General features: G+C 61.6%; 53 protein-coding genes, 1 tRNA gene and 7 pseudogenes (2 of these 61 cut by a window edge). 33 read left to right on the top strand and 28 right to left on the bottom strand.

Annotated features, from left to right (window positions below):
• A protein-coding gene (locus NKI95_RS00885; protein ID WP_352714561.1) for a metallophosphoesterase family protein crosses the window boundary here: on the bottom strand, window positions 1-435 show its beginning. 510 nt of this gene lie to the left of the window's left edge; 435 of the gene's 945 nt are visible here — the first part of the coding sequence; it begins with the start codon at window positions 433-435; its stop codon lies off the left edge, out of view.
• A gap of 53 nt (window positions 436-488) precedes the next feature.
• On the opposite strand from NKI95_RS00885, the gene NKI95_RS00890 reads away from it, so the two are divergent.
• A complete protein-coding gene (locus NKI95_RS00890) occupies window positions 489-989 on the top strand; it encodes an NUDIX domain-containing protein (protein ID WP_352713293.1) in 501 nt (166 codons plus the stop codon).
• 1 nt (window position 990) lies between these two features.
• On the opposite strand, the gene NKI95_RS00895 is transcribed toward NKI95_RS00890, so the two are convergent.
• On the bottom strand, window positions 991-1980 hold the full coding sequence (locus tag NKI95_RS00895; RefSeq protein WP_352713295.1) for a glutathione S-transferase family protein: 990 nt from the start codon (window positions 1978-1980) through the stop codon (window positions 991-993).
• A 282-nt stretch (window positions 1981-2262) separates the two neighbouring features.
• Here NKI95_RS00895 and NKI95_RS00900 point away from each other — a divergent pair, with 282 nt between their 5' ends.
• The 4 genes from NKI95_RS00900 to NKI95_RS00915 all read left to right on the top strand — a co-directional run bounded on the left by NKI95_RS00900 (window position 2263) and on the right by NKI95_RS00915 (window position 4914).
• Window positions 2263-2799 (top strand): GNAT family N-acetyltransferase, encoded by a 537-nt coding sequence (locus NKI95_RS00900; RefSeq protein WP_352713298.1) that lies wholly within the window; start codon window positions 2263-2265, stop codon window positions 2797-2799.
• A 63-nt stretch (window positions 2800-2862) separates the two neighbouring features.
• On the top strand, window positions 2863-3624 hold the full coding sequence (locus NKI95_RS00905; protein WP_352713300.1) for a 3-hydroxyacyl-CoA dehydrogenase: 762 nt from the start codon (window positions 2863-2865) through the stop codon (window positions 3622-3624).
• Window positions 3596-4402 carry a HugZ family pyridoxamine 5'-phosphate oxidase gene (locus NKI95_RS00910; RefSeq protein WP_352713303.1) on the top strand — a complete coding sequence of 269 codons (807 nt, stop codon included), beginning with the start codon at window positions 3596-3598 and terminating at the stop codon, window positions 4400-4402. Before NKI95_RS00905 ends, NKI95_RS00910 begins: the two co-directional genes overlap by 29 nt.
• Window positions 4403-4575: 173 nt before the next feature.
• Entirely contained in the window at window positions 4576-4914 is a 339-nt protein-coding gene (locus NKI95_RS00915) for an ArsR/SmtB family transcription factor (RefSeq protein WP_352466769.1), read from the top strand.
• A gap of 55 nt (window positions 4915-4969) precedes the next feature.
• Here NKI95_RS00915 and NKI95_RS00920 read toward each other — a convergent pair whose 3' ends face one another.
• Entirely contained in the window at window positions 4970-5974 is a 1005-nt protein-coding gene (locus tag NKI95_RS00920; RefSeq protein WP_352713306.1) for a L,D-transpeptidase, read from the bottom strand.
• A gap of 307 nt (window positions 5975-6281) precedes the next feature.
• On the opposite strand from NKI95_RS00920, the gene NKI95_RS00925 reads away from it, so the two are divergent.
• Window positions 6282-7079, top strand: coding sequence for a TrmH family RNA methyltransferase (locus NKI95_RS00925; protein WP_352713309.1), 798 nt, complete (start codon window positions 6282-6284; stop codon window positions 7077-7079).
• A 136-nt stretch (window positions 7080-7215) separates the two neighbouring features.
• Here the strand turns inward: NKI95_RS00925 and NKI95_RS00930 are convergent, their stop codons facing one another.
• Both NKI95_RS00930 and NKI95_RS00935 read right to left on the bottom strand, forming a co-directional pair.
• Window positions 7216-8379, bottom strand: a complete 1164-nt coding sequence (locus NKI95_RS00930) for a coiled-coil domain-containing protein (protein WP_352713311.1) — start codon at window positions 8377-8379, stop codon at window positions 7216-7218.
• A 147-nt stretch (window positions 8380-8526) separates the two neighbouring features.
• Window positions 8527-9063, bottom strand: coding sequence for a DUF1134 domain-containing protein (locus NKI95_RS00935; protein WP_292660010.1), 537 nt, complete (start codon window positions 9061-9063; stop codon window positions 8527-8529).
• Window positions 9064-9447: 384 nt separating this feature from the next.
• On the opposite strand from NKI95_RS00935, the gene chpT reads away from it, so the two are divergent.
• Entirely contained in the window at window positions 9448-10077 is a 630-nt protein-coding gene (gene chpT, locus NKI95_RS00940; RefSeq protein WP_352713314.1) for a histidine phosphotransferase ChpT, read from the top strand.
• A gap of 238 nt (window positions 10078-10315) precedes the next feature.
• The gene (locus NKI95_RS00945) at window positions 10316-10684 is read left to right on the top strand and encodes a response regulator (protein WP_352466765.1); all 369 of its coding nucleotides are present in this window, start codon (window positions 10316-10318) and stop codon (window positions 10682-10684) included.
• Between the two features lie 105 nt (window positions 10685-10789).
• On the opposite strand, the gene ctrA is transcribed toward NKI95_RS00945, so the two are convergent.
• A complete protein-coding gene (ctrA, locus tag NKI95_RS00950; protein WP_006203583.1) occupies window positions 10790-11485 on the bottom strand; it encodes a response regulator transcription factor CtrA in 696 nt (231 codons plus the stop codon).
• A 449-nt stretch (window positions 11486-11934) separates the two neighbouring features.
• Between ctrA and NKI95_RS00955 the strand changes: the two genes are divergently transcribed.
• Entirely contained in the window at window positions 11935-12312 is a 378-nt protein-coding gene (locus NKI95_RS00955; protein ID WP_023719275.1) for a flagellar export protein FliJ, read from the top strand.
• Between the two features lie 62 nt (window positions 12313-12374).
• Here NKI95_RS00955 and NKI95_RS00960 read toward each other — a convergent pair whose 3' ends face one another.
• The gene (locus NKI95_RS00960) at window positions 12375-12770 is read right to left on the bottom strand and encodes a winged helix-turn-helix transcriptional regulator (RefSeq protein ID WP_352466764.1); all 396 of its coding nucleotides are present in this window, start codon (window positions 12768-12770) and stop codon (window positions 12375-12377) included.
• 91 nt (window positions 12771-12861) lie between these two features.
• Between NKI95_RS00960 and NKI95_RS00965 the strand changes: the two genes are divergently transcribed.
• Window positions 12862-13788 carry an NADP-dependent oxidoreductase gene (locus NKI95_RS00965; RefSeq protein WP_352713317.1) on the top strand — a complete coding sequence of 309 codons (927 nt, stop codon included), beginning with the start codon at window positions 12862-12864 and terminating at the stop codon, window positions 13786-13788.
• 57 nt (window positions 13789-13845) lie between these two features.
• On the opposite strand, the gene sciP is transcribed toward NKI95_RS00965, so the two are convergent.
• On the bottom strand, window positions 13846-14121 hold the full coding sequence (sciP, locus tag NKI95_RS00970; RefSeq protein WP_023679563.1) for a CtrA inhibitor SciP: 276 nt from the start codon (window positions 14119-14121) through the stop codon (window positions 13846-13848).
• 261 nt (window positions 14122-14382) lie between these two features.
• Between sciP and mnmA the strand changes: the two genes are divergently transcribed.
• Window positions 14383-15573, top strand: a complete 1191-nt coding sequence (mnmA, locus tag NKI95_RS00975; RefSeq protein WP_352713319.1) for a tRNA 2-thiouridine(34) synthase MnmA — start codon at window positions 14383-14385, stop codon at window positions 15571-15573.
• Window positions 15574-15586: 13 nt separating this feature from the next.
• Here the strand turns inward: mnmA and NKI95_RS00980 are convergent, their stop codons facing one another.
• The gene (locus NKI95_RS00980; protein WP_352466761.1) at window positions 15587-16546 is read right to left on the bottom strand and encodes a Gfo/Idh/MocA family protein; all 960 of its coding nucleotides are present in this window, start codon (window positions 16544-16546) and stop codon (window positions 15587-15589) included.
• 236 nt (window positions 16547-16782) lie between these two features.
• Between NKI95_RS00980 and NKI95_RS00985 the strand changes: the two genes are divergently transcribed.
• Window positions 16783-16859 (top strand) — tRNA-Met (locus NKI95_RS00985).
• Window positions 16860-17539: 680 nt separating this feature from the next.
• Here the strand turns inward: NKI95_RS00985 and NKI95_RS00990 are convergent.
• From NKI95_RS00990 to NKI95_RS01025, 8 genes and pseudogenes are all read right to left on the bottom strand, one after another.
• Window positions 17540-17713 (bottom strand): annotated as a pseudogene (locus NKI95_RS00990) (IS110 family transposase); the annotation flags it as partial.
• Window positions 17714-18376: 663 nt separating this feature from the next.
• Window positions 18377-18742, bottom strand: a complete 366-nt coding sequence (locus tag NKI95_RS00995; RefSeq protein WP_352713322.1) for a 4a-hydroxytetrahydrobiopterin dehydratase — start codon at window positions 18740-18742, stop codon at window positions 18377-18379.
• Between the two features lie 49 nt (window positions 18743-18791).
• Window positions 18792-18866, bottom strand: a pseudogene (locus NKI95_RS01000) (NADH-quinone oxidoreductase subunit D-related protein); the annotation flags it as partial.
• 42 nt (window positions 18867-18908) lie between these two features.
• Window positions 18909-20552 carry a chaperonin GroEL gene (gene groL, locus NKI95_RS01005; protein ID WP_352713323.1) on the bottom strand — a complete coding sequence of 548 codons (1644 nt, stop codon included), beginning with the start codon at window positions 20550-20552 and terminating at the stop codon, window positions 18909-18911.
• Between the two features lie 50 nt (window positions 20553-20602).
• Window positions 20603-20917 carry a co-chaperone GroES gene (locus NKI95_RS01010; protein WP_352466759.1) on the bottom strand — a complete coding sequence of 105 codons (315 nt, stop codon included), beginning with the start codon at window positions 20915-20917 and terminating at the stop codon, window positions 20603-20605.
• A 635-nt stretch (window positions 20918-21552) separates the two neighbouring features.
• Window positions 21553-21990: a hypothetical protein gene (locus NKI95_RS01015; RefSeq protein ID WP_292659986.1), complete on the bottom strand. Its 438-nt coding sequence runs from the start codon at window positions 21988-21990 to the stop codon at window positions 21553-21555.
• 303 nt (window positions 21991-22293) lie between these two features.
• Window positions 22294-22418, bottom strand: a pseudogene (locus tag NKI95_RS01020) (IS6 family transposase); the annotation flags it as partial.
• Window positions 22419-23087: 669 nt separating this feature from the next.
• Window positions 23088-23762: a protein-L-isoaspartate(D-aspartate) O-methyltransferase gene (locus tag NKI95_RS01025; protein ID WP_352466757.1), complete on the bottom strand. Its 675-nt coding sequence runs from the start codon at window positions 23760-23762 to the stop codon at window positions 23088-23090.
• A gap of 662 nt (window positions 23763-24424) precedes the next feature.
• On the opposite strand from NKI95_RS01025, the pseudogene NKI95_RS01030 reads away from it, so the two are divergent.
• The 8 genes and pseudogenes from NKI95_RS01030 to NKI95_RS01070 form a co-directional block, all read left to right on the top strand.
• Window positions 24425-24724: pseudogene (locus tag NKI95_RS01030) on the top strand (diacylglycerol kinase); the annotation flags it as partial.
• 602 nt (window positions 24725-25326) lie between these two features.
• On the top strand, window positions 25327-26529 hold the full coding sequence (locus NKI95_RS01040) for an ABC transporter substrate-binding protein (RefSeq protein ID WP_352713326.1): 1203 nt from the start codon (window positions 25327-25329) through the stop codon (window positions 26527-26529).
• Window positions 26530-26605: 76 nt separating this feature from the next.
• Complete coding sequence (locus tag NKI95_RS01045; RefSeq protein WP_352713329.1) at window positions 26606-27472, top strand: branched-chain amino acid ABC transporter permease; 867 nt, start codon at window positions 26606-26608, stop codon at window positions 27470-27472.
• 5 nt (window positions 27473-27477) lie between these two features.
• On the top strand, window positions 27478-28452 hold the full coding sequence (locus NKI95_RS01050) for a branched-chain amino acid ABC transporter permease (protein ID WP_292659991.1): 975 nt from the start codon (window positions 27478-27480) through the stop codon (window positions 28450-28452).
• Window positions 28453-28456: 4 nt separating this feature from the next.
• Window positions 28457-29236, top strand: coding sequence for an ABC transporter ATP-binding protein (locus NKI95_RS01055; RefSeq protein ID WP_352713331.1), 780 nt, complete (start codon window positions 28457-28459; stop codon window positions 29234-29236).
• A 2-nt stretch (window positions 29237-29238) separates the two neighbouring features.
• Window positions 29239-29961: an ABC transporter ATP-binding protein gene (locus NKI95_RS01060; RefSeq protein WP_352466752.1), complete on the top strand. Its 723-nt coding sequence runs from the start codon at window positions 29239-29241 to the stop codon at window positions 29959-29961.
• 8 nt (window positions 29962-29969) lie between these two features.
• Window positions 29970-30710 carry an aspartate/glutamate racemase family protein gene (locus NKI95_RS01065; protein WP_023722329.1) on the top strand — a complete coding sequence of 247 codons (741 nt, stop codon included), beginning with the start codon at window positions 29970-29972 and terminating at the stop codon, window positions 30708-30710.
• A 102-nt stretch (window positions 30711-30812) separates the two neighbouring features.
• Entirely contained in the window at window positions 30813-31517 is a 705-nt protein-coding gene (locus NKI95_RS01070) for a GntR family transcriptional regulator (RefSeq protein ID WP_023722328.1), read from the top strand.
• Window positions 31518-32008: 491 nt separating this feature from the next.
• Here the strand turns inward: NKI95_RS01070 and glnQ are convergent.
• Together glnQ and NKI95_RS01080 are read right to left on the bottom strand one after the other, a co-directional pair.
• Window positions 32009-32149 (bottom strand): annotated as a pseudogene (glnQ, locus tag NKI95_RS01075) (glutamine ABC transporter ATP-binding protein GlnQ); the annotation flags it as partial.
• A 40-nt stretch (window positions 32150-32189) separates the two neighbouring features.
• Window positions 32190-33032 (bottom strand): annotated as a pseudogene (locus tag NKI95_RS01080) (RHE_PE00001 family protein); the annotation flags it as partial.
• 913 nt (window positions 33033-33945) lie between these two features.
• On the opposite strand from NKI95_RS01080, the gene NKI95_RS01085 reads away from it, so the two are divergent.
• On the top strand, window positions 33946-34203 hold the full coding sequence (locus tag NKI95_RS01085; RefSeq protein WP_352713334.1) for a hypothetical protein: 258 nt from the start codon (window positions 33946-33948) through the stop codon (window positions 34201-34203).
• 100 nt (window positions 34204-34303) lie between these two features.
• On the opposite strand, the pseudogene NKI95_RS01090 reads toward NKI95_RS01085, so the two are convergent.
• Together NKI95_RS01090 and NKI95_RS01095 are read right to left on the bottom strand one after the other, a co-directional pair.
• A pseudogene (locus NKI95_RS01090) lies at window positions 34304-34476 on the bottom strand (FAD-dependent oxidoreductase); the annotation flags it as partial.
• Window positions 34477-34564: 88 nt separating this feature from the next.
• Entirely contained in the window at window positions 34565-35896 is a 1332-nt protein-coding gene (locus tag NKI95_RS01095) for a PQQ-dependent sugar dehydrogenase (RefSeq protein ID WP_352713336.1), read from the bottom strand.
• Between the two features lie 402 nt (window positions 35897-36298).
• Between NKI95_RS01095 and NKI95_RS01100 the strand changes: the two genes are divergently transcribed.
• On the top strand, window positions 36299-37258 hold the full coding sequence (locus NKI95_RS01100) for a DMT family transporter (protein ID WP_352466839.1): 960 nt from the start codon (window positions 36299-36301) through the stop codon (window positions 37256-37258).
• Window positions 37259-37326: 68 nt separating this feature from the next.
• On the opposite strand, the gene NKI95_RS01105 is transcribed toward NKI95_RS01100, so the two are convergent.
• Complete coding sequence (locus NKI95_RS01105) at window positions 37327-38565, bottom strand: ROK family transcriptional regulator (RefSeq protein ID WP_352713339.1); 1239 nt, start codon at window positions 38563-38565, stop codon at window positions 37327-37329.
• A 101-nt stretch (window positions 38566-38666) separates the two neighbouring features.
• On the opposite strand from NKI95_RS01105, the gene NKI95_RS01110 reads away from it, so the two are divergent.
• From NKI95_RS01110 to NKI95_RS01140, 7 genes are read left to right on the top strand one after another with little or no spacing between them, the layout of a single operon-like run.
• The gene (locus tag NKI95_RS01110) at window positions 38667-39932 is read left to right on the top strand and encodes an ABC transporter substrate-binding protein (protein ID WP_352466747.1); all 1266 of its coding nucleotides are present in this window, start codon (window positions 38667-38669) and stop codon (window positions 39930-39932) included.
• Between the two features lie 57 nt (window positions 39933-39989).
• Entirely contained in the window at window positions 39990-40928 is a 939-nt protein-coding gene (locus tag NKI95_RS01115) for a carbohydrate ABC transporter permease (protein ID WP_352713341.1), read from the top strand.
• On the top strand, window positions 40921-41823 hold the full coding sequence (locus NKI95_RS01120) for a carbohydrate ABC transporter permease (RefSeq protein ID WP_352713343.1): 903 nt from the start codon (window positions 40921-40923) through the stop codon (window positions 41821-41823). Before NKI95_RS01115 ends, NKI95_RS01120 begins: the two co-directional genes overlap by 8 nt.
• A gap of 10 nt (window positions 41824-41833) precedes the next feature.
• A complete protein-coding gene (locus NKI95_RS01125) occupies window positions 41834-42931 on the top strand; it encodes an ABC transporter ATP-binding protein (protein ID WP_352466744.1) in 1098 nt (365 codons plus the stop codon).
• A gap of 3 nt (window positions 42932-42934) precedes the next feature.
• Complete coding sequence (locus NKI95_RS01130) at window positions 42935-43708, top strand: SDR family NAD(P)-dependent oxidoreductase (protein ID WP_352466743.1); 774 nt, start codon at window positions 42935-42937, stop codon at window positions 43706-43708.
• Between the two features lie 37 nt (window positions 43709-43745).
• Window positions 43746-44747, top strand: a complete 1002-nt coding sequence (locus NKI95_RS01135) for a sugar phosphate isomerase/epimerase family protein (protein ID WP_352466742.1) — start codon at window positions 43746-43748, stop codon at window positions 44745-44747.
• On the top strand, window positions 44744-45556 hold the full coding sequence (locus tag NKI95_RS01140; protein WP_352713345.1) for an SDR family NAD(P)-dependent oxidoreductase: 813 nt from the start codon (window positions 44744-44746) through the stop codon (window positions 45554-45556). Before NKI95_RS01135 ends, NKI95_RS01140 begins: the two co-directional genes overlap by 4 nt.
• Before the next feature lie 91 nt (window positions 45557-45647).
• On the opposite strand, the gene NKI95_RS01145 is transcribed toward NKI95_RS01140, so the two are convergent.
• Window positions 45648-46088, bottom strand: coding sequence for a DUF2267 domain-containing protein (locus tag NKI95_RS01145; RefSeq protein WP_352713346.1), 441 nt, complete (start codon window positions 46086-46088; stop codon window positions 45648-45650).
• 182 nt (window positions 46089-46270) lie between these two features.
• On the opposite strand from NKI95_RS01145, the gene NKI95_RS01150 reads away from it, so the two are divergent.
• Window positions 46271-46696: a VOC family protein gene (locus tag NKI95_RS01150; RefSeq protein ID WP_352713348.1), complete on the top strand. Its 426-nt coding sequence runs from the start codon at window positions 46271-46273 to the stop codon at window positions 46694-46696.
• Window positions 46697-47471: 775 nt separating this feature from the next.
• A complete protein-coding gene (locus NKI95_RS01155; protein ID WP_352713351.1) occupies window positions 47472-48035 on the top strand; it encodes a hypothetical protein in 564 nt (187 codons plus the stop codon).
• Between the two features lie 39 nt (window positions 48036-48074).
• Here NKI95_RS01155 and NKI95_RS01160 read toward each other — a convergent pair whose 3' ends face one another.
• The 3 genes from NKI95_RS01160 to NKI95_RS01170 are packed head-to-tail and all read right to left on the bottom strand — an operon-like array spanning window position 48075 to window position 51854.
• Entirely contained in the window at window positions 48075-48749 is a 675-nt protein-coding gene (locus tag NKI95_RS01160; RefSeq protein WP_352713353.1) for a LuxR C-terminal-related transcriptional regulator, read from the bottom strand.
• Window positions 48746-50311, bottom strand: a complete 1566-nt coding sequence (locus tag NKI95_RS01165; RefSeq protein ID WP_352713356.1) for a sensor histidine kinase — start codon at window positions 50309-50311, stop codon at window positions 48746-48748. Before NKI95_RS01165 ends, NKI95_RS01160 begins: the two co-directional genes overlap by 4 nt.
• A gap of 25 nt (window positions 50312-50336) precedes the next feature.
• Complete coding sequence (locus NKI95_RS01170) at window positions 50337-51854, bottom strand: S10 family peptidase (protein ID WP_352713359.1); 1518 nt, start codon at window positions 51852-51854, stop codon at window positions 50337-50339.
• Window positions 51855-52134: 280 nt separating this feature from the next.
• Between NKI95_RS01170 and NKI95_RS01175 the strand changes: the two genes are divergently transcribed.
• Window positions 52135-52638 (top strand): hypothetical protein, encoded by a 504-nt coding sequence (locus NKI95_RS01175; protein ID WP_352713361.1) that lies wholly within the window; start codon window positions 52135-52137, stop codon window positions 52636-52638.
• A 113-nt stretch (window positions 52639-52751) separates the two neighbouring features.
• Here the strand turns inward: NKI95_RS01175 and NKI95_RS01180 are convergent, their stop codons facing one another.
• Window positions 52752-54086, bottom strand: a complete 1335-nt coding sequence (locus NKI95_RS01180) for a four-carbon acid sugar kinase family protein (protein ID WP_352713363.1) — start codon at window positions 54084-54086, stop codon at window positions 52752-52754.
• Window positions 54087-54090: 4 nt separating this feature from the next.
• Window positions 54091-55353, bottom strand: coding sequence for a 3-oxo-isoapionate-4-phosphate decarboxylase OiaX (gene oiaX / locus NKI95_RS01185; protein ID WP_352713366.1), 1263 nt, complete (start codon window positions 55351-55353; stop codon window positions 54091-54093).
• Window positions 55354-55536: 183 nt separating this feature from the next.
• Between oiaX and NKI95_RS01190 the strand changes: the two genes are divergently transcribed.
• Window positions 55537-55586: the beginning of a transcriptional regulator NanR gene (locus NKI95_RS01190; protein WP_352713369.1), read on the top strand. Its footprint extends 664 nt past the window's final position; 50 of the gene's 714 nt are visible here — the first part of the coding sequence; it begins with the start codon at window positions 55537-55539; its stop codon lies off the right edge, out of view.

Consider the following 55586-nt stretch of genomic DNA (forward strand, 5'->3'; position numbering starts at 1 on the left):
GATCAGCGCAACATCGCCGCGTACCCGCAGATACGGAAAGGTGTTGCGGTCGACCGGCGTATTGACGCCGTCGCCGGTCATCCATGCCGCCCAGGACCGGCAGGTCTTGTCGAAGGCGCCCGGCACATAGGCATCATGGTTTCCCGGCACCACCGACACGTCGTTGGGCGAGCCCAGCGTCTCCAGCCAGTGCTTGGCCATCTCGATCTCACCGTCGAGCGCCAGATTGACCAGGTCGCCGGTGATGGCGAGATGGTCCGGCCCGTTGGCCTTCATGTCGGCGACGATCGTGTCGATGACGGCGTCGTGCATGTGGCGGCGGCGGTTGCGCTGCCAATTGACGTAGCCGACCACGCGCTTGGAGGCGAGATCGCGATAGGTTACATCGGGAAGCGGCCCCAGATGGACATCGGAAATATGCGCGAGCCTGAACATCTTTTCTTCATAGGCGAGGCGCGCGCGGCTTTCCACTCACGGTTTCGCGGACGATGACGGCGCCGGATCCGGAGCAAGTCCTGCGCCAGACCGGCTGGCCGGGCCTCAGGGCAAGGCTGTTCCACCTGTATTTCGTGCTGCGGCGGCCGATGACGCTCGGCGTGCGCGGCCTGATCCACGACCGAGCTTCCAATTCCGTCTTCCTTATCCGCCACACCTATGTTCCGGGCTGGCAGCTTCCGGGCGGTGGCGTCGAACCGGGCGAGACGATGATCGAGGCGCTGGCGCGCGAACTGTTCGAGGAAGGCAACATCGCGCTGACCGGACCGCCGGTGCTGAAGTCGCTGCATTTCAACCGCCGCGCCAGCCGCCGCGACCATGTCGGCCTCTATCTGGTCGAGGAGTTCAACCAGACAGCACCCAAACTGCCCGACCGCGAGATCGCTGAGGCCGGCTTCTTTTCGCTCGATCGTCTGCCGGAAGGCACGACGCCGGCAACTTTGCGGCGCATCGCGGAGATTCTTGGGGGTCAACCGGCACTACCCTATTGGTAGATCACGCCGCCTTCCTGAATCGCGCCCGGTCATGCGGCGCGCCATAGTCGAGCTCTGGCCCGACCGGCACGATCCGCGTCGGGTTGATGGTCTCGTGGCTGCGGTAATAATGCGCCTTGATGTGGTGCAAATTCACCGTGCCTGCGACGCCTGGCACCTGGTAGAGATCGCGCAGATAATTCGACAGGTTCGGATAGTCGGCGATGCGGCGCAGATTGCACTTGAAATGGCCGACATAGACCGGGTCGAAGCGGACCAGTGTCGTGAACAGCCGCCAGTCCGCCTCGGTGATGCGGCCGCCGACGAGATAGCGCTGCTTTGACAGGCGGTCCTCCAGCATGTCGAGCGTCGAGAACAATTCGCCGAACGCCTCCTCGTAGGCTGCCTGCGTGGTGGCGAAGCCGGCACGGTAAACGCCATTGTTGACCGCGGGATAGACCAGCGCATTGACCGCATCGATCTCGCCGCGCAACGGTTGCGGATGAAAATCGAGCTTTGCGTCTCCCCATTCGTCGAAGGCCGAATTGAGCATGCGGATGATCTCGGAGGATTCGTTCGAAACGATGGTTTGCGCGCGTTTGTCCCACAGCACGGGAACGGTGACCCGGCCCGAATAGCCGGGATCGGCCCTGGTGTAGATCTGGTGCAGGAAATCGAGGCCGTAGAGCGTGTCGCCGGTGGCGCCGTCCTCGGCCAGGAACGTCCAGCCGTCGGCGCCCATGAAATGATGGACGACCGAGATGGAAATCACGTCCTCGAGTTTCTTGAGCACGCGAAAGATCAGCGTCCGATGCGCCCACGGGCAGGCGAGCGAGACATAGAGGTGATAGCGGCCGGGCTCGGCCTTGAAGCCGCGTTTTCGCCCTTCGACCTGCGCGCCGTCGCGGGTCACCCAGTCGCGCCACTGTGACTGCGCCCGCACGAATTTGCCGCCGCTCTCCCCGGTATCGTACCAACGGTCCTGCCATTGGCCTTCGACTAGCAATCCCATGAAATGTCCTTTCGTGTTCCTGCCTGATGTAGGGCATGAAATGGACCTGCCGAAATCGCCAGCGCTGAACAGATCGTCAACGGCTGCGTCGTCGAGTGCGTGTCGATTGCGCCGGCCGATTGCGGCGACTGAAAATTGGTGCTAGCGGACAATCCGCATGTTCGACTTTGCCGTGATCCGGTTCGACCGACGACGAAAGAGCGCCCGCGCTTGACGAAGCGCTGACTGGCGAACGCTGCCGCTTGCAGCAAACCTTTCCTCGTATACCGGAACGCAAAGACCATGAGCCTTGCCGACGTGAAATACCTGCCGGAAACTCCGGCGCATGATCCTGAAATCGAAGCTATCAACGACGAGGCCTTCGGGCCGGGCCGTTTCGTGCTTGCCGCCTACAAGATCCGCCAAGGTGGCCCGCACGAACGCGCGTTGTCCTTCGTGGCCGTCGATGGCGCAATCGTCGTCGCCTCGGTACGGATGACGCGTATCGCCGCCGGTGCCGGCCGCGCGCTGATGCTCGGGCCGCTCGCCGTGCAGCCGGCCTTCAAAAATCTCGGTATCGGCCGCAAGCTGGTGGCAATCGCGCTGGAAGCCGCTGCCAAGGCCGGCGCGCCGGCCGTGATGCTGGTCGGCGACGAACCCTATTACGGCCCGCTCGGCTTCAAGAGGCTGGCGCGCGGGCAGATCTCGATGCAGCGTCCGGTCGATCCCGACCGGCTTTTGGCGCACGAGATCCTGCCGGGCGCGGTGGCAAGGCTGGTGGGCGAGGTTTGCCACGCCGACCAGGGAAGGATAGCCGAGCACATCGCCGCGATGGCGTGACCATGCCGGCGCTGTTGCACGGTGGCTTGGCAGCATAGTCTGGGCACGGAGGAGGACGTCAAGATGAACCCGAACGGCCAGATTGCGATCGTCACCGGCGGCGGCTCCGGCCTTGGCGAGGCGACGGCGCGCGCTCTTGCCGCCGGCGGGGCCCGCGTTGCCGTCCTCGATCTCGGCATCGAGCGTGCGGCCAAGGTGGCGGCCGAAATCGGCGGCATTGCCGTCCAATGCGATGTGAGCGACGCCGAGAGCGGTGCCGCCGCAGTTGCGGAAGTGGCAGAGAAGCTTGGCGCACCGCGCATCCTGGTCAATTGCGCCGGCATCGTTATCGGCATGAAGACGATCGGCAAGGACGGACCGCATCCGCTCGATCAATACCGCAAGGTGATCGAGGTCAATCTGATCGGCACCTTCAACATGATCCGTCTGGTCGCCGACCGGACCGCCAGGCTCGAGCCGCTGCAGGGCGGCGAGCGCGGCGTCATCGTCAACACCGCATCGGTCGCGGCCTATGACGGCCAGATCGGCCAGGCGGCCTATTCCGCGTCCAAGGCCGGCGTCGTCGGCATGACGCTGCCGGTGGCGCGCGATCTCGCCCGCTCCGGCATTCGCGTCTGCACCATCGCGCCCGGCATCTTCAGGACGCCGATGATGGCCGGCATGCCGCAGGAGGTGCAGGATTCGCTCGGCGCCGCGGTGCCCTTCCCTTCCCGTTTGGGCGAGCCTTCGGAATATGCCGCACTTGCCTTGCACATCATCGAGAACCAGATGCTCAACGGCGAGACCATTCGCCTCGATGGTGCCATCCGCATGGCGCCGAAATAAAAGCGACGGTGGTGCCTTGGACGAACCCAGGAAAGACGTGATCCGCGCGACCGACGCCGAGGCGATCAGGCTGGCAAAGACGCTGATCCGCAGCGCCCGTTTCGGCGCGCTGGCGGTGCTCGAACCAGGAACCGGTTCGCCGCTGGCCAGCCGGGTCGGCGTCGCCACCGACATCGACGGCACGCCATTGATCCTGGTGTCGATGCTGTCCGCCCATACCGGCGCTATCCTTGCCGACCCGCGCTGCTCGTTGCTCGTCGGCGAACCCGGCAAGGGCGATCCGCTGGCGCATCCGCGATTGACGCTCGTCTGCCGCGCCGTGCGGCTCGAACGCGGCTCGAACGAACACGCCCGCGCCGAGCGGCGCTACCTCAACCGCAATCCCAAGGCGAAGCTCTATGCCGGGCTCGGCGACTTCTCGATCTTCCGGCTCGAACCGGAGCGCGCCAGCCTGAACGGCGGCTTCGGCAAGGCCTATCTGCTCGACCGCACCGATCTGGTCGCGACGGGAGCGATCGTCGAAGAGCTTGCCGCCGGCGAGCAATCGGCACTCGACCACATGAACGCCGACCATCTCGATGCGATTGCCCTCTACGCAAGTCACTTCGGCGGGGCCGAGAGTGACGGCTGGATCGTCACCGGGTTCGACGCCGACGGGATGGATCTCGTATCGGGCGACAATGTCTGTCGGGTTTTCTTCCCCGAGCCGCTGAGAGCGGCACGCGACCTCAGGCCTGTCCTGGTCGACATGGCAAAAGCTGCCCGATCGGCAAATTGATCACAGCCGCAGAGTTAATCGGCTTGCATGGAAAGCAAGCCTTGAGATTTGAGCGAAATGTTCTACCTTTGCGAGTGACGCTGAATCGCTGGCGTGCATCTATAGGGAAAGTCTATGGAATCCGACGCTATTGCCCCCATAGCGGCGGATGAGCAAGAAGGCATGGGGGATCTATGGTCTCGAACAAACTAGTCGCCAACGCCGGAACCGCGGCTGCGTTTCTGACGCTGATGGGCAACGAAAAACGTTTGTTGATCATGAGCTATCTGGCCGAGGGCGAAATGTCGGTCGGCGCCATAGCCGAGAAAGTGTCGCTCAGCCAATCCGCCCTGTCACAGCATCTGGCCAAGCTCAGGGCTTCCGAGCTTGTCGAGACCCGCCGCGATCGGCAAATGATCTATTATTCCTGCAAATCCGAGGCGGTGCGCGAATTGCTGCACATGCTGGACGGCATTTTCGGCGAAGGTGAACTGTCGCAAATGGCTCACCGGCTGCGTCGCGCCGGGACCTGAGCGGCCGGGGCGGAGAACGCCCCGCCAAATCCGCTTTGCTGCCAAGTCCACCTTGCTACTGAACGCGCTCGTCGGCGGTCTGCGCCATCTCGTCCTTGAACTCGACCTTCGTGCCCGGCTGCACCATGGAGGCAAGGTCTTCGGCATCCCAATTGGTCAACCGGATGCAGCCATGCGAAAAGGTCGTGCCGATCTTGCCTGGTTCGGGCGTGCCGTGAATGCCGTAGCTTTCGATGGAGAGATCGATCCAGACCGATCCTACGGGATTGTTCGGCCCGGCAGCGATGGTGAAGGGCCGCTTGGTCTTGACCCCCTTGAAAGCGAAGTCCGGATCGTAGTGGTAGGTAGGGTTGTGCACCACGCGCCTGACCTCCGCCGTGCCGCTTGGCGCCGGCTTCTCGTCGCTCCCAATCGAGGCGGGGTAGACCGCCAGCCATTTGCCGGCACGGTCGAGCACACGCACCTGGCGAGTGCCCTTGTCGATCTCGACGGCGGCAACGCCGGCGGGAGGGTCGCCCCTGCCGACATCAGGCACCACCAACGTCCTGCCTGGTTTCCTGAGGCTGGTGCCAGGATTGAGCATTCTCAGCAATTGTTCGCTGATATGGAAGCGCTCGGCCAACCTCTCCACCGCATTGCGGTAGCCGAGCCGCCGCAAGCGGGCCATCCTCTCCAAGCGAGCCGGAATACGCCTGGTGAAAGGTCCACGCACGTCCTTGCGCATCACCTCATAGGTCACCAGCACCGGCTTGGCGGAGGTTGCGACGAGTTTGCTCCAGGTTTGTGGACTGAGCTTGCCATCGGGCGGAAGTCCGTTTGCCGCCTGAAACGCGGCAACGGCCTTGGCGAAGTTCTGGGAAAGGCGGCCGTCGATCAGGCCCGGCGAGAAGCGGGCGCGATCCAGAAGGATCTGCGCCTTCAGCAGCATCGGATCGACACCCTTCGGTTCGCCGACAGTGAATTGGGCCTGATTGACGGTGGCAGGATCGAGCTTAGCCGCGCGAGCCACGCCGCATGCGAGGGCAAGCGTGGCGGCGAAGACGAGGAGGAGCCTGATCATCGATGTCCTCCCAGGACCGCAGCAGGAGCCCGCTTCTATGACGCGGCATGGCCCCATGCGGTTCCTTCGCTCTATCGAAAATTCTGCATTGAAACGGCTTGGCCGACGAGCCGTGCCGCGGGAATCAAGATTTCCCTGTCGCTAAGAGGCAGGCAGGCCCAATCTGAGCCCGGCATCCACCTGATTGGATTCGAACGACGTGCATCCATTAGGACGCTGAGATACGGTCTGAACGTCGGATCCGGCATCGCGCCTTCCGAAACCGAATCCCGATTCGCGGCCGACGCCATGGTCCGCCGAGGAAGCCATGAATCCGATCCGCATAGACGACCCACACGATCCCCGCGTCGCCGCCTATCTCGACATCCGGGAGCGAGATCTTGCCGGCCGGCAAGGCCGTTTCGTCGCCGAAGGCAAGGTGGTGCTCGACACGCTGCTTGCCGCCCGGCGCTTCGAGGCAGAATCGGTGCTGGTACTCGAAAACCGGCTGGCCGGCCTCGATGACGTCCTGCGCAAGGCGCCTGCCGGGCTTCCGATCTATGTCGCATCCGGCGAAATCATGGACAGGATCGCCGGATTCCACATGCATCGCGGCATATTGGCGATCGGCCGCAAAGGTACGGCCATCTCCGCTGAGGCCTTGCTTGGCGCACTGCCCGCCCGCACGCTGATCGCGGTGCTGGTCGGCATCGCCAATCATGACAATATGGGTTCGATCTTCCGCAATGCCGCCGCCTTTGGCGCGGATGCCGTGCTTCTCGATCCGACCTGCTGCGATCCGCTGTACCGCAAGGCTATCCGCGTCTCGGTCGGCGCCGCCTTGAAAATTCCCTTCGCCTGCTTTGCCGACGCCGCCGGCTGCATCGCAATGCTCGACCGGCAAGGCTTCAGCCAATTCGCCTTGTCGCCGCGCGGGCAGATCGACATTCGCGATGCCAAGAGAAACGAGCGGCTGGCGCTCTATCTCGGCACCGAGGGCGAAGGCCTGCCGGAAAGCCTGCTTGCCCGCCTGCAGACGCTGCGGATCGGTATGGCGCAAGGCTTCGACAGCCTGAACGTCGCCGCCGCATCAGCCATCGCGCTGCATCATTTTTCCGGAGCCTAATGCATGTCGCGCAAAAGTGTGCAGCGGTTTTGCGGTAACGACATGCATCAAAACAAGAACCTAAAGCGTCGCATGAGGCCGATCGAACGCGACGCGCTTTAGAGCCGGGGCGTCCCGCGCTCGCGCTTGCGGAATCTCAGTCGGTCGAAGCGGCCTTCTGCAGCGCCCGCACGCGATCGGCAAGGCTGCGTCCGCCGCTCCCCGGCCGCGTATCCTCAGGCGCTGCAAGCGCCCGGGCGATCGGCGAATCCGGCCCGTCGAGCTTTGCCGTCAAGGCCACGACTTGCGCCGCCAGATCGTTCATCTCTTCGCGCAATGCGGCGCTGGCGCTGCCGGTATCGTCTCCGGCCTGTGATTTCGATGTTTCGACGGCAGCAAGATCTGTCTTCAGCCTCCTGTTCTCGCGTGCCAGCGATGTCAGCCTGGCCTCCAGCCGCTCGCGCTCGGCATCGAGCTTGGCGGTTGCCTTTTCGATGTCGCCGTTGACGGCCGCATTGACCTGGCTGCCTGGCACGCCTGTAAGACCCGCCGCAGGCGGCCTTTCAGCGCCTTTCGCCCTTTCGCGAAGGCGCACCAGTTCCTTCTCGCGGCGCTCCAGCCTTTCCTCGCGATCGGCCAGCGTAGCGAGCAGGCGTTCGACCTTCCTTTCCAGGTCGCCGGTTCTTTTCTTCTCGGCCTTCAGCGCGTCCCGCAAAACCTTGCTTTCGGCTGCCAATTCCTGGCTGCGCCTGTCCGCCTCTTTGCGCTGGCCGCGCAGCAGCGAAATGTCGCTTGCCAGCTTCTGCAGCTCGGATTCGCGCGCCACCAGCTCGATCTGCCGGCTGCTGGACGAAAAACTGGCGTCGTCATACATGTGCTCCAGTTTCCGCAGTTCGAGCCCGCGCTTTTCGAGCGCGCGCTCGGTCTCCGCAAGCCGCTCCGACAGCTGCTGCAGCTGCTCATCGCGCTTGCGAAGCTCCTCGCCCCTGGTTGTAAGATCGGCGACGACCCGGTTCTTGTCCTGCCGCTCGGCCGCCAATTCCTTCAGAGCTTCGCGGTCGCGGCCGATCTCGACCAGCTGTTCGGCGGCCTTCTCGCGCAATGACTTGACGGTCATTTCAAGCCGGCGCACCGAAACGGCGAACTCGGCGCGAATGCGATCCTTGTCCGCCTGGATCTCGGCCAGCGTCAACGGCATCGAGCCCTCGACGCGCTTGCGCGTCAGGGCCACCGCCCGCCGCCACACGGCCGGGGCAATCATCAGCGCCAGAAAGCCCGCGCAGAGAAAGCCGAGGACAAAGAACAGGATCGACTGGACCAAGATGACTATCCGTTGTGCATGGCAACCGCCAAAGGTCGACTTTGCCATCTTCGCATGACGGAAATCCGGCGCCACGGCAAGAGTATGCCGCGGCAAAGCTCGGACCGCGGGATCACAGGCCCAATCGCAGTGGCTCGGTCATGCCGGTCAGAACGGATTCCAGGTCGCGCGCTGGGTGAGCTTGAGGTAGCCGAGATTGACGCCGAGACGGGCGCCGACGCCGGTACGGATCGGCACAAGCAGCACATTGTTGTTCTTCAGCACGTTGAAACCGACGCCGGCGACGACATAGGCGGAGCCGGCGACGCCGCCAAAACGGTTATAGAGGCTGCTCACATCGTCGAGATTGTAGACCAGCATCATGACGCGCGAGCCCTCGCCGCCGAAATCCCAGCCGAGCGACGGGCCTTGCCAGAACACTTTGTGATCGCCGGCATTCTTGGTGTAGAGCGTGCCTTCGCCATAGGTCAGGCCACCGATCAGCGCCCCGGACCCCTCTTCGCCGAGCAGATAGCCGTTCGGCAGGCCATAGGTGGCGAAAATCTTCTCGACGACGGTGGCGAGCCCGCCCGATGTCGCGCCGAAGAATTTATGACCGGAATCGACGATCTCCTGTGCGGTGTATTCGTCGGCCCGCGCGGCCGATGCCGAAAAGGCGACAAGGCCGATCAGGGCGATCGTCATTGAGATGACACGGAAAAAAGTCCGGTCGTAGAATCGGGAAACCATGCTTCCAATCTCCGTCAGGGAGCACTTTCGCCGACGCCTCGCACCCGTACGGCTCTTTGGCGGCCGTTAAGGATGACTGTTAGGGGCAAACTATGCCGTAATCCTTTTTCAACCATTAAACTCTCACATGAAGATGGCGGTTCGAAGGCTGTTTCACATCGCCCGCGCAGCACCCTGCTGCGTGAACACACCATTTTCGACAATCATGATTTTGGATTTGTTGCTGCACGCACAAGCGCTGTGTATTCAGAATGCTTGGGAGAGAGCGTGATTCGTGTGGACAGGCGTGATCATGATCGCCCGGTCATTGTGTTGTGAAATTTGCAGGGATTTTTGCCGATGGCCGAGCTTTTCACCCTTTCCGCACCCGACCTGGCAGCGCTGCTGTGCAGCCGGGTCTGCCACGACATCATTTCGCCGGTCGGCGCCATAAACAACGGGCTTGAGCTGCTCGACGAAGGCGGCGCCGACGAAGACGCCATGAAGCTGATCCGCCAAAGCGCCAAAAACGCCTCCGCCCGTCTGCAATTCGCCCGCATCGCCTTCGGCGCCGCCGGTTCCGCCGGCATGCTGATCGACACCGGGGACGCCGAGGCCGTGGCCATCGCCTTCCTGAAGAACGAGAAGCCGGAACTGATCTGGAACGGAACCCGCGCACTGTTGCCCAAGAACAAGGTCAAGCTGCTGCTCAACCTCATCCTCGTCGCCAACGCCGCGATTCCGCGCGGCGGCAGGCTGGTGGTCACGCTGGAGAACCTCGAGACCGAGCCGCGCTTTGCGCTCAAGGCGAGCGGCCCGATGCTGCGCGTGCCGCCCAAATTCCTGGAATTGCATTCCGGCCACAGGCCGGAAGAGCCGATCGACGCGCATTCGGTGCAGCCCTATTACACGCTGCTCCTGGCCCGCGAAGCCAACATGACGATTTCGATCCATGCGACCGCCGACGAGATCGTCCTTTCTGCAGTCTGAAGTTCTGCTAAGAGCCGGGAAAGTATTTTCTCCAAATCATATTTGCGGCGTCGTCTTAACATCTGTGGGACCGGCTTGCAGATTGATTGCGTGAAGCATTGCGAAAGAAGATTTCGCTTAAAACACCTTCAGGAAAATTTTACCTAACGGCTTTTCGGCTTCTTTACCAGATCGGCCTATGTTCCCCGGCAGATGCCACGACGCTGCCGGTTCGCCACATGGCAAAGAGGGTCCGGAAATGAAACGCTGCATGTTCGTCGACAATTCGAGCGTCATCAGGAAGGTTGCAAGGCGTATCCTGGGCGGTTCCGGCATGATGGTGATCGAAGCCGCCAGCGGCCATGAGGCGATCGAGATGTGCGCGGCCGACATGCCTGATATCATCGTCGTCGACGGTGCCTTGCCGGACATGCAGGCGCAGGATCTCATCCGCCGCGTGCGCGCCATGGAAAGCCCGGTATTGCCGCAAGTTTTGATTTCGCTGGTCGAGGTCGACGTCGGGGCGATCATGCGGGCAAAGCGCGCCGGCGCCCAGGGCTACCTACTGAAGCCGTTCAACAGGCCGCAACTGCTCGAGTGCTTCCGCGCCTTGAAGATTGCCGCCTGATCAGAGCCTGTTCCATTCCGATGAAAGTCGGATGAGCTCTATCTCGTTGTTTTACCAGGTTCTTTTCCGAAAAACCGGCGCCCACTTTGGGATCATGCGCTTGGTTCAGGCGCTGACCCGGATATCTTCAGGCTCGCGCAGCACATAGCCGCGGCCCCAGACGGTCTCGATGTAATTCTGCCCGCCCGACGCGGCGTCGAGCTTCTTGCGGAGCTTGCAGATGAAGACGTCGATGATCTTCAGCTCCGGCTCATCCATGCCGCCATAGAGATGGTTGAGGAACATTTCCTTGGTCAGCGTGGTGCCCTTGCGCAGCGAGAGCAGCTCCAGCATCTGATATTCCTTGCCGGTCAGATGCACGCGCTGGCCACCGACTTCAACGGTCTTGGCATCGAGATTCACCACCAGGTCGCCGGTGGTGATGACCGACTGGGCATGGCCCTTGGAACGCCGCACGATGGCGTGGATGCGGGCGACCAGTTCGTCCTTGTGGAAGGGCTTGGTCATGTAATCGTCGGCGCCGAAGCCGAGGCCGCGCACCTTGTCCTCGATGCCGGCCATGCCGGAGAGGATGAGGATCGGTGTCTTCACCTTGGAAAGGCGAAGTGTTCTTAACACTTCGTAGCCCGACATGTCGGGCAGATTGAGGTCGAGGAGAATGATGTCGTAATCATAAAGCTTGCCTAGATCGACGCCCTCTTCACCAAGGTCGGTCGTATAGACATTGAAACTTTCTGATTTCAGCATCAGCTCGATGCTTTGTGCGGTTGCACTGTCGTCTTCTATCAGCAGAACGCGCATTTCATTCCCCTTTTCTGCTGCCGGACCATTTCACGACCCGTCCAGGACCGGAGCAGTGATTGCCTGAGCAGAGGCTGCCATCGAATGGTTAATAAAACCTAATTCCCCGTCCGTGACGGTATCAGATTTTTTAACCCCTTTCTACACCTTATTGAATCCAATAACGAATCACAGACCCAACCGTTAATACGACACATTAACAAGCCAGACTAAGTGACTCTTCAGACTCGTTGGCTGGGTTTCGCGACGAGACGCAGAATTTTTACCCGCCCTTAAGTCCTGAGCCGTATGATTAACAATGCCCGTAAACGAATGGTTACCGCCGGCAAAAAACTTTAGGAGTTTGTTTCCCATAGTTCCGGGAAAGCCGGTGGAAACGGGTCAAGCCTGGGCCTTGCCGGGTGAATTGGACGATATGTGCAGGTGTGCGTTTCCGGGAGTACCGAATCATGAAGTCACGTGAAAACCTCGTTCGGCTGAAGCAATTTCAGGTGAGCGAGAAGCGGCGGCAGCTGCTGCAGCTCGACATGATGATCGCCGAATTCGAGCGCATGGCCGTCGAGCTGGAACTTCAGATCGCCGCCGAGGAGAAGAAGGCCGGCATCACCGACATCAATCATTTTGCCTATCCGACCTTCGCCAAGGCGGCACGTCTGCGCCGCGACAACCTCAGAAATTCGCAAAGCGACCTCGCCCAGCAGCGAAATGTCGCCGAATCATTGCTTAGCGAAGCCGAAGCGGAGCTTTCCAAGGCCGAGATGCTGGAATCGCGCGACACCAAGGCGCGTGACACGGAAGCCGGCGGCCGCAGCGCCATGATCGGCTGAAAACAAGGCTTTAACGCGCGCCGCGCTTGAGCGCCATTGCTGCGCACCGAACCGTGCCCGCCTCAGGCACCCAGATCTTCCTGCTGTTCCGCCGCCCGCGCGCGCGCATTCTTGATGTCGGGCACATGCTGCTCCGACCAGGCTCTGATCTGATTGAGCAGTCCTGCCAGGTTCTGGCCAAGTTCGGTCAGCTCATATTCGACCCGCGGCGGAATGACCGGGAAAACCTCGCGCCGGACCAGACCGTCGCGTTCCAGGATACGCAGCGTCTGCGTCAGCATTTTCGGCGTGATGCCTTCGAGCTTGCGCGCCAATTCGCCATTGCGGAGCCGGCCCTGGCGCAACGCACAGATCACCAGGTAGACCCATTTGCTGGCGAGCGTCTCAAGCACGGCGTGCGACGGGCACGTCCGTCGGAACGCGTCATAACCAGAAGGGAAACAATCATCGCTATCCATGAGGTGCGTATATATCATAAAGGTACATACTAGACAATAGAATGTAACTATCCAAATGATAGTGGCATATCAAACCAGCAGGAGAGCCTCCATGCGTGCCATTATCCAGAATTCCTTCGGCGGACCCGACGTCCTCGTCATTGCCGATCGCCCCGCGCCATCACCCCAGGCTGGCGAAGTGCTCGTCCGCATCGAGGCGGCCGGCATCAATCCGGTCGACGGCGCAGTGCGCGGCGGCCACTATCCGCTGCTTGGTGAGCCGCCTTTTGTCCTTGGCTGGGACGTTTCGGGAATTGTCGAGGCGCTGGGCTCCGGCGTCTCCGGCCTCAAGGTCGGCGATGCCGTCTTCGGCATGACGCGCTTTCCCAAACAGGCGGCAGCTTACGCCGAACTCGCCGCTGTCCCGGCTGATGAGCTTGCGCCGAAACCTGAAGGCATAGATCACGCGCAAGCCGCCGCGCTGCCGCTGGCCGGCCTGACGGCCTGGCAAGGCCTTGTCCGCCATGGCCGGCTCGAACCTGGCAAGCGCGTGCTGATCCACGCCGGAGCCGGCGGCGTCGGCCATCTGGCGGTGCAGATCGCCAAGGCGCACGGCGCTTACGTCGTCGCAACCGCCAGCCCGGAAAAGCTCGATTTCGTCCGCTCGCTCGGCGCCGACGAGGTGATCGACTACACAAGGGATGATTTCACCGGGAAGGCCCGCGACATCGATCTGGTTCTGGACCCGTTCGGCGGCGAGCATGCGGAGCAATCGCTGGAAGTGCTCAAGGCCGGCGGCGTTCTGGTATCGCTGCTCGATGTCAGCGATGTCACCAAAGCAAAGGCCAGGACGCGAGGCATCCGCGTCGAGCGCATGTCCGTAGTGCCCGACCGTGCCGCTCTGGTGGAGCTCGGCAAATTGATCGACGCGAAAAAGCTGGCCGTCCACGTGGCAAAGGCGTTTCCGCTCGAACAGGCAGGTGCCGCCCATGCCTTCCTCGCCACCAGGCCGATCGGCAAGGTGGTGCTGACGGTCTGAAATTGCAGATCGTCGCCCCTTGCAAACGTAAGGGCGCGGATCGGCGCCCTTACCGGCCTAATGGCGGTATTGCTGGATGCGCGTGGTGCGCAGCCCGGCAAGGCCGTATTCGTCGATCGACGCTTGCCAGGACAGGAATTCCTCGGTGGTGAGCTTGTAGCGCTGGCACGCCTCTTCGAGGCTCAAAAGCCCCCCACGCACCGCCGCCACAACTTCGGCCTTGCGCCGGATAACCCAGCGACGTGTGTTTGTCGGCGGCAGATCGGCGATGGTAAGTGGGCTGCCGTCTGGCCCGATAACATATTTGACTCGCGGTCTAATTAGATCGGTCATCGTACTCTCTACAAAAAACTCAAAGACCCAATCCCCACCACATTACCGCCACAGCTTTAAAATTTGCCTAAGCAGACCCTAATGGTTAGGTAAGGATCATGAACGCGGCGTTAGTCTTTTCATCGGCATTTGAGACATCTGCCGGCAAGCGCGTTGAACCCGCCCGGAAAAATGAGCCGGCCCGGCAAAGCTGGCGCAGCCGGGACGCTTGACCTATATTCCCGCCATTGGCATTGAAGCGCCGCGCAGAACGAAAGAACCATGAATAGCCTCGATCTTCCCGGACGCCCAGAAAACACCCGTGTCGTCGTCGCCATGTCGGGCGGTGTCGATTCGTCGGTCGTTGCCGGTCTCCTGAAGCGCGAGGGCTACGACGTCGTCGGCGTCACGCTGCAGCTTTACGACCACGGCGCGGCAACGCACCGGGCCGGCTCATGCTGCGCCGGCCAGGACATCGACGATGCCCGCCGCGTCTCCGAGACGCTCGGTATCCCGCATTACGTCCTCGATTACGAGGAACGCTTCCGCAAGGCAGTGATCGACCCGTTCGCCGAGAGCTATGTCGCCGGCGAAACGCCGATCCCTTGCGTTTCCTGCAATCAGACGGTGAAATTCGCCGACCTTCTCGCGACCGCCAAGGAACTCGGTGCCGACGCGCTAGCGACCGGCCACTACATCCGTTCCGGCGCCAATGGCGCCCACCGCGCGCTTTACCGGCCGGTCGACGCCGACCGCGACCAGAGCTACTTCCTGTTCGCCACCACCCAGGCGCAGATCGACTATCTGCGTTTTCCGCTCGGCGGCCTGTCGAAGCCTGAGGTTCGCGCTATCGCCGAGGAGATGGGGCTGACGGTTGCTGCCAAGCAGGACAGCCAGGACATCTGCTTCGTGCCGCAGGGCAAGTATTCCGACATCATCGCCAAGCTGAAGCCGGCTGCCGCCAATCCGGGCGACATCGTCCATATAGACGGGCGCGTGCTTGGCCGCCACGAGGGCATTTTGCGCTACACCGTCGGTCAGCGCCGCGGCATCGGCATCGCCTCGGGCGAGCCCCTCTACGTCGTTCATCTCGACGCCGACCGGGCCCGCGTCGTGGTCGGCCCGCGCGAGGCGCTGGAGACCCACAAGATCTTCTTGCGCAACATGAACTGGCTGGGCGATGGCCCGCTGACCGCTATCCCGGCGACCGGGCTTGAGCTTTTTGCCAAGGTGCGCTCGACGCGGCCGCCGCGCCCGGCCGTGCTGCATCACCGCGCCGGTGTCACTTCGGTGGAGCTGGTCGACGGCGAATCCGGCATCGCGCCCGGTCAGGCTTGCGTGCTCTATTCCGACGATTGCAACGAGGCGCGCGTGTTCGGCGGCGGCTTCATCGAGCGCTCCGAGCGCGGCGCCGAAGCCGAGGCGATGCTGACGCGGCTTGCCATCCAGCCGGCGCGGGTTCCCGCCGAATAGACGGCGTTTTCGCTTAGGGCCTGGTGTGGGCGACGGTGCCGGCGGTCAGGATGCGCAGCACCCTGATGGCTTCCTCGCCGCTGGTGCGCGGTTCGGCCCGTGTCTCGATGCAGTGGATGAAATGCTCGAGCTCGCGCGTCAGCGGCATGCCCTCGCCGACGGCCACATAGGACGGCTCGTTGGCGGTGAACGCCCATTGGCCGCTGTCCTGCCACACCGCGTGGCGGTAGACGGCAAGCTTGCGCTCCCACGGCTCGACGTCGTCGAACACGGCCATCGCCTTGGTGCCGACCACGGTCAGCCGCCGCTCGCGGTAAGGGTTGAGCCGCGAGGCGAACAGATGGCCGCGCAGGCCGTTGGGAAAGCGCATGTGCAGATGCGCAAAGTCGCTGAGATTGTCGAGAAGAGCAGCGCCTTCGCCGCGCACCTCGACCGGCTCGGTGCCGGTGATGGCCAGGATCATCGACAGATCGTGCGGCGCCAGATCCCATAGCGCGTCGTTTTCGGTGTGGAACTTGCCGAGGCCGAGCCGATGCGAATGGATGTAGCGGACCTCGCCGAGCTCGCCATTGTCGATCAGCGCCTTCAGCGTCTCGAAGGCGGGATGGAAGCGCAGCACGTGGCCGACCATGAAGACACGGCCATTATCGGCGGCCGCCTGCACCGAGCGCTCGGCATCGGCCACCGTCAGCGCGATCGGCTTCTCCACCAGCACGTCCTTGCCGCCGAGCACGGCGCGCACCGCCATGTCGGCATGGAACTGCGGCGGCAGCGCCATTACGATGGCGTCGACATCGTCGCGGGCAAACAGCGCCTCCGGCTCGATCGCCAGGCAATCCTGCTCGCTGGCAAAACCCTCCGCACGCGCAGGGTTGACGTCCGAAACCGCGTGCAGTGCGCCGAGCGCCTTGAGGGTGCGGATGTGGTTGCTGCCCCAGTATCCGCAACCGAGGACTGCAATGCGCGGTTTCATCAATTCCTGACCATGGCTTTCGTGGCCGAGACATAGCGACGTGCCTCGCTGAACTCAACCCCGGCCTGTGCGCCCAAATGTCTGCCCGGCAAAGCTTTAGGCAGGCAGAATATGCCGGCGCGGCAGCCACTTCGATGCTTGACAGGCTTGGCCTCGCAACCTTATATCCGCGCGACCTTGGCGAACGCGCCGATATGCCTGCCGATTTAAGCTGGATTTCGGGCCTTCGCCGCCCTGGCGGGGTAGCTCAGTTGGTTAGAGCACGGGAATCATAATCCTGGGGTCGGGGGTTCAAGTCCCTCTCCCGCTACCACCCTAAACCCACTATCGTACGTAATAGTGGGTTCATGCCTGTAACCTCCGGCTTCCATGCGTTCCCCAGCATAACGCGCTTGGGGGAATGTGTTCCCGCCGATGAGGGCGGCAAGCTTGCCTTTGACCTCGATTTCAAAACCCTCTCGCGACCCTTTCGGGTGGATCGTCACGCTGTGTACAAGCGCGCGGAAACTCTTCGCCAAAGCGCCCCGATCGTCGTCCGCCTCAGCGTGATGAGCTAAGACCGCAGCCAGCGCATCGACCGTTTCGACATGCTTTTCTATTGTCGTTGGATGGAGAGTGAGGGTTGATGGCGCCTCTTCAAGATTGGCCAGTTCCGCCTCGGCCTCAAAACGTCGAGCTTTGAGTTCGGCGATGCGTTCCCGAGCATCGTCATCGTCAATCACACCCTTGACTACCAGATCAATGTTGCGCTGCCGCTCACCTTCGATCCGCGCAATCTTTATCCCAAGGGCACTACGGGCGCTGGTCGCACGAACAGCCAATCGTCGACGCTCTTCATTATAACTCCGCACATAGACCTCGATAAGACGCGGGTCTTTCAACTCGTCACGCATTCCATCCAACACGGCATGCTCTACACTCCGTAGGTAGATAATACGACGATTGGAGCAGCTGCCGCTCTCGCGAACTGCCGAGCAGCGGATTCGCGTTTTGCGAACCGGCCTCGTGGCCGACCCTTCTCAGCCGCGGCAGGAAAGGCTTCAACACGGCCAACAGCGCGTCGGGATCGGTCAAGGCCGTCGCCTGCAGCTGCACCTCGCCGCGATCATCGACGACGCACACCGCCGTCTCATCCATCGCAACATCCAGTCCACAAAAGAATTCCATTGTTCGCCTCCTGCGTTGCTTCACAGGCGCAGATCTTGCCGCCGAGTCGCCAGCCACCACCAGTCGCGCCGCGGCCGACGCACAGCTTTGCCGTCCCGCCAGGCGCCCGCCCCGATTACCGGCGGCCGTCCCTCCCGTCCCGCTGTCCCGCTGTCCCGCTCCCGTCCTTCCCGTCCTCCGCTATCTCTCCCCGTCCCCCTGAAACAACCCTCCCACTGCAGTTCCCGCGACGCAACAGACCGAAATGCGCTTGACCAGGAATGCCACTGCCAACGTGATGCTATGGAAGGGCACTGGACAAACAGGCTATCTGCGGCGGGTCTCGCAGCCGGACACACAAGCTATCGGGCCGAGGCTCGACCGCAGTTAAGTCAACTACGGCAACGTTCGTCGGCGACCGACTGTTGGGCGAATGAATCGCCGCGAACACTGCCTCTGCCGCAACATTCGCGTCACGGTCGCTACGCATTGCAACGTCATTCCGGATGTCGCCCGTGCGCGAAAACCGGCGAATGGAGGGCGCTCGCCATTCACCATGCGTGGGAGGTTCCGCGCAAATAGCCGACGCCGAATGGGTGAGCCAAGCATGCAGACATCATTGTCATGGTGCTGCGGACGACAGTGCATAAACGACCTCACTTGATTGGCAATGGATTTGCCGTGTCACCGTTGGCGGTCGAGGGGCCGCCCCGCGCGATCGAGCATCCGATCGATCTTGCTCGCCATGATGAAATCGTTCTCGTGCAGTCCTTTGATCTTCTTGGTGCTCAGGGAAACCGTCACATAACCCCAGCCGAAGCTGATGTCGGGGTGATGGCCCTCGGTTTCGGCGAGCTCACCGATCTCCCGAACAAGGGTGAGCGCGTCCCGGAAATTGCGACATCGAAAGCTCCGCTGGATGCGGTGGGCATCGTCACCCAGCTCCCAATCAGGAGCCTGTGCCTGGAAGCGTTGGGCTTCATCACGCGTGAGCGGCGGGACGCCGCCGCGACAAGGCGTACATGTTTTCTCGGCAAGAGTGTCGGTCATGTTCTTGTCTCCAAGACCATTTTTAGCAGCAAATACGACAGCGACGAGCCTATCGATCGATCTCCCCGAACACGATGTCGAGCGAACCGATGATCGCCGAGATATCGGCTCGCATGTGCCCGCGTCGCTGGCCTTCCGTCGTCCTGGCTATAGTCTCAGGCGCCGCTCAGTAGTCCATTCCGCCCATTCCGCCCATACCTCCCGCGCCACCCATAGCGGGCGAAACCTTCTGCGGAATGTCCGCGATCATTGCTTCAGCGGTGATCAGGAGCGCGGCAATCGAGCCGGCATCCTGCAGGGCCGTCCGAACGACCTTGGCGGGGTCGACGATACCGGCCTTGATCATGTCGACATAGACTTCGTTCTGGGCGTCGAAGCCCTGATTGTGATCCTTGCTGTCGGAGAGCTTGCCGACGACGATCGAACCTTCAACGCCAGAATTCTCGGCAATCTGCCGGATCGGCGCTTCAAGTGCTCTCAGCACAATCGAAATACCTGCCGTCATGTCAGCATTCGCGCCAGTAAGCTCAGTCAAAGCTGCCTTGGCGCGCAAAAGCGCAACACCGCCGCCGGCAACGATGCCTTCTTCCACGGCTGCACGAGTGGCGTTCAGCGCATCATCGATGCGGTCCTTCTTTTCCTTGACTTCCGTCTCGGTCGCGCCGCCGACGCGAATGACAGCAACGCCGCCAGCCAGCTTGGCGAGACGTTCCTGGAGTTTCTCCTTGTCATAGTCGGAAGTGGTTTCCTCGATCTGCAACTTGATCTGCTGGACGCGCGCCTGGATGGTGGTCTTCTCGCCGGCGCCGTCGATGATCGTCGTCGTATCCTTCTCGATGAGCACGCGCTTAGCCCGCCCGAGCATGTCGATCGTGACGTTCTCGAGTTTGATGCCGAGATCCTCGGAAATCATCTGTCCGGCGGTGAGCACGGCGATGTCTTCCAGCATCGCCTTGCGGCGGGCACCGAAGCCAGGCGCCTTGACGGCCGCGACCTTGAGGCCGCCGCGCAGCTTATTGACGACCAGCGTCGCCAGCGCTTCGCCCTCGACGTCCTCGGAGATGATCAGCAGCGGCTTACCGCTTTGCACCACAGCTTCGAGGATCGGCAGCAACGCCTGCAAATTGCCGAGCTTCTTCTCATGGATGAGAACGTAAGGGTCCTCCAGCTCCGCGCGCATCTTCTCGGCATCGGTGACGAAATAGGGCGAGAGATAGCCACGGTCGAACTGCATGCCTTCGACGACATCGAGTTCGGTTTCGGCGGTCTTGGCTTCTTCGACGGTGATCACGCCCTCATTGCCGACCTTGTTCATCGCCTTGGCGATCATGGCGCCGACCGACGCGTCGCCATTGGCGGCGATCGTACCAACCTGGGCGATCTCGTCCGAAGATTTGACTTTCCTGGCCCTGGCTTGAATGTCCTTCACCACAGCAGCCACAGCAAGGTCGATGCCGCGCTTGAGATCCATCGGGTTCATGCCCGCGGCAACGAATTTGGCACCTTCGCGCAGGATGGAAGCGGCCAGCACCGTGGCTGTCGTCGTGCCGTCGCCGGCGAGGTCGTTGGTCTTCGAGGCCACTTCGCGCACCATCTGGGCGCCCATGTTCTCGAACTTGTCGGCAAGCTCGATTTCCTTGGCGACGGCGACACCATCCTTGGTGATGCGCGGCGCGCCATAGGCCTTGTCGATGACGACATTGCGGCCTTTGGGGCCGAGCGTCACCTTGACGGCGTTGTTCAGAATTTCGACGCCGCGAAGCATCCGGTCGCGGGCATCGGTAGCGAATTTGATTTCCTTGGCAGACATGATTTTACGTCCAGTTCAGTCTCGAAATTGCGGGATCGGAAATCGCCCGGTCAGGCGGCTTTCTTGGCCGCTTTGGTCTTCTCGACGATGCCCAAAATGTCGCTCTCCTTCATGATCAGGAGGTCCTCGCCGTCGATCTTCACCTCGGTGCCGGACCATTGGCCGAACAGGATGAGATCGCCGGCCTTGACGTCGAGCGGGATCAGCTTGCCGCTCTCGTCACGCGAGCCCGGGCCCACGGCGATCACTTCGCCTTCCCGAGGCTTTTCCTTGGCGGTGTCGGGAATAATGATCCCGCCCTTGGATTTGGTATCGCCTTCCGCGCGCCGAATGACGACGCGGTCGTGGAGTGGCCGGAATTTCATTGGGGGTTCTTTCTGCCGCCGCACATAGAGCGACTGCAACACTTAACATAGCCCCTTTGGCACTCGAATGATAGGAGTGCCAAATTTTTAATTCCTCAAACCGAAAATATTTGAAATGTAAATCAGTCGTTGTTACCGGCGCTTTTGGCCGTCCGAAAGGCGGAGCCATAAGCAATTTTATTGTAATTCATCCCTCTTAATTTTGCCGACAACAGACTATATTAATCCGCAATTACGAACCAAACCTATTGAGCCTTGATTGAATGTGCATCGAGAGATATATACAGTTCGCGAAAATTTGGCACGATTTGGGCTTTCCCGGTCCCGATCGACATAGGTCCGCGACCTTCGACCCACCATGAAGCACCGAATTTTCGACAGCGAATGTATAGCGCTTATCCGGCGCGCATGTCGCTCTGTTCGAGCCTTTGAACCACGGCGCTGACCACGGATGTACTGGCAGCATTGGGATCTTTCCGGTTCGGATGGAAAAGATGCAGGTCGGCGTGCTCCTGCGGAAAGCCGCACCCCCTCATGCAACGCAGCCTCCCCGCGTGGGGAGCGCTTGCCTGCGCTACGGCGGCGGCTTTCCATGCGAGCCGCTTCAAAAATGATGCTGCGAAACGGCTCCGGCTTTATCCGACGAACGCCTCACGCATCCGAGCGAACATGCCGGGCTGTCTCCCGGCAATCGCCGCACGGATGTGACGGGCGGCCGTTACGGCGCTCACCGTCGCGCCGAAATGACAATAGCAGATGATCTCATGCAATTGCCTGTCGGTCAGTTCGAAGAACCGCTTCGCTTCGCCGTAGTTGTCGTTTTCCAACCCGGCGGCGCGGAGGACAGGATCCTCGAAAGCGACTGAGATCGGCGAGCCGTCGCCGCGCATGGCCCCGCGTGATCTAACCGGCTGATACTCGGTCTGGTGTAGCGTCGAGAGTCGCCGGTCAGGGTTCCGTTCAAGGAGCTCCGCCCAGCGTTCAAGACGTTCGCTGCGCGACATGGCCTGGCGCAGGTAGTCCTGATCGATCTCGGCGACGATCTGCAGTTGCTCAAGCGTCTGGTGCTTCATTTTAGCCTCCTATTCGGACGATAGTTGGCCCACCCATATCCTTCTTATACCTGCGGCCAGCGTGACTCCGACCGATCGTGAAGTCCAATCACGATGATGCTGGGAGGGCTTCCCCCCACGAAAATGCGGAGGCTTCGCAAAGATCCGGCCATTAATTTGGCGAACGCGGTCAAATGCGCGGCTGTTCGACGATGTCGGTCTGGAGTCCGTGCCGATCGAGGTGATCGACGGGCAGAGTCTGTGCTGGAGTAGCCCGGCTCATCGCTGGCCGGGCAGCGGGATCAAGCGAGTGGCAGTTTAGGTTCGAAACCGCCGAAGGCCGGGCTGATGCGAGTTCTCCGCCCGGTCGTTGGGCCCTTGTGGCTCCAGTGTACGACTTCCGGCATGACCTGGCGCCTGGCTACTCCGTAGGATCGCAGTTTGTCCGTGTCGAAACCATTATCGAAGTTACCCGGCCCGATGGCGGAGTGTTGCGGATTGCGCGATCCAAGGACCGGTCCGTCCATCAACCAACAAGTTGAGCGGAAGCCACCTCAAAAACGGTCCAGGCTGTGCGTCGTCAGGATGGTAGCCGAACCAGCGAAACAGCCAACCAGGTGTCCCTTCCTTCGACCTTTAGAGACTGAGCAGTCAGCTGCCGCCAAGCGAGAATGACGATCGCTCTCACTGCTGCGGCGCTGGTATCGGTGTGCCGCCAAACCAACCAGCCGCATACGCAATCACGACCAATACCACGATCACGGATACCACGCCGTACCAGAGGCGCCTGTCCTTGAGATAAATCGTTACCTCGTGCCCGCTACGTGTTGGCCACTGGGCGAATTCCTTGAGCCTTTGGCCGTCATTTCCCAGATGAGCGACCCATTTGCCCTCTGGTAGGCACACAGTAGGCTGGATAAGGGGTCTTTGAGAAGCGCGCAATACGACCGCGCCGGCATGATCGCCAGCGGCTGCGACCGGCGGCTGCAGGCGTGCTCGACGAGTAGCGTTGCGGCATGGATGTCAAAAGATCGGCGATGCCATCCAGCACCTGTGTGATCGATGCGGCGCGCGTTATCCTGATCTTCCAGCACGGCTCCGCGCAGCCGCACCCCTCATTAGACCGTTTCGAGACGGCTGAACCGAACCGGGATGAGTTTGCGAGTCTTCAGTTGCCCTGCCGCATCCTTGTCGATGACCGTCAGCAACTGCGCTTCTCCAGGTCCCACGGGCAGGACCAGGCGTCCCCCCGGTTTGAGCTGCTCAAGCAAAGCCGGCGGTGTCCGCTCAGCGGCCGCGGTGACCAGGATCTTGTCGAATGGGGCGTGCTCAGGCCAGCCGCGAGACCCGTCTCCGACACGAATGCCGACATTGGAGAAGCCGAGACCCCGCAGGAGAGCCTCGGCATGGCTTGCGAATTCCTCGATGATTTCGACGCTCCAAACTTGCCCGGCAAGGTCCGCGAGGATTGCGGTTTGGTAGCCTAGGCCGGTGCCGATCTCGAGCACTACCTCGTGCGGTTGCGGCGCAAGGAGATCGGTCATGAGAGCAACGATGAAGGGCTGCGAGACGGTTTTATCAAAGCCGATCGGCAGCGGCATGTCTTGGTAGGCATAAGGCGCAACTGATGCTGGCACGAAGAGGTGCCGCGGTATCCGCCTCATCGCCGCCAATACCCGCTCATCGAGCGCCACCTTGCCAAGTTCTTCGCTTGCAAGATCGGTGTGAATTGCAATCATCTCGACCATGTGCCTGCGTAGAACCGCGAGGTGCTCTTCGTTCATCGGCTTCATGACGGTGGGGCGCTCCTCAACCAGTCTGCTGCCTGATAGCCTTATACCCTGTTCGTCTTGTCACAGTAACCATGTCGTCGAGAACGCGGCTTCGGTTGGGGCGGGTTGTACCGCCCTGCTATTTCGGCGCCGTCCTTGGTGCTCTCCCGTCCCTCGCACCAGGGTGGAACGGCGTGCGCATCAGAAGCTCGCCAGCCAGGCGACAACATCGATATAGCGGATCGCCAGCCAGTTGAGCACCAATAGGCCGAAGGCCAAAACGACGCCGAACCCTGCGCTGTCGCTCACCGGCTCCATCCCGTGCTGATCGTGCGTGATCTGGCGATTGACGATGACCGAACCTGGGCGAGCCAGCAGCGCTATTCGCGCTGCAGGCCGGCCATACGATAATCAGCGTTAGCCCGCGTGGCGCTGCTGAGAAAAACCGGAATTTCGTGATGGCTTGCCGCAGCCATTGGCGCGGCACTGGGGGACTGGCTGTCCTTCTGGATCGGCAAACGGCTTGGAAAGCGGGTTTCGCACTATTGGCCCTCTCCTGTTCTTCGAGCGGTGGGGGGTCGCCGGCGCTTCTTCGGTCCCTTGCGTGCATCCGTACCCTTGGTGGCGGGCATCTGCGCTATGCCCGCTCTGACGTTTCAGTTTGCCAATATCGCTTCGGCTCGCCGGAGTTCGTAGCCGACGTTGCACGGTTTTTCGACGTCACGAGAGGACACGTCTTGCTCGCCGGTCCCAAGACGATCGCGAGCGTTCCGGATTTTGCTCGCGCGGATCGGGAACTTGTCGTCGTTCGCTCCAGTATGGATCCCGAGGACACGCTCAAGCGCTTTGCCGGCCGTGTCGTCTTCATCGGCGGCGGTCCACCGGTCTGGGACGCCTACGCGCGCTTCGTCAGCCACTGGGATGTCACGCGGCTGCCCTATGACGGGCCGGCGGACCGCTGGTTCGATGCAAGATGGCTTACGGGGGTGGCGAAGTTGCCAGAAATCACCGCGACCAATGAAGGCGCGGCTCGTATCGATCTGGGATTATTTAGACCACCTCGCGACCCAAGTTCCAGACCGCATTTTATGCAACTTTACATCGAACACAGAACCGACAGCGGTGCAGCTTGCAATTTTTTCGCCGAACGGCGTCACACGGTGATGGTCGTGCAGCACCAGCCCGCGCACAAAACGATCGCGGACTCCTTCCTGCAACTGGCGCAATCCCCCGAAAGTCCTGCGGAACCGTTGCGGAGGCCTTCACCTCGATACCGACGACCCGACCGCGTCGATCCTCGATCACGACGCCGACCTCGTCCTGATCCTTGGTCCGGTAGTGTGAGAAAGACACCCGTCGCTCTGACCACCATGCGAGCTTCAGGAATTCCGACACCACGAACCTCTCGAGCAAAGCACCGAACCGCGATCGGTCCTACGTTCTTCGTCTACGGCCGCTCACAAGATTGTCAACAATCTGAGAAAGTTTTGTTGACAGGTGATTGATTTGAGCCTTCACTCACAAAAGTCCGCGTATCGGTCGAGTTCTGTCGCAACAATGCGCGGCCTCCAAAGGGGAAAGAACAATGATCAACAGACGTTCAATAATCACATCCGCGGCGCGCGGCGCCGTCTCCGCGCTGGCAATCATGGCCGGCGGCACAATCGCGGTGCACGCCGCCAACAAGGAACTCAAGATCGGCTTTGTCGGCGTGACGAGTGGCGCGGCCGCTGCGTGGGGCACATCCAACGTCCGCTCGATGCAGACGCGCGCCGCCTGGATCAACGAAACCGGCGGTGTGAAGATTGGTGACGAGACTTATGACATCAAAATCGTCACCTTCGACGACCAGAAGGACCCGAAGCGGGCGATCGCCGGCATGGAGAAGATGGCCCAGGAGGGCATCCACTATGTCGTCGGTCCGAATGTCGACGACGGCGCGGCGGCGGTGCGTCCCGTGGCAGAATCCAAGGGCATCATCTATTTTCCCTACGCATTCCCGAAGGAACTCTACACCCCGCCGGCGTCCAACGCCGTGCTCGGCATGATCGCCAACTACCAGTCGGCTCCGGCGATCTACAAATATCTCATGGAAAACAGGGGCGTGAAAAAAGTTGCCTTTGTCGCCGCCAACGAATCCGATCCGCTGAGCCAGCGGGATGGCGGTGTTGCCGCGGCAAAGGCGCTCGGGCTCGAGGTTGTGGCTGCCACGGATGTCTACCAAAACGATACCCGCGATTTCACGCCGGTACTGACGCCGATCGTTTTGCAAAAACCGGACCTGCTGGTGCTTTCGGGCGTCGCGCCGGGCAATGCGCCGCTGCTGATCCGCGCCGCGCGCGAGCTCGGCTACGAAGGCCTGATCTCCACCGAAACGGCGCAGGATGCCAAGGTGCTGGAAGAGGGCGCGGGCGAGTTGGCCAACGGCTTCATCTCGGTCGGCGGCGCATCGACGCCCGAAATCGCGTCCGACACGATGAAGGAGTTCGTCGAACGCTATACGAAAATGTTCGGCGAATACAATGACGAGTCCAACACCAAGATCTACGCGCTCGAATACATCATCGAGACGCTGAAGGCGAACCCGGCCGCGATCGACAATGTCGAGGAGTTCAAGAAGACGATCGACACTTTCTCGGCGCCCAATCCCTATCTGAAGGACGATGCCAAGCTGACCTATGTCGGAATGACGTCGTTTGGCCAGAAGCGCCAGCTTTCGGTCCCGATGGTGGTCACGGAATACCGCGACGGCAAGTTCGAGACGCTCTTCGTCGCTCAAGTCGATTGACGCAACTGCACCGAAGCGGATTGCCGCAGAGGCTCGAGCATTCGTCTTCAGCCTCTGAACGGCCGGAACCATCCTGATGGAACAAATCATCGCCAACGGGCTTTATCTTGGCGCGCAATACGCCTTGATCGCGCTCGGTCTGACCCTGATCTTCGCGCTGATGAACGTGCTTAACTTTGCCCATGGGCAGATGTACGTTCTCGGCGGCTTCGTCACCTATACGGTCTATGGCCAGCTCGGCATGCCTTTCGTCGTCGCGCTCGTCGCGTCCGGGATCACGCTGCTGGTCATTGGAGCGCTTGTTGAGAAATTCCTTTTCAGGACGGTGATTAAGCGAAGCGTGCGGGAGGAAAGTACGATGCTTCTCGCGGCGGCGGTCGCATTCTTCCTCGACGCCGTGATCCTCCTCCTGTTCGGCGAAAAGCAGCGCGGCGTGCCGAAGATCGTCAAAGGCGTCTTCGTCTCCGACAGCCTCATAATGCCTTACGACCGGCTGCTGGTCGGCGCACTCGCCATACTGTTCATCGCCTCCTTCGTGCTTTTCATGCAGTACAGCAAGCCGGGACGCGCCATGCGGGCGCTGGCGCAGGACCGGGTCGCGGCGCAGCTGATGGGCGTCGAGGTCGACCGCTATTCGATGATCGGCTTTGCGCTCGGCGCCATGCTTGCCGGCATGGTCGGCGGGCTGCTGGTCGCCATCACCGGCGTCAATTCGGGCATCGGTGGGCCGATCTCGATCAAGGCGTTCTTGATGGTGATGATCGGCGGGGCCGGCGTGGTCAGCGGAGCGATCGCCGGCGGCTTCATCCTCGGCATGATGGAATCGGTCGGCCTGACGGTCCTACGCCAATATGGCGACGTCACTTATCTCGTCATCTTCGCCGCGCTGATGGTGTTCCTGAGCATCCGCCCGAACGGGCTCATGGGCAAGCCGTGGGGATGATGGACATGAAGCGTACACGCAACATCCTCGCCGTCGCTGTCTTCCTGCTGGTCGTACTCGTCGGCGTGCCCTGGCTGATCGAGGCGACCGGTCGGCTCGACCTCTACTACACGCTGACCTCGGTCGCGCTGCTCAGCATCGCCAGCGCCGGGGTGTGGGTGACTTTCTACATCGGCCGCATCAATATCGGCCAGGGGGCCTTCGCGCTTATGGGCGGCTATGTTTCGGCCATTCTTGTCGTCCAGTACGGTGTGTCGTTCTGGCTGACACTGCCGCTGGCTGGGCTATTCTGCGCCGCTGCAAGCGTGCTGATCGGACTGCCCATCCTCAGGCTTCGCGGCGTCTATTTCGCCATGGTCACGCTGGTTTTGACCGAAGTGGCGCGGCTGCTCGCGCTGGCGCTGCCGATCACCAACGGAGCCAAGGGCATGGTCAGCATTCCGCTCCCCGGCGGCATCTCGATCTTCGGGCTGACCATCCTTCCAGATTTCGCGACGCTAGCCAATCCGCGTCCCGCCTTCTATCTGGTGTCGGTTGTGCTGATGGTCCTGTGCTTTGCGGCGCTCTACCGCCTAGTCCATTCGCGCATTGGCAAACTCTGCCAGTCGTTGCAGCAGAACGAGGAACTGGCCTCCTCGATCGGCGTCAACATCGCCTATCTGCGCGTTATCGCCTACGCCTTCTCCTCATTCCTCGGCGGTCTCGGCGGTGCGATGTTCGTCGCCATCTCGCAGTCGATCTATCCGTCGAGCTTCACCGTCACCGACTCGGTGAACTTCATGCTGAACTGCTTCCTCGGCGGGCTCGGCCACGTCTTCGGGCCGATGATCGGCACCTTCGTGCTCTATTTCGGCTGGGATTTCCTGTTCGAGACCGGCGAGTTCCAGTTGCTGATCTTCTCTTCGGTGCTGATCGCGCTGATGCTGTTCCTTCCCAACGGCCTGCTCAGCCTCAGGCTGTTCGGCAAGAAGCAGGGCTAGGACCATGACTGAGCTTCTCCAGATCAAGGCCGTGACCAAACGCTTCGGCGGGCTGGTCGCGGTCAACAATGTTTCCTTCGCGGTCCGCGAACGCGAAATCCTCTCCGTCATCGGCCCCAACGGCGCCGGCAAGTCGACGCTGTTCAAGTTGATTTCCTCTTTCCTCAATCCGACCTCGGGCGAAGTGCTATTCCGGGGAGAGCGGATTTCAGGCCTAGCGCCGCATATCGTCGCCCGGAAGGGCGTGGTGCGCACGTTCCAGGAGACGACGATCTTCAAGGGCATGACGGTGCGCGACAATGTCATCATCGCGCATCACCTGCGTTCCAACGCCAGCCTTGCCGGCTTCTATCTCGGCACGAACACCGCACGGCGCGACGAGGATGAATTCGGCCGCTCGGCCGACGAGATCATCGACTTCCTCGATCTCGGCGCGCAACGGCATGAGATCGCCAGCACGCTGCCGCACGGCCATCTGCGCGCGCTCGGGATTGCCATCGGGCTCGCTACCAACCCGACCGTGATTCTGCTCGACGAGCCCTTCGCCGGCATGAACCATGACGAAACCGTACGCGCGGTGGAGATGGTGCGCGACGTGCGGAAGCGCGGCGTGACTGTCCTGCTGGTCGAGCACGATATGCCCGCCGTCATGAACATTTCCGACCGCATCGTCGTCCTGAACTTCGGTGTGAAAATCGCCGAGGGAACGCCGAAGGAAATCCAGGAGAACGAAAAGGTCGTCGAGGCCTATCTCGGCGCCGAAGATGAGGCGATCGGATTTTAGCCATGAGCGAACTGCTGAAAGTCTCCGACGTCGAACTCTACTACGACCATGTCTATGCACTGAAGGGCGTGTCGCTCAACGTCAACGAGGGCGAGACCGTCGCGCTGATCGGCGCGAACGGCGCGGGCAAATCCTCGATCCTGCGCGCCATCACCGGCCTGAAGAAAGTTCGCAGCGGCGAGATTCATTTCCGGGGCCACCGCATCGACGGAACGCGCCCGGACGAGCTGGTCAGGATGGGCATCGCCATGGTGCCGGAGGGTCGGCGCGTCTTTTCCTACATGACGGTGCGCGACAATCTGATGATGGGCGCCTTCACCCGCACCGACAAGGCCGAAATCGCCAGGACGCTGGACATGGTGCTCACGCGCTTTCCGCGCCTGAAGGAACGCTATTCCCAGACGGCGGGCACGATGAGCGGCGGCGAACAGCAGATGCTGGTGATCGGGCGGGCGCTGATGGCCAAACCGAAGCTTCTGCTGCTCGATGAACCCTCGCTCGGCGTCGCGCCGAAGCTCGTCCAGGACATCGCCCGCTCCATCGTGGCGATCAATCGCGACGAAAAGGTCAGCGTTCTCTTGGTCGAGCAGAATTCGCGCATGGCGCTGCGCATCTCGCAGCGCGCCTACGCACTGACGACCGGAAAGATCGCGCTGGCCGGACATTCGGCTGAGCTGCTTGGCGACGACCGGGTCAAGAAACTCTATCTCGGCGGGGAAATATGAAAGCGCAAATGGACATACTCGTCGTCAATCCCAACACCACTGCGTCCATGACCGAAAAGATCGGCGAGGCGGCGCGCGGCGCGGCTTCGGCCGGCACCAGGATCATCGCCGTCAATCCGAAGGACGGGCCGCCGAGCGTCGAAGGCTATTTCGACGAGGTCTTCGCCATCCCGGGAATGATCGGCGAGATCCAGAGACATCCGGCGGCGAGCGCCTGCGTTATCGCCTGCTTCGACGACACCGGCCTCGACGCAGTACGCTGCGTCGGCGAGATGCCGGTGGTCGGCATCGGCGAAGCGGCGTTTCACATGGCGAGCCTAATTGCCGGCAAGTTCAGCGTGGTGACCACGCTGTCGCGTTCGGTGCCGGCGATCGAGCACAATCTGGTGCGCTACGGCCTCGCCAGCCGCTGCGCCAGGGTGCGGGCAAGCGACGTTCCCGTTCTGGAGCTCGAAGTGCCCGGCTCCAACGCCCGCCATCGAATTTCGGAGGAGATCGAGCGCGCCATCCGCGACGACCGGGCCGAAGCGATTGTGCTGGGATGCGCCGGCATGGCCGACCTCGCCGCCGCGCTCAGCCGCGAACATGGCCTTCCTGTGCTCGACGGCGTCGCCTGCGCCGTACAACTCTGCGAGAGCCTCGTCAGCCTTGGCTTGTCGACCTCGAAGCGCGGCGGCTACCAGGTTCCACTCGAAAAATCCTTCGCCGGAATCTTTGCGCCCTTTTCGCCCTCCGGCCGTGTATCCTGATGCGTGCAAAATTGTTGACACTCCCACACAGGATGTTCGATGTCCGGCCGGAAACGCGGTGTTCGCGCCGCTATGCGATCCGGCCGCCGGGACAATGAGACGATGGACCTGCTTGGACCAAAGACACGGGATGGCGACAAGCCGACGATGCGCTGGTTTCCGGTCTATGCCGGCCTGCGCGACGCCATCGTCAGCCACCGCCTCGCACCGGGCACAAAGCTGCCCGAGGACGAGCTCGCCTCGATCTATTCGGTGAGCCGCGCGGTGATACGCGCGGCGCTGCAGGCGCTGTCGCATGACCGCTTGGCTCGGCTCGAGCCGAACCGCGGCGCGTTCGTCGCTCAGCCGACCAAGCAGGAAGCGCGCGAGGTGTTCGAAGCGCGGGCGCTGATCGAGCCCAAGGTCGCGGCGCTTGCCGCCGAAGTGGCAAAGCCGGCCGAGATCGCGCAACTGCGGCTTCATCTCGAAAAAGAGCACGAGGCCCTGCATGCCGGCCGCGACAGCGACGCCATAATGCTGTCGGCAAAATTCCATGTCGGCATCGCTGAAATCGCCGGCCATTCGATCCTGACCGGCTTCGTCAAGGACCTGTTGTCGCGGTCGTCGCTGATCATCGCGCTCTACTGGCGCCGCCGCGACACCACCTGCGAAAGCCACGCCCATCACGCCCTCGTTGATTCCATCGAAAAGCACGACGCAAAAAACGCGTCCGACCTGATGCAAAGTCATCTCATCGACCTTCTGTCGGGCCTTGATCTGTCGCTTGGCGAGAAGAAGCCCGAGAGCCTGTCGGACATCTTGCGCTGATCTCCGCTGTCAAACTCTTCGCCGGAGTTCGCCCATGTCCCCACGTGCTGGGCGTGATCGAAGCAATGCATAGCATGCATCGGTCCATGAGGACTGCTTCTTCGTTCCTGCCGTCATAACAGTAGCGCTCGTTGAGTCCGCGGCGCTGCCCTCCAGCTTCACCTACTCCTGCTGCCGCACAACGGGGCACGCAGTCGCAGCAAGGATTGGGCAAACTGCCGGTTTTTCTTACGGCCTTTAGATACGACCTGATGCGATCGGTCGATGGCCCTCGCGAGAGGCCAGTTCCAGACTGCAATCTTATGCGACTTTCGAAGCACAAAGCGTGCACATCGAACCCGAAGGCGGCTTTGCTACCCGACCCTGGACGCCAGTTTCGCGCCCCAAGGAAACAGCGATCAGCAGCGTGGCATTGGAGGTCTCGGTTGGGGCCGGAAGCAGACTGTCCGCTTTCCGAAAGCGACGTGAAAAAGCAGCCTTTTTCTGGAAGTCTAATGCTTCAGTATCTGGCTGAGGAACAACTTCGTTCGATCATGGCGCGGGTTGCCGAAAAACGCGTCGGGCATGCCCTCCTCGACGATCTGCCCAGCGTCCATGAAGATCACCCGGTCGGCGACCTTTGCGCCGTTCCCTGGCAATCAGGCGCAGCCCCAAATTAAGAGCAAAAAGATGCGAACTAACCTTGCCGCGCTCCCTGAGCAGCGCGGCCACCAGCAAATTGCCAAGCCCGTGCTGGTGCTGCAGTGGTTCGATGTCTTGCCACGCCTCCCAGGCAATCGCCGCGGCCAGCACGGCCGGGATGTTGTCGCCGCGCAGCCGCTCAACGACGGCGAGCCAGTCGGCCAGCCGCTGGTCCTCGTTCCAGTCGAGATCGCGGATCAGCGGCCCGAGACCGTCCGGCAAGGCCTCCCGCGCGTTTGCCCCTTGCCCTTCCGTCTGGACCTCCGGGCTGTCCGCGGCGCGCGGCGCGATTTTTTCGCTGGCCAGCAGTCGGCCGGAGCGGGCCAACACGGCGTCGATCTCCGCCAGCTCTTCGGCAAGAGCGTCCTCCTGGCCGGTGTCTTCGGCAAGGCTTTCGTCGACGTCGTAATCCGCCCCACCGGCCGCCGTCCCTGAATCGGGACGGGAGCCAACCTGCCCCGCGCTAGACCGGTCGCCGCCGCCCTGCCCTTCGCGGCCGCGCAACGCCAAAATGCCTACGCGGGAAAGCGCCCAGTCGGGTGGGTGCAAAAGAATGCGGCGGCGGGTGCGCAGCACGGCATGCGCCCGGGTGAGCTCGTGGCTCGGGATGCGGATGTCCATATGGGCGTCGTGCAGGACGAGGTCTTCCATGTGGACGAGTTCGCCTTCCAGCCAGAGCGCCGCGGCCGCGTCGGCAAAATGCTGGCGTTGCAAAAAACCGTCGCGGACAGGGCTTTTGTACACGCGCTCATCGAGGCGGGCCACAAGGTCTTCGGCGCGTGCGAGCGGCCCCAGCAGGGTGTTCAGCGGCAGAGTGGTGAAGTCGTAAGCCATTGATTCTTTTGTAGCCGATTCGCGTAGCGGAAGCTATCTCGCCATTTAGTTCCGTCACAGCGGATTATCTCCGCAGCATTCTTCACTATCGATAATTACCTCTTATCGATACTTGGACAATTACAATAAGACAGCCCAGTACTATTTTCCCGGCTCTTTCCGGCCGAGACCCATCAAGAACAACACTGCATTTTTCCGATCATCGCCTTTGGGACCCCAGACTCGTGGGTTGCTGCTATGCCGCATGCCGTCGATAGTAGAAGAAGGCGTCGTCGATAGTGGGTGTTGCGATGTAGCGGTCTCCCGCTACCAAAATTCAGATAAGTAATTGAAACAACGAGCAAATCGTGGCGCCGCAAACCCTTCGCGCGCCTCGGCAGATTCCGGCAAGGCTGGAGTCGAGTTGAGCCAAGAGCGGACGAACAATGCGAGGCGTCTCAATGGCAATTCCGACGTCACGTTCGACACGCGTCGATTGATCCGGTCGAGGCGGCGAGTAACCGCCGCTTGCTTTCGCTCTTCGGCATCCGCCGGCAGGAACGACGCGAGCGCAGCCTCGGCGACCAGGGACAGCGAGACCTCGCGCCCCCAGCGTAATGCTCGAAGCAGAGCGGTCGCTCTATTCTGCCACCTCCTGCAAAGCCGCATTCAGTCGCGATCGACTGCATCGCTCTCAAGAAGACGCTCGGCGGCGGAAACGGTCAAAACGCCTGCTTTTTCGCCGGCAGCTCAGCCGCTTTCCGTCGAAGGGTGAACCCGTTCCCTAGTCCGAAATGGTTACTTGCGCTGCAGCTAATGTAGTTACAATCTTGTGCCGTCGAAAGCCGCATGGGCCGGCCAGGCGCGAGTACCGTCTTCGCCGGCGTCTCAAGGCAGTCGACCACACGTTTGCGGTGCTCTAAGGGGGAAATCAATGAGATTGACGATTATTTGCGCGGCAATTGTGATTGCCATATCCACCGCCGCAGTTGCGCACGAGAAAAAGAGGGTGGTCAGTACAGCAGTAACGTCGGCCTGCGCCGACCTGTCGGGCAGCACGATCAAGAAAAACAGGAAAACAAAGGTGGATTGCAGTTCAACCGGAACTGTCTCCAGCGCGATTTCGAAAGACAAATCGGAGCCGCGCCTGGGCTATGAAACGGTTAATCCTGCAATCATATCGATCTATTAGCTGAGGAAACAGCAGGCCGGTCTATCGGGGTCCAGGCTTCGGGAGCAAGGCAAGGACCGACACGCGGCCACATTGCCTGCGGACCGTTCGTCGCGTGGTGGCTTAGGGTCGAAAACAGATCGAGCCGCGAAGCATCACCGGTGATCGCCTCAGCGAGCAGCGTGCCCGACAGCGTCGACAGGAACACCCCCTTGCCCGGATAGCCATGCGTGCAAAATAGACCTCGCCGTAGCGGCCGACATGCGGCAGGCGCGATGTCGTCACCTGGCATATGCATCGAAACCGTAGCCGAATGCAGCCATATCGGGCGTGGCGCCGTAGCCGAAGGCTGGTGAGGTCGGAATCAGAAAGGCACCTGCGCTCAACGGCCATTCGCCCGGCGGACCCGCCAGATGACGTTACCGACGTCGTCGGCGACGAGCAGTGCGCCAGTCTGATCGATAGCAACGCCGACCGGACGGCCCATCGCCTCGCCATTACGCCCGATGAAGCCAGTGAGCACATCTTTCGGAGGACCGCTCGGTTGGCCACCATGGAACGGCACGAAGATCACCTTGTAGCCGCTGTGCACGCTTCTATTCCACGAGCCGTGCTGGCCGACGAAGGCGCCGTTGCCGTAGGCCGGACCGAGCCGGGCGCCTTTGGAGAAGGTCAGTCCCAGCGAGGCGGTATGGGAGCCCAGGGCGTAATCGGGCTTGAGCGCTGTCGCCACGAGATCGGGGCGCTGCGGCTTGGCGCGTTCGTCGACGTTCTGTCCGTAGTAGCTGTAGGGCCAGCCGTAGAAAGCACCGTCACGAACCGAGGTCATGTAATCCGGCACAAGGTCGTCGCCGATCTCGTCACGTTCGTTCACGGCGACCCAAAGCTCGCCAGTTCCAGGATTCCAGGAGAGCCCGTTCGGGTTGCGCAGGCCCGAGGCGAAGACCCGAGTGCGGCGGGTCGACCGATCCACTTCAAGGACAGCGGCGCGGTTCTTCTCCGCGGCTATGCCATTTTCTCCAACGTTGCTGTTGGAACCAACGGCGACATAGAGCTTGCGTCCATCCGGAGTTGCTATCACGTCCTTGGTCCAATGATGGTTGAGGTCCCCGGCCGGCAAGTCGATGATCTTTTCCGGCGACGTGCTGACTCGGGTCTGGCCAGTGGAGTAGGGGAAAGCGACGAGCGCGTCGGTATTCGCGACAAAGAGCTTGCCTTTGGACAGCGTCATGCCGAAGGGCGAATTGAGGCCTTCCGCGAACGTCGTGCGCACATCCGCAATGCCGTCGCCATCGGTGTCGCGCAGGAGCGTGATGCGGTTGGCGCTTTTGGTCGCGGCGCCAGCCCGCTTCATAGCCAGGTCCATGAACACCTTTCTAAGACTGAAGCCTTCGTCATGCTTGGCAGGGGCATTGGTTTCAGCAACCAGCACGTCGCCGTTCGGAAGCACATGCAGCCAGCGCGGATGGTCGAGACCGGTGGCGAAGGCGTTCACTGTCAGCCCCTTCGCCGGGGTCGGCATACCTCCTTTCTGCCAGCCTTTCGCCTCGGCTATGTTAACAGTCGGGATCAGCGTCGGTCTTGGTTTCGGTAAGGTGGGGTTGGGGCCATAGCCGGTTATTGCCCCGGTTTTTTGCGCCGGAATGCCAGCGCAGCTTGCCATGACGGCGCCCAACACCGCTACGAGTACGCTTCCTCGGAAGCCGGCATGCATCGGACGTCCTCCGCATGGATTTGTGTCGCGCTCTTTGTGCAAACGGAAGTCAGTGGCTTATTCTTCCAATTGCTTCGAAAAAAACAGCGGCGCTAGTGATCCGAGGGCCAGGAATTCGCGACAGATCTGCTCTCGGCAGAAATATGGCGCGAGAAGATTGTGGCAACCGCGCGAATATCTGTCGCGCGATATGAATCTCAGATTCGTATCGCACGAAATCGATACGGCTTGCGCTTTTCGGTATCGAGTTGCTCATGGGCCAACATGCGTTCGAATGGAACGAGACCATGAACGGCGGGACCCCCAATGACCCACCAATTGCACTAGCTGGTGAAACAGCTGTTGCTGCTGCTTAGCAAGACGCTGCAGATCTGCTAAAATCTGCGGTGGGAGGAGACGGATATCCAATCGCTGCCTATAGCACATCCAAGTGTAGCGAAGGCGACACCCGACGCTTCACTTCCGCTCGCCTATTCCCTCGCGACGCTCTGCTGGCTCCTGTCGGCCGGCGTCTATATTGCCGCCAAGTGGGTTGCCCCCGAGATGCCGCCTTGGGCGCTCTGCTTTTGGCGGCTGGCGCTCGCCTGCGCGATCCTGCTGCCTATCGTCCATCGTCATCACGGGGCAATGCTCGTGCTGATCCAATCCCGGGTGATCGAGGTGCTGGTCATCGGCGCCATCGGGCTGACCTTGTGTCAGGGCATGATCTACACGGGCCTCAACTACACCAACGCGACAACCGCCGGCATCATCATGGCGCTGTCGCCGATCATGACCATGGTGCTTGCCCGCTTCGTGCTTGGCGAGCCCCTCGGTGTCTGGAAGGCGTTTGGAGCGCTGCTCGCTCTGGTCGGGATGGTGGTGATCGTGGCGCGCGGCGACCTTGCCGCGCTGATGCAGCTACAATTCAATCCCGGCGAATTGTGGATCGTCGGCAGCGCCTTTTGCTGGGGCCTCTACACTGTGCTGCTGCGTCGCGCGAAATTCGCTATCGAGCTTCTGCCGATGGTGGTCCTGCTGCTGGGAGCCGGCGCGCTGGCCGCACTGCCGCTTTATCTCTGGGAACTATTTTCCGGGGATCGTTCGGCGCTGCATGCGAACGGCCTTCTGGCTCTCGCCTATGTTGCCGGCCCGGGCGGCGCTCTGATGTACTATCTCTACAACCGTAGCGTCGAGGCGCTTGGCGCCGGGCGGGCCAGCATGCTGCTCTATCTGCAGACTGCCTTCGTCGCCGTGCTCGCTTATCTGTTCCTTGGCGAAAGCTTGCACGACTACGATCTCGCCGGCGCCGCCTTCATCGTCGCCGGCCTGCTGCTCGCCACCGCGATCAAGCCGAGGCAGCGCACGGTGCGTGTCGCGTAGGCAACATCAGCACCGCCGCTTCGGTCAGCAGCTCGTAAAATCAGAGCACCACCCGAAGCGAAGCCGGGTCACTGAAGTCGGCTGTTGTGGCGCAGCACGAGGCCGACCGCGCCGAGCAATGCATCGTTCTCCGTGTGCTTGCCAACGATTATCCGTGTGCGCAGCGCGGGCGCCACATCGCGGGACTTGATGAGCGTGTGGCGTTCGTATGACGCGATCAGTGGCGCCAGGAGAATGTCGCCCGCCAAGGCCATGCGGCCGCCGATGATGATGAGCGGCGGATTGAGCACCGAACCGATCAAGCCAAGGCCACGGCCGGCGAACTCGGCGGTGTCCTCGATCATCCGCAGCGCCCTCACGTCGCCCTGCTCGGCCATCATGATCACATCGTCCATCGTGACCGGCCGTCGCACGATGCGCGAAATCTGCTCGAGCGGCCGGGCAAAGCTGGCATAGAGCTCCAGGCATCCGCGATTGCCGCACCGGCAAAGGTCGCCGCCGGGATCGATGCTGATGTGCCCGAATTCGCCGGCGCCGCCGGCGATGCCGCTCACCAGCCGGCCGTGCTGCACAATGGCCCCGCCGACGCCCAGATCGACCTTGAACAGCACGAAGTCGTCCTGGCCGACGGCCGCACCCCACATCAACTCCGCAATGGCCGAGCAGTTGCTCTCATTGTCGGCGAAGATCGGCTGTTCGAGGACCGGCCCGAACACATCGCGGATGTTGACCCCGGCCCAGGTCGGAACGATACTCGCGCGCAGCACCACTCCTTCGCGGCTGACTGGGCCCGAGACGGAGACCCCAACCCCCAGGAGCCCCGCCATCGGCAGACCGTTCTCTTCGTAGCATCGGGCAATTACTGACTTGGCGAGCTGGGCCGCCTGCTGTGGCTGGTAGTCCAGACCCATGGGGATAGTTTGTTCGGCAATGAAAGAATGCGAGACATCGGCGACGACGCAGCGCATCTCGTCGAGGCCCAGATGGATGCCGACGCAGGTGCCCGCAGCAGGATTGAGCGTCAATGTCGCGGCAGGCCTGCCAATACCCCTGGCCGCGTCATGATGGGCCGAGGATTCGATCACCATCCCCGACTTTCTCAAGCCATTGAGCGCGGTTGAAACCGTCGACCGCGCCAAACCGGTAATGCGGGTAATTTGCGACGCAGAAAGCACGCCGCGCTCACGCAGGCATCGGACGATCAGGCTCTCCGGCGACGCGGACGGCCTGTCGATTAGCCAATTTCTAAGCGAAGGTTTGTTCATGATGAGCACAAAGCACGTTGACTGATAGCTCAAATATGTCATCTTGGAAAGAACGGAGATTACTGCATCTCACCGGCCACGACCTCAAATCGCGGGCCACAAGCGGTCGATACGAACCGTGCATCACATATGGGAGTGAAACGATGAAATATCTGAGGACGGCCTTTGCGGCCGCTACCGCCTTCACCTTGGCTACCGGAACAGCGCTCGCGGAGCCCAAGACCAACCTCTTGCATCAATGGGCCACCGGATCGGACGCCCAGGCTATCGCCAAGCTCGGCGAGATGTTTACCGCCAAGGGCGGCACCTGGCAGCAGACCTCCATCGCAGGCCATACGGCCAATACATTGGCCAAACTGCGTGCCGATGTGATCGCCGGCAACGCTCCTCCCGCTGTGCAGCTCAAGGGCCCCGAAATCGCCGAATGGAACGAGACGGGCATGACAGCCAATCTCGATGACCTGGCGAAGGCGGAAAATTGGGAGAAGGTCGTCGCTCCCGAATTGCTGCCGGTGATGAAGCCGACCGGGAATTGGGTGGCGGCGCCGATGAACATCCACCGCATCAACTGGCTGTGGGCATCGCCGAAGGTCATGAAGGACGCGGGCGTCACCGAGATGCCAAAGACATGGGCGGAATTCAACGCCGCCTGCGACAAGATCGTGGCCAGCGGCAAGATTTGCATTTCGCACTCGACCGCCGACTGGACCGACTCGACCGTCTTCGAAGTGGTCGTGTACGGTCAGGACCTCGATCTCTACAGGAAAGCTTTCGTTGAGGGCGACGTCGATGCCATGCGCAGCGACGGCATGGTCAAGGCCTTCGAGCAGTTCCGCACCATGACTTCGAAGTACATGGATCCCGGCATGAACGGGCGTGACTGGGATACCATGTCGCACCTGGTCGGCCGTGGCGAGGCCGCTTTCCACATCATGGGCGACTGGACGCTCGGCCTGCTGACGGCCGGCGGCTTCAAGGAGGGCACCGACTATATCTGCGCCCAGGCGCCGACCGATTGGGGCAAGCCTGGCTTCATCTTGAATTCAGACTCGGTCGTGTTCTTCAAGCAGAAGGACCCGGACTATATCGAGGGCCAAAAGCTGCTTGCGAGCACTATCTTGTCGCCCGAGTTCCAGACCATTTTCAATCAGACCAAAGGCTCGATACCGGCCCGTCTCGACGTCGATCTTTCGAACGGCTTCAATCCCTGCCAGCAACTCTCGCAAAAGGATCTGCAAGCCTCGATCGCCGCCGGCACGCTCGTGCGTTCGATGGCGCACAACATGACGGTGCCGCAAAAGGTCCGCGGCGCAATCATGGATACAATTACCGAGTTTGTGGCCACGCCGGATATGAGTGCGCAGGACGCGGCCAATGCGATGGCGGATGCGGCCCAAGCGCAGAAGTGACGCTGCCGATGATGGCCGGGGGCGAAGCGCCCGGCCAGACCTCGCCGGAGCAGCCCGATGTCCACCCATGATCTGATAGTACCAGCTGCAGCTGCCGCGGCCCGTCCGTGGCGCGAGCGCCTGGGCACGATGGTGCCCATTCTGGTGCTGGCGCCGTCGATAGCGGCGAGTTTCATCTATGTTTTCGTCTTCACGCTCTGGACGCTCTACATCTCGCTGTCCAATTCGTCGCTGTTGCCGACCTATGGGTTCGTCGGCCTGGACAATTACGCTTCGCTCTGGGCAAACCGGCGCTGGAACATCGCCTATACGAATCTCTTCCTGTTCAGCGGCTTCTATATCGTTGGCTCGATGGCGGTTGGCCTGCTGCTCGCCATCGCGATCGACCAGCGCGTCCGCGGCGAGGCGGTTTGGCGCACCATCTTCCTCTATCCGTTGGCGGTGTCCTTCATCGTCACCGGCACGGTGTGGAGTTGGCTGTATAATCCTGTCGACGGTATCCAGGCCTTCGTTCGAGGGCTTGGCTGGACCGACTTCAGCTTCGCCCTGACGGCCAACCGCAACACCGCGGTCTATGCGGTGATCATAACCGGTATCTGGCAGTCGTCCGGCTTCGCAATGGCACTTTTCCTGGCTGGTCTACGGTCCGTCGATCCGGATCTCGTCAAAGCCGCGCAAATCGACGGCGCGTCGGTTTTCCGGACCTATCGCAGGGTCATCCTGCCAACCATCGCTCCGATATTCCTGGCGGTGGCGGTCATTCAGATACAATTCGCCATCAAGACCTTCGACCTGGTGGCGGCGTTGACGCGGGGCGGGCCAGGTGTGTCCACCACCTTCCCCGCCATCTATGTCTACGACCTGATGTTCCAGCGCGGCCAAATCGGCGAGGGTGCCGCCGCGGCGATGATGATGCTCGCAGCGGTAGCGGTGGTGCTGGTGCCGTACTCCTTGTGGATTGTCTGGCGCCGGCGGGCGGAGGGCCGCAATGGCTGAAATTGCCCCCAATGCCCGTTTTGATCCGGAAGAAGCCGCTGCCACGCGCCGGCATTTCTGGAGCCGCTTCCTTGTCTATGCCGTGCTGACGCTTTTCGCGATCGTCTATCTCGTGCCGTTGCTGGTGGTGATCTTCAACTCATTGCGTGAGCAGTCGGAGATTGCCCGCAACGGCCTCATCTCCGTACCGCGCAGCTTCCGGTTCGATGCGTGGGCGCAGGCCTGGGGATCCTACTGTGTCAGCGGCACCTGCGAGGGCATGAAGCGCAATTTCTTCAACTCGCTGGCGATGACGATCCCCGCCACGATCATCTCGACCATTCTCGGCGCCATGAACGGCTACATCCTCTCCAAATGGCGCTTCAGGGGTTCCGAACTGATCTTCAATCTGATGCTGCTCGGCGTATTCATGCCCGGCCAGATTTCGCTGATGCCGTGGGCGTTGCTGCTCGGCAAGCTCGGCCTGACCAATTCCACATATGGGCTGGTGTTGATCCACGTCGTCCAGGGCATCTCGTTCACCACCCTGTTCTGCCGCAATTTCTACGTCAGCATACCGGACGACCTGATCAAGGCGGCACGCATCGACGGCGCCGGCTTCTGGCGGATCTTCCGCAAGATCATCCTGCCCCTGTCGCCGCCCATTCTGATCGTCACCGTCATCTGGCAGTTCACCGGCATCTGGAACGAGTATTTGTTCGGCGTCGTCTTCACATCAGGCCAGCAGCAGCCGATCACGGCGGCGTTGGTAGCACTCACGGCCGGCGGCACGACCGCACGTGCTTACGATGTGATGAGCGCAGCAGTGCTGATCGGCGCGTTGCCACCGCTGCTGATCTACCTGTTCGGTGGAAAATACTTCGTGCGCGGCCTCACCCAGGGCGCCATCAAATGAGGCGTCGCCCATGTCCGCGTTGACGATCCGCAACCTTCACAAGAGCTACGGCTCGCTCGAGATTCTTGCCGGCATCGATCTCGAGGCTAAGACCGGAGAATTCGTCGCCCTTGTCGGCCCGTCAGGCTGCGGCAAGTCAACCTTGCTCGCCATGATTGCCGGTCTCGAAACCGTCACGTCGGGAGAGATTTGGATCGGCGACCGGCTGGTGAACTCGGTGCAACCCAAGGACCGCGACATTGCGATGGTGTTTCAGTCATACGCCCTCTATCCCACGATGACCGTGCGCCAGAACATCACCTTCGGCATGGAAAGCCGAGGCGTGCCAAAAGCGGTGCAAGCGGAAGCTGTCCAGCGGGTTGCCGCACTCCTGCAGATCGAACAGCTGCTTAAACGCAAGCCCGGCCAGCTCTCGGGCGGCCAGCGGCAGCGCGTGGCGATGGGGCGTGCCCTCGTCCGCGACCCGAAGCTGTTTTTGTTCGACGAGCCCCTGTCCAACCTCGACGCCAAGCTGCGCGTCGACATGCGTACCGAAATCAAGAAGCTTCACCATCGCGTCGGCAAGACCACGGTGTATGTCACCCACGATCAGGTCGAGGCGATGACGCTTGCATCCCGCATTGCAGTGATGAACCAGGGCTCGGTACAGCAGTTCGACACCCCGAAGCGGATTTACGACCGGCCGACCAACATGTTCGTTGCCGGTTTCATGGGATCGCCGGCGATGAATTTCATTCCCGCCCGGCTTACGGGCTCGACCAGCATCTCGGTACGCGCCGCTGACGGCAGCGACGCCAGCCTCGCCCTTGCCGCACCGATGCCCGCCGGTGCGCCAAAGGACGTCGTGCTCGGTATCCGGCCGGAACACATCTACCGTTTCACGACCGACCTGAAGTCGCGCAAACCGGCTGTGGCGTCCATGCAGGCGCCGGTCGAACTGGTCGAGCCGACCGGGGCCGAGACGCTTGCCGTGCTCAGGCTTGGTGACCTGGAGATCACCGGCCGTTTCGAGCCGGACGACGCTCCGGTCATGGGCGAGACGATAATGCTGGGCATCGATATGTCGCGCGCCTGCCTGTTCGATCCAACAACCAAGGCGCTTCTGTAATCGATGTCCGTACAATTCGCGACTTATCCGAGCTTGACCGATCGGGTCGTGCTGATCTCCGGCGGCGCCTCCGGCATCGGCGCCGATATGGTCCGCGCCTTCGCCTCGAATAGCGCCCGGGTAGCCTTTCTCGATGTGCAGGATGAGCCAGCGGAGGCGTTGGTGCGCGAGCTCGGTGGTGCCGCCGGGCAGGCTCCCTTGTACCTCCATTGCGATGTAACCGACGTCGATGCGCTAAAGGCGTCGGTAGAAGGCGTGCGCGCGCGGCTTGGTCCGGTCGCGGTCCTGGTGAATAACGCTGCCAATGATCAGCGCCATCCCATAGACGCGGTAACGGCGGAATATTGGGACCGCAGCTTCGACGTCAATCTCCGGCATCACTTCTTCGCCGCCCAGGCAGTGCATCCGCATATGAAGGAACTCGGCTTCGGCTCGATCATAAATTTCTCTTCCATCGCCTGGCGGTTCGGAGCGGACCAGATGGTGGCCTATGCCACCGCAAAGGGGGCTGTGGTGGCGCTGACGCGTGCGTTGGCGCGGTCGTTCGGACCGGACAACATCCGCGTCAATGCAGTCGAACCCGGCGCCGTCATGACCGAGCGGCAGCGCGAGCTGTGGTTCAAGACGCAGGAGGCAGTCGACCAGACGGTGCAGCGGCAACTGATCCGCCGCGTCCTGCTGGGCGAGGAGATTGCACGGACAGTGCTCTTCCTTGCGGCCGACGACAGCCGCATGATCACCAAACAGTCCATAACCGTCGATGCCGGTCTGCGCTAGTGACGCCTCTCCGCTCTCCATTGGAACCGCCAAGCTGATGCTTCGTCTCGGCCTCAACCCCTACGGACTGACCTACCATCTCGGACTGCAGGGCCGCGGCACGCCGCGGCACAATCCGGACGGCGCGGGGCTGGAAGGCTTCATAGCACTGGCGCAGGAACTGGGCGCACGCACGCTCGAGATCTACGAACCCTGGTTGACCGAACTAACGGACGCCGAAATCGTCGCGCTGCGCAGGCGTCTTGCCGCGCTGGACATCGTCCCGGTGGTGAGCGGCGGACTGCTCGTGGCAGGTCCACTGGACAACGCCTTTCGGGCTGCGCGCCTGCTCGAGGCAACAACGATCCGTATCGCACTGACGCCCGTCCTGTGCGGCGACCGCAATGCGTGGGGCCGGAAATGGAGCGAATTCAACGCAACGATTCGCGCTGCCTTGACGGAATGGGGGCCGCGTGCGGCGGCGGAGGGCCGCGTGCTCGGCATCGAGAACCATCAGGACTTCGGCAGCGACGAACTGGTTGCGTTCTGCGAACTCGGCGGGCCGGGTGTCGGCATCACCTACGACACCGGCAACACCTTTCCTGTCGGCGAGGCGCCGCTTGCCTTCACGCGCCGGATCGCGCCCCATGTCCGCCACGTTCACCTCAAGGATTATCGCGTCCAGTTCACGGATGAGGGCTACCGCCTGGTCCGCTGCGCGATCGGCGACGGCGCCGTGCCATTCGCCGAACTGGCAGCCATCCTTGGCGAGCACCACGACACGCTGACGGCGGTGCTTGAGCCCGGCGCGCTGGAGGCCCGTCACGTTCGCTGTCTCACCGACGACTGGTGGAACGGATATGCGCCGAAGACCGCCCGCGAATTCGCGGCCTGCCTGAGTGCTGCGCGCCTGAACCGCCTTGCGGACGACGCCGACTACCGCACGCCATGGGAGCGCGATGATGACGGTGCGCTCGTTTCGTACGAGCTCGACATGATCCGGCGCAGCGCCGCCAACATGATGAAGTTCGATTTCATTGCAAAGGAGAAATCAGCATGACTGCCCGAGAACTCAGCGGCCTGACCGCCTTCGTGACCGGCTCGGGACGCGGCCTCGGCCGCGTGATGGCCGACCGCTTGGCCGAACTTGGCGCAAACGTCGCGGTCCACGACCTCGATTGGACCCGGCCATCTCAATATGGCGAATTCGCGGACCTCGGCGACTCTGCCAGGGGCTTGGAGAAGCATGGGACGCGCATCACCGCGGTCACCGGCAACATCGGCGACAAGCAGGCCGTCGCCGAAATGAGGAGGAAGATCGAGGCGGATCTCGGCGACGTGCACGTACTGGTCAACTGCGCCGGCGGCGACATCGGCGCCAAGGGCGTAAAGCCCAGTCCCAACAACGCGCTCGACATCGACTACGAAGACATCAAGGTTCTAACCGAGAACAACCTTATCGGCACGATGTTGGTCTGCCAGGCGTTCGTTCCGCCTATGGTCAAGCGCGGCTCGGGCTCGGTGATCAACATCGCCTCGGCGGCAGCGCATATCGGATGCTCGCCCGAAGTGGTCTACTCGACGCTCAAGGCAGCCGTCGTCCATTATACGCGCTGCCTCGCCAAGGAACTGATCGACGATGGCGTACGCGTCAATGCGGTGAGCCCTGGCGCCACCAAGACGGCACGGTTCCAGGCGAGCCGCGTGGTCGATCCGCAGCGCATGGATTCGAGCAAGAAATCGCTGAACCGATATGCGGAGCCTGAAGAGATCGCCGAAGCGGTGGCCTTCCTCGCCGGTCCGCGCGCGCGCTTCATCAACGGACAGGTAATCCGCGTCGACGGCGGCTTCACACTCTTTCCAGGTTAAGCTGCGACCGTCCATACCGGCTGAGAACTTCGCCATTGAGCGTGGCGCGAAGTCCGGTCCCGTGCGCTCCACTAACCTCTGACTTTAGCCGCTATTTGACGCCCACGCTTTCAGGCCAGAGGGCCTGGATTTCCTTTGGCAGCGCATCCCGCACCTTTGCCGACTGGCCAAGGTCGATATGCCGTGCAAGCACGCGAAATACCGAGCGTACCGCATCCTCGGGATCGACAGGACGGGTCGATTTCAATTCCTCGGCGATATGTTGCAGGAACTCCTCGAGCGAGCGTGTCTTGTCGGGCATGTCGGCGGGCCGGTAGCGATCATAGTAGGCGCCGCGCACGAGCAGCGGCAGTTCCGCCCCCAATTTCGCCACCAGTCCGATCTGTAGCCTGTCCCGAAGGGTTCGCAGAACGGCGCCCAATGTGTGCCAGGCGACATGGCGATCAGGACCAAGATCCGCCATGATCTCGTCGAGCCAGATGTTTGTTATTTGCAGCGTTCTGTCAAAAACGTCCAAGCCGGTTGCGCTCATCGTCGCCTCCTCGAAAAGTTCTGCGGGCGAAACGGCGACCGGAGATAATTGTTTCGTGGTCCTGTGAAAATGTCCGGCGTGGGGAGCTTTGGCCGACCCGGCCTTGAAATCTCCGATCGAACCCTGGATCTCTTGACTGATTGAGCGGCCCGCGCCGACAATGGCATTGGGAAGATGGCGGGATGTCGCCCACGGTGTTCGGCACCACTTGGCAATCAAGCTGCGAAAGGGCTGTCATGGATTGGAAGCTGGAACTAGTCCCGGTCCCCGTATCGGACGTCGATAGAGCAATCGCCTTTTATGTTGGCAAGGTCGGCTTTCATCTCGATCACGACCACACCGTAAGCGACGAGATACGTTTCGTGCAATTGACGCCGCCCGGTTCGGCCTGTTCGATTGCCATGGGCAAGGGCCTCGTCGACAGCCCTCCGGGATCCATAAGGGGCCTGCAACTGGTCGTGCCCGATATCGATGAGGCTCACCGGTACCTGGCCGCTCAAGGCATTGAGGTCAGCGATATCAAGGATTTTCCCTGGGGCAGATTTGTCTTCTTTGAGGATCCCGACGGCAACACCTGGTCTGTCCAGCAACTTCCACCTCGCAGCTGAGGCGGCGCGCTACTGTGTCGGGCACCATGCCGTGTTGAAATAGTCCTCGGTGCCGGTGCCGATAAAAGCAATCGCCAAAAGAAAAGGCCGGACTGTTGAGCCCGGCCAAGCGTGAAGGTCTGTAACCTCGAGAGGGGAACGCGCCGGACGCAATGGGAGGACATCCGACGCAGCTTAGATATGGGTCTGTATTGGTGACGTTTCAACGACATAGCAGTGGACCAACGTCGCTGTTGCCATAGTGCCAGGAACGCAAAGCATTCGAAGGAAGCGGTGGATCGCAGCCGCCAGGTGGATACAAAGGGCGCCGAACGCAGGGCGGGGTCCATTGCTCCTGGTATTGGACTTCAGTCTGTAAGACTGTCGACCAAGGACCTGCACGGCCAAACTTTGGTCCGAGGCTGCTATCGCAAAAGCCCGAAAGGCGACAGTTTCAGGAACCGAGTTCCGATGGCCCCGTTGCGATGCCGACTGTTACAGGAGGCCGCTATGGACCCGAGCGTTCACCAGGCACGTTGGCTGCTTTTTCCGTTATTTGGCCTTTGTTTCGGGATCACGGCAATTGGATTCATAGTTGGCTGATGGTGGGAAGTCGGCGCTTTCGCAGAGACGCAACCAAAGGAAGGCAAAAAACTTGCGCAGTAAATAGTCCCTTCCTGCGCTAGCGAGACCCACCAGTTACCATCGTGGAACTGGTGGGTCTTGACGTCCCGGATGCAAACCATTGTTTTAAGCATCACACGAATTCGAACAGGAGGCAGTACGACAGAGCCGTATGGTTAAGGGCATTTCCGACATGCGACTGGCAAGTTCATTGATGATGACCCGGAGACGAAGGACCGGATCTTCACGAGGACGTCGTGTCGGCATTTCTGTAGTCGTGTTGACTTTCATTCTCGTCGTCAGCCCCTATCGCGTCATGTTCGACGGACCGTCGCCGACGCTCGGCCCGCAAACTGGCTGGGCCAAAGATGGTGGTAATGGCAGCGGGAACGGCAATGGGAACGGGAACGGCAATTCCGGCAATCCAGGTGGAAACTCTGGCAATTCAAACTCGAATAGCAATGCGGGCAAGGACAAAGCAAAGTCGCAGGAGGACAATCCCCCTGATCTGGCCCCTGCGGCAAACCCCGACAGCAAGCCGAAACTCTTCATCAATGCAACCACGGGAGACCGGGTCGAGGTGAGCGGGCCGAGCATTGGCGTGGTGCATTCGAACGGCCTCAGCGAGCGCATTGATAGCGGCCAATATGAAATGCGAGATGCCAAGGGCCGCACCATCATTCGGCGCCTGGCGACGCGTTCCGATCGGGACAGGTTGCTTGAAATGATCAACTGAGGGCCAGTTCACATAGCCGCGCCGTGCGGCAATTTCGGCTCAAGCATGATCGCGAACAGGCGGATGCCGGCGCTCAGTCGCGTCGCGCAAGGTCATCGCGGCTTCGGTCCTGTTGCTGACGTTGAGCTTGGCCAGGATTCGCGTCATGTGGTGCTTTATCGTTTTCTCATGCAGGTTCAGCCGAAGCCCGATCCGCTTGTTGCTCAGTCCCGCGGCCACCAGCGTCAGGATCTCCCTTTCGCGGCTGGTGAGTTCGGCAAGTCCGTCAGCTTTCGCCGGCTCATTTGATTGAGCCGACAGATCGGCCAACAGGCGCGCCGACAATTGTGGACAGACATATCGTTCGCCCGACGCTACCGTGCGCAGGATCGCAGCCAACGTCCTCGACCCGACCCCCTTCAGAACATAGCCCCTTGCCCCGCTCTGCAACGCGGTCATCACGTGCTGGTTTTCTTCCGAAACGGTCAGCATCACAATTTTCAGTGCCGGATGCCGCTCCAGGGCCGGTCCGATCACGCCAAGGCCACCTCCAGGAACCGAGATGTCCATCAGCAGAATGTCGGGCCGCTGGTCTTCGATTATCCGCAGGGCATCGTCTCTGCTGCTTCCTTCACCGACGATCTCGAACCCGCCGATCTGATCGAGCGTGCGCACAACGCCTTCCCTGAACAGCGGGTGGTCGTCGACGATGGCGAGTTTGATGGCTACTGTCATGTCTGCCCCATTTCAACGATGTTGAGGGCCATTCTTACGACTGTGCCACTCTGTGAGGAAGTCACGGTAAACTGGCCCCCGAGGCTTTCCACCCGCTCGCGCAGCCCAACGAGTCCCAGCCTCTCGGGACGCACGATTTGCGGGTCAAACCCAGCGCCGGCGTCGGACACTTCGATACAAACGCGCTCGCCGTCGAAATGTTTCTCGACCGACTGACCTTCACCTCCGGCATGGCGGAATCCATTGTTCAGCGCCTCCTGGACGAAGCGGAAGATGCAGATCTTGGCCGCTGGCGACAACGGCGTATGGCCGCCGGTCATCGATAATCTCACTTTGACGCCGGTTCGTTCTTCGTGCGCCTGTACGGCAAGCTGGAGAATCTCACCCAGTTCGGCATGCTCGATATGCGGCAGGACAAGGCCCTTGCTGATGCTCCTGATCTCGCGCATGGCATTGTCCAGATGTGCTTTGATGGCCAGCAATTCCTGTGCACGCTTCGATTGCGTCGTAGCGGGATCGCCAATGACGGGGCTGTCGATCCCCAGCGCCGCGAGAGCAACCAGTTGCGCGGGGCCATCGTGCAAGTCCGCACCGATGCGCCTGAGATAGCGTTCGTTAACTGCGGTGGCACGCTGCGAGGCACGCTGCACCCGCAGCCTCAACAGTCTGTTTTGAGCAAGCAGATCGGAAAGCTCGGCAATGCGCTGCTTCAACGAGCGGCTCTGCGAACTGATCGTGCGGCTGCCACGGAACACGATTGCCGACAGTCCGAGAAAGAAGGCCGCTGTGACGGCGGCAACGTCCAGCCAGGTTCGAATGAGTGCCTGATGCAGGTTTCTTTCAAAATCAGTGGCGACCTCGTAGAATTCCGAAACGGCCACCACTTCCCCCGACCATGGCTGCAGCACCGGATTGTAGATCTCGAGGAGATGCAAGCCGCTGGCTCTTTCGGCCTCGCTGTCCGGATCGTCGAGCTTGTCGAACTCCGAAACCATTTGGCCTGCGAATGCCGCCCGGAGATTGTCGCTGGGTTCAAAGCGCTTGCCCATCAATGTCTTGTCGGTCGAATACAGGATGGTTCCGTCGCGACGCCAGAGCTTGAACGATTCGAGCCTTGTGCCGAGTGCCCCTTGTCCCAGCGTTTCATCGAGCGCGTGGGCGACGCTCTCGTCGAGGACTTCGCTCTTGCGCATATCCGGAAGCAGCGGCGCGATAACGCTGTCCACGTAAAGAGCTGTAGCGGATGCCGAATTCTGCGTGACCACGGCTTCTATTTGGCTCGTGACTGAAATCCCCACCACCACCATGGCCGACAGGGAGAATAGACCACCCGCGAGCAGGAACTGCGTGGCCAGCGACAGCGCATTCCAGCGGTCGACGAGGCTTGGCAGCCTGTGTGGCCTGGTATTCCGAATGGCCCGCTCGGCAGCACGCCGCACCAGTGGCGCGATTCTGGAGAGCCGGCTAATCCGCTGTCGAACGTCGCTAAAAGACGCCATCGTAGGTGTGTAACCGATCAATCGCGATGGAACTAGGGCCTGATGAGAGGGCGAACAGCGCATCCGGCGCTTTTTTGCGCAAACCGTCTCATTGCGTCGTTCGGTAAAGCTCGGACGCGGCCTGCTTCAGTGCCGCCCGTCCATCCGGCCTCAGATACATCATGTGCCCGCCCTCCAGCACCTCGGTGCGAATGGGCTTTGCGCCGGCAAGCGAAGGAATTTGACCAAGCAGGTAGCGCGAGCCCATGTACGGCGTCACCAGGTCGCTGTAGCCGTTGACGATCAGCACGCCGAGGCTGGGGTTCAGCGTGCGCGCCTGCTGAAGGTCGTCCATGACACCCGCATAGCCCTGACGCGTCGGGCTCGTTCCATAGTCCCAATTGCCGCTGACTTCGCGGTTGAGAAGCCGATAGCTGATATCCGTGCGGAAGTTCAATTCATCACGCACATAGCCGACGAAAGCGGAGGTGAGCGCCGGCACGCTTCGATCGAGCACCGGATCGGGACCCTCGACTCCCAGGCTCTCTGGCGCCACGTCCGCTGTAGCGATGTTGCCGTCATAGGCGCTGAGAACATTGCCCTTTGCCCGTGCAAACTCCTTGGCGAAGAGCCCTATGGGAATGCGTGCAAAGTGCCGCTGGACGAGATCGAGCGGCAGACCGGTGATTGCGGCGACACGCTGGCTCGCCAGGCGTCCACCCTGCTCCAGCCCACCGGCCAGCGCGGCCAGATAATCGCCGAGCGCATAGCGTTCGACTTCGGCCAGCCGCTCCTGCAGAGCCGGGCCGGAAACGCCTTCGCTGTGCAGGCGCACTGCCGCCAGCGACGGCAGTTCCAGCGCCCAGTGGAGCGGCTGGAACTCGTCCGGGCGCACCAGCGTGAATTCGAGCGCCGGCGAAATCAGCACGACGCCGCTCGGGCTGATGCCGATGTCTTCCTGAAGCTTTCTGGCGAGCAATGCTGCTCGGAAGCCGCCATAGCTCTCGCCAGCCAGGAAGACAGGCGATGCCGTTCGGTTCGTCTGCGCCAGATAGAGCCGGATAAACGCGCCTATCGACGCGGCGTCCTGGCTGACGCCCCAGAAGCTGTGTGCTTCCGTGCCGGGCGCTTCACGGCTGTAACCGGTTCCGACAGGGTCCACAAAGACCAAGTCGGTCATGTCAAGCCAAGTGTCGGGGTTATCGAACAGCCTCTGTGGCGGCGGCAGGAAACTTCCATCGGCCGCAGTCGCCAGGACCCGCGGACCGAGCGCGCCGAGATGAAGATATGCGGAAGCTGCTCCCGGACCGCCATTGAACACGAAGGTGATCGGGCGCCGCGGATCCGGTCCCATGTCTTTCCCGGGGTGCAGAGCATAGGCGACATAGAAAATCTCGGCGGTGATATCGCCTTTGCCGGACGGCAATGACAGCGTGCCGGCCTTGGCCTCGTAATCGAGCGTGCGTCCGGCAATGGAGATCGAATGATCGGAAGTCTGCGGCGGTGGCAGGAGCGAGAGAACCCCGCCCGTGGGCGGCGGCCGCTGGGCCGTCTCCGCATGACCGACCCCGGCGCCGGCAGCCAACAGCAGAAGAGCGAGGGCGATTTCTTGCAGCTTGATAGGCATGACGTCTCCGGAACAATTGGCTGGAAACTAGCACACCGTCGGCCGAACCAAAGTCACAGCACCGTGCGTCAGTACATCTGACAAGAAGGGGTCGGGTTTGGAAATCCGATGCCCAGGCGGAAGATAGGGCGCGAGGGTCACGGCGGCAGCCTCAACCTCTTGCAGCGGATGCGTGCGGCGGAATGGCGGACCAAACGACTTCGTGAATTTTGTGCCGGTTGACTCGATTGGCCCACTTCCTAAGTTGGCATTCGGGGCTCCCGTGCAATCCGAAGTTGGTATGACATCTTTCCACACCCGAAAGCTTGCCCTTCTCCTTCTATCGGCAAGCGCCTTCATCCTGTCTTCCTGCGTCATGCCAGACGACACGTCGAGCACTGCGAAGGAGGACGCCACGGCGGCGGCAGCCCGCAAGGAGATGGTCGGCCTTAGCGAGGCGGACGTTCGAATGTGCGCCGGCTTTCCGACCGCCACTGCCGCTGTCGGCAAATCCGGCCAGATCTGGACCTATCAGCGCGTCGTTCAACGCGGCAATCTCAACATTGTGGTTCCGACCGTGGCCATTGGCCCGGTCCCTGCGCTCGGAGGTTCCGTCAACGTCGCCCCCGGCGGCTATTGCAACACACAAATTCGAATGGTTGACGGTCATGTTGCTGAGGTTGCCTACGCCGGCGACAACAACCTGCCGAACAACCGCGATGCGCTCTGTGTCAGCACGGTGGACGCCTGTGTCGCTTATGCCCGTCAGTATCATCCAAGCAGGGCAATAGGCCGTACAAGATAGCGGGATGAGTGGCATTGCCGCTGATCTGAACGCCTGAGGTTTCTGGTTTGCCGACTAATGATTATCCTAGATCTCGATTGAGCATCACCGATTTGACCTGATATTCCCCGCTCTCAACCGCCGACCCCATCGCGAATAGCGGAGAAATAGCGGTCGGTTCCGACCTGCCCGCCCTTGAGGGCAATTTCCAGCCCGTCGATCGCCTTGATGCGCGAATGCGCCACACAAAGCGGCGAACCCGGCGATGCCGGCAGCGGCATTCGCACCGTCAGCGCGTCGACGCCCATCTGGCCCAGTGCATGGCTCGACGTGTCGCCGCCGGCGATGACCACGCGCAGTAGCTTCTCTTGAAGCGTCAGTTCGCGGAGAAGCTCGCCAAGGCCGCGGCCGAGCTTATGGCGGGCGCCTTCCCGGAGATCGATTTCAGCACCGCGGTCGGCCGCAGGTCCGAGCGCGGTGTAGAGGATGACGCTCCGCCCGGCCCGTAGGCTGGAGCGGCCGGTTGCAACCGCGCGCACAATAGCGTCGTTCGAAGCCTCGGAAACCAGTTCGACCGGGTCGAGCTCGATCCCGTCGAAGCCTTCGGCCAGGGCATGCCGGATCTGTCGTTCCGTCGTCGGCGAGCAGCTCCCCGAGACCACGGCGATCCTGCCGGCAGCGCCCGGCGGCGAAAAGGCGGGTTTGGCATCCACGATCCGGTTCGATGCCCATTCGGCCAGCAAGGCATATTCGATGCCCGAAGAGCCGACGACGAAATAACCGCCCGGCTTGCGAGCGCGCCAAATCTCCTTGCCGGCAAGCGCCTGGGTTTCCGGGCTATCGACATCGACAAGCACGATACCTGTGCCATTCTCCACAAGCCGGTCGAATGCTTCCGACCGCGACGCAGACTGCAGCGTCGCCAGGTCGACCAGCCCAGACCTGAGGTCGGTCTGGCGCGACAGATGGATCAGCAGGTCGGATTCGTCCATCGGCGTGGTCGGATGGCGGCTCATCACGGGATGGCGGTCGATGCGGAAATATTTTTCGCGATAGGCCGCGAAGAGATGACCGAAGGCGGTGTAGCGCTTCAGCTGCGGCGCGCCGACCACCAGCGGCACGCTGCCTTGCCGGAAAACCGAGCGGCCGATCTCGATCGCCCGGCCGATGCTGCCGATCGCCGGGCTGGAATCGAAGGTCGAGCAGACCTTGTAGTGGCAGATCTCGGCGTTGACGGTCTTCAGCCAGGCGAAGGCATCTCGCAGATGCGTGTCCATCCACAGCGGTGTCTCACTGCGGCTGGTGCCGGCCAGCCCGAGGGCGCGGCAATGCGCGAATTGCGAAAGCAGCGCCTCGTCCGGCCGGCGCATGAACAGCACGGTCGGCACGCCGCCGAGCTCGAGCGCCTCCATGACGTCGGTGGAGCCGGTCAGGTCGTCGCCATAGTAACTCAGAAGCAGGTTTTGCATGGCGTCAGGCCGCCTCGCCGCCGCCGAACTTCTCGATCGACCGCGCCAGCTCGACATGGCCCAAGGCATAATCCGCCAACGGAATGTCTTGGACCGCTGCTTGCCAGGCTTGCTGCACGGCGCGGACGCCGGCGCCCGGCCCGTCCGGGTGGCTGACGATGCCACCGCCGCAGAGATAGAGAAGATCGACCGTCCGGCCGGTTCGCTGGAAGGTTTCAGGCGCCTGCCCGCCCCACTGGCCGGAGCCGGCGACCGGCAATGCGCAATCGGCCGGCGAAAAGATCGGCGTGGTCACCGCCTTGAAGGATTCGACAAAGGACCAGTCGGGTTCCCAGTATTTCGAGGCGATGCCGTTGATCTGGAACTGGTCGACGCCGAGCAGCCGCCAGAACTGCTGCCAGACCTTGAAATCCATACCGAGGCCGGGATGACGGGTGAGAATGTCCCAGCCATTGCGGTGGGCATGGAGCACCAGGCTGGAGCGTTTTCGGAGGTAAGCCATACCGCCGAAACCGATCGAATTGATGTTGACCACCGCGCAATTGCCGCCGGCCTTTGCCACCAGGTCGTGGTTTCGCATCATCTCGTCGGGATCGGCATGTGAGATGCCGAAGGCATACATGACCTTCTTGCCGGTCTTCTGCTCGTGGTCGACGATCAGCGGCATGATTGCCCTCACCCGCTCCGACAGCGGTGAATAGGCCGGGCTCATCAGCTTCTCGTCATCCTTGATGAAATCGACGCCGGCGGCAATCAATTCTTGCACCATCGCGGCCGTCTCGTGCGGGCGGAGCCCCAGCGCCGGCTTGACGATGGTCCCGATGATCGGACGACCCGCGACGCCGGTCAGCGTGCGGCTGCCTGCGACGCCGAATTGCGGACCCGGATGCGTGCCCCGGTACTCCTCGGGTAGCTTCATGTCGACCACACGAATGCCGGACAGGCCCTTGATCGAAAACGTGCCGCCGATGGCGATAGTCATCAGCGCCGACAGGTCGGTGCCGATGGCGTCCAGCGGAAACGCGATGTCGACGTCGGCGCGCTTGACCGGGCCGTTGCTGGCTTCGGGGCAGGTTTCGGGAAGAGACGGCCGATCCGCATCCGGCAGATGCCGTATCGCCAGGACCCGCGCCGCGACCCTGGCCTTGAGTTCTTCGGTCTCGCCGGCCAGCGCGACGAAGGTTCCGGTCGACTGGTCGCTTGCGATCTTGGCCGCCAGCGCCTCGATATTGCCGGGCGTTTCGATGCGATAGGTGAGAACAATCATATTTGCGCGGCCTGTCAGGGTGGTTCGAAAAAGGTTCCTTGGCCCTCGAAATCTGGTATAATGAGTACATAAGCATTGCAAGCCCTATCCGGCTTGGCAGGTAAGGGCGAGCCGGCAACAGGCGTTCCGGGATTCACGGCGGAAATGCTAGGTATAGGCCGGTCAAAGGAGTGATTCGCGACGATGAACCGTTCGGAGCCGATCGTCCGGCGCAAGCTTTCCGACGAAGTATT

It is taken from the genome of Mesorhizobium sp. M0306 (genome assembly GCF_040321655.1).
Taxonomy (GTDB): Bacteria; Pseudomonadota; Alphaproteobacteria; order Rhizobiales; family Rhizobiaceae; genus Mesorhizobium.

Excerpts from the sequence above, each read along its gene's own strand:
- NKI95_RS00890 (WP_352713293.1), top strand. The coding sequence starts at position 489 with ATGACGGCGCCGGATCCGGAGCAAGTCCTGCGCCAGACCGGCTGGCCG.
- NKI95_RS00895 (WP_352713295.1), bottom strand. The coding sequence starts at position 1,980 with ATGGGATTGCTAGTCGAAGGCCAATGGCAGGACCGTTGGTACGATACC.
- NKI95_RS00900 (WP_352713298.1), top strand. The coding sequence starts at position 2,263 with ATGAGCCTTGCCGACGTGAAATACCTGCCGGAAACTCCGGCGCATGAT.
- NKI95_RS00905 (WP_352713300.1), top strand. The coding sequence starts at position 2,863 with ATGAACCCGAACGGCCAGATTGCGATCGTCACCGGCGGCGGCTCCGGC.
- NKI95_RS00910 (WP_352713303.1), top strand. The coding sequence starts at position 3,596 with ATGGTGCCATCCGCATGGCGCCGAAATAAAAGCGACGGTGGTGCCTTG.
- NKI95_RS00915 (WP_352466769.1), top strand. The coding sequence starts at position 4,576 with ATGGTCTCGAACAAACTAGTCGCCAACGCCGGAACCGCGGCTGCGTTT.
- NKI95_RS00920 (WP_352713306.1), bottom strand. The coding sequence starts at position 5,974 with ATGATCAGGCTCCTCCTCGTCTTCGCCGCCACGCTTGCCCTCGCATGC.
- NKI95_RS00925 (WP_352713309.1), top strand. The coding sequence starts at position 6,282 with ATGAATCCGATCCGCATAGACGACCCACACGATCCCCGCGTCGCCGCC.
- NKI95_RS00935 (WP_292660010.1), bottom strand. The coding sequence starts at position 9,063 with ATGACGATCGCCCTGATCGGCCTTGTCGCCTTTTCGGCATCGGCCGCG.
- chpT (WP_352713314.1), top strand. The coding sequence starts at position 9,448 with ATGGCCGAGCTTTTCACCCTTTCCGCACCCGACCTGGCAGCGCTGCTG.
- NKI95_RS00945 (WP_352466765.1), top strand. The coding sequence starts at position 10,316 with ATGAAACGCTGCATGTTCGTCGACAATTCGAGCGTCATCAGGAAGGTT.
- ctrA (WP_006203583.1), bottom strand. The coding sequence starts at position 11,485 with ATGCGCGTTCTGCTGATAGAAGACGACAGTGCAACCGCACAAAGCATC.
- NKI95_RS00955 (WP_023719275.1), top strand. The coding sequence starts at position 11,935 with ATGAAGTCACGTGAAAACCTCGTTCGGCTGAAGCAATTTCAGGTGAGC.
- NKI95_RS00960 (WP_352466764.1), bottom strand. The coding sequence starts at position 12,770 with ATGGATAGCGATGATTGTTTCCCTTCTGGTTATGACGCGTTCCGACGG.
- NKI95_RS00965 (WP_352713317.1), top strand. The coding sequence starts at position 12,862 with ATGCGTGCCATTATCCAGAATTCCTTCGGCGGACCCGACGTCCTCGTC.
- sciP (WP_023679563.1), bottom strand. The coding sequence starts at position 14,121 with ATGACCGATCTAATTAGACCGCGAGTCAAATATGTTATCGGGCCAGAC.
- mnmA (WP_352713319.1), top strand. The coding sequence starts at position 14,383 with ATGAATAGCCTCGATCTTCCCGGACGCCCAGAAAACACCCGTGTCGTC.
- NKI95_RS00980 (WP_352466761.1), bottom strand. The coding sequence starts at position 16,546 with ATGAAACCGCGCATTGCAGTCCTCGGTTGCGGATACTGGGGCAGCAAC.
- NKI95_RS00995 (WP_352713322.1), bottom strand. The coding sequence starts at position 18,742 with ATGACCGACACTCTTGCCGAGAAAACATGTACGCCTTGTCGCGGCGGC.
- groL (WP_352713323.1), bottom strand. The coding sequence starts at position 20,552 with ATGTCTGCCAAGGAAATCAAATTCGCTACCGATGCCCGCGACCGGATG.
- NKI95_RS01010 (WP_352466759.1), bottom strand. The coding sequence starts at position 20,917 with ATGAAATTCCGGCCACTCCACGACCGCGTCGTCATTCGGCGCGCGGAA.
- NKI95_RS01015 (WP_292659986.1), bottom strand. The coding sequence starts at position 21,990 with ATGAAGCACCAGACGCTTGAGCAACTGCAGATCGTCGCCGAGATCGAT.
- NKI95_RS01025 (WP_352466757.1), bottom strand. The coding sequence starts at position 23,762 with ATGAAGCCGATGAACGAAGAGCACCTCGCGGTTCTACGCAGGCACATG.
- NKI95_RS01040 (WP_352713326.1), top strand. The coding sequence starts at position 25,327 with ATGATCAACAGACGTTCAATAATCACATCCGCGGCGCGCGGCGCCGTC.
- NKI95_RS01045 (WP_352713329.1), top strand. The coding sequence starts at position 26,606 with ATGGAACAAATCATCGCCAACGGGCTTTATCTTGGCGCGCAATACGCC.
- NKI95_RS01050 (WP_292659991.1), top strand. The coding sequence starts at position 27,478 with ATGAAGCGTACACGCAACATCCTCGCCGTCGCTGTCTTCCTGCTGGTC.
- NKI95_RS01055 (WP_352713331.1), top strand. The coding sequence starts at position 28,457 with ATGACTGAGCTTCTCCAGATCAAGGCCGTGACCAAACGCTTCGGCGGG.
- NKI95_RS01060 (WP_352466752.1), top strand. The coding sequence starts at position 29,239 with ATGAGCGAACTGCTGAAAGTCTCCGACGTCGAACTCTACTACGACCAT.
- NKI95_RS01065 (WP_023722329.1), top strand. The coding sequence starts at position 29,970 with ATGGACATACTCGTCGTCAATCCCAACACCACTGCGTCCATGACCGAA.
- NKI95_RS01070 (WP_023722328.1), top strand. The coding sequence starts at position 30,813 with ATGGACCTGCTTGGACCAAAGACACGGGATGGCGACAAGCCGACGATG.
- NKI95_RS01085 (WP_352713334.1), top strand. The coding sequence starts at position 33,946 with ATGAGATTGACGATTATTTGCGCGGCAATTGTGATTGCCATATCCACC.
- NKI95_RS01095 (WP_352713336.1), bottom strand. The coding sequence starts at position 35,896 with ATGCATGCCGGCTTCCGAGGAAGCGTACTCGTAGCGGTGTTGGGCGCC.
- NKI95_RS01105 (WP_352713339.1), bottom strand. The coding sequence starts at position 38,565 with ATGACATATTTGAGCTATCAGTCAACGTGCTTTGTGCTCATCATGAAC.
- NKI95_RS01110 (WP_352466747.1), top strand. The coding sequence starts at position 38,667 with ATGAAATATCTGAGGACGGCCTTTGCGGCCGCTACCGCCTTCACCTTG.
- NKI95_RS01115 (WP_352713341.1), top strand. The coding sequence starts at position 39,990 with ATGTCCACCCATGATCTGATAGTACCAGCTGCAGCTGCCGCGGCCCGT.
- NKI95_RS01120 (WP_352713343.1), top strand. The coding sequence starts at position 40,921 with ATGGCTGAAATTGCCCCCAATGCCCGTTTTGATCCGGAAGAAGCCGCT.
- NKI95_RS01125 (WP_352466744.1), top strand. The coding sequence starts at position 41,834 with ATGTCCGCGTTGACGATCCGCAACCTTCACAAGAGCTACGGCTCGCTC.
- NKI95_RS01130 (WP_352466743.1), top strand. The coding sequence starts at position 42,935 with ATGTCCGTACAATTCGCGACTTATCCGAGCTTGACCGATCGGGTCGTG.
- NKI95_RS01135 (WP_352466742.1), top strand. The coding sequence starts at position 43,746 with ATGCTTCGTCTCGGCCTCAACCCCTACGGACTGACCTACCATCTCGGA.
- NKI95_RS01140 (WP_352713345.1), top strand. The coding sequence starts at position 44,744 with ATGACTGCCCGAGAACTCAGCGGCCTGACCGCCTTCGTGACCGGCTCG.
- NKI95_RS01145 (WP_352713346.1), bottom strand. The coding sequence starts at position 46,088 with ATGAGCGCAACCGGCTTGGACGTTTTTGACAGAACGCTGCAAATAACA.
- NKI95_RS01150 (WP_352713348.1), top strand. The coding sequence starts at position 46,271 with ATGTCGCCCACGGTGTTCGGCACCACTTGGCAATCAAGCTGCGAAAGG.
- NKI95_RS01155 (WP_352713351.1), top strand. The coding sequence starts at position 47,472 with ATGGTTAAGGGCATTTCCGACATGCGACTGGCAAGTTCATTGATGATG.
- NKI95_RS01160 (WP_352713353.1), bottom strand. The coding sequence starts at position 48,749 with ATGACAGTAGCCATCAAACTCGCCATCGTCGACGACCACCCGCTGTTC.
- NKI95_RS01165 (WP_352713356.1), bottom strand. The coding sequence starts at position 50,311 with ATGCGCTGTTCGCCCTCTCATCAGGCCCTAGTTCCATCGCGATTGATC.
- NKI95_RS01170 (WP_352713359.1), bottom strand. The coding sequence starts at position 51,854 with ATGCCTATCAAGCTGCAAGAAATCGCCCTCGCTCTTCTGCTGTTGGCT.
- NKI95_RS01175 (WP_352713361.1), top strand. The coding sequence starts at position 52,135 with ATGACATCTTTCCACACCCGAAAGCTTGCCCTTCTCCTTCTATCGGCA.
- NKI95_RS01180 (WP_352713363.1), bottom strand. The coding sequence starts at position 54,086 with ATGCAAAACCTGCTTCTGAGTTACTATGGCGACGACCTGACCGGCTCC.
- oiaX (WP_352713366.1), bottom strand. The coding sequence starts at position 55,353 with ATGATTGTTCTCACCTATCGCATCGAAACGCCCGGCAATATCGAGGCG.